The 54,518-nt window shown below is 72.6% G+C and carries 54 protein-coding genes and 2 rRNA genes; 22 read left to right on the plus strand and 34 right to left on the minus strand.

The genetic code is table 11. The features are described 5' to 3' along the window. The first annotated feature begins 111 nt into the window (after window positions 1-111). Window positions 112-264 carry a hypothetical protein gene (locus tag ACF068_RS04445; protein WP_392272610.1) on the plus strand — a complete coding sequence of 51 codons (153 nt, stop codon included), beginning with the start codon at window positions 112-114 and terminating at the stop codon, window positions 262-264. Between the two features lie 88 nt (window positions 265-352). On the opposite strand, the gene ACF068_RS04450 is transcribed toward ACF068_RS04445, so the two are convergent. Then, window positions 353-1,045, minus strand: coding sequence for a UbiX family flavin prenyltransferase (locus ACF068_RS04450; RefSeq protein WP_392272611.1), 693 nt, complete (start codon window positions 1,043-1,045; stop codon window positions 353-355). Between the two features lie 197 nt (window positions 1,046-1,242). Between ACF068_RS04450 and ACF068_RS04455 the strand changes: the two genes are divergently transcribed. Then, complete coding sequence (locus ACF068_RS04455; RefSeq protein WP_392272698.1) at window positions 1,243-1,818, plus strand: rhomboid family intramembrane serine protease; 576 nt, start codon at window positions 1,243-1,245, stop codon at window positions 1,816-1,818. Here ACF068_RS04455 and mqnP read toward each other — a convergent pair. The 3 genes from mqnP to ACF068_RS04470 are packed head-to-tail and all read right to left on the minus strand — an operon-like array spanning window position 1,808 to window position 4,646. Next, window positions 1,808-2,728, minus strand: coding sequence for a menaquinone biosynthesis prenyltransferase MqnP (gene mqnP, locus ACF068_RS04460; RefSeq protein ID WP_392272699.1), 921 nt, complete (start codon window positions 2,726-2,728; stop codon window positions 1,808-1,810). The genes ACF068_RS04455 and mqnP overlap by 11 nt on opposite strands. Then, on the minus strand, window positions 2,728-3,198 hold the full coding sequence (locus tag ACF068_RS04465) for a hypothetical protein (protein ID WP_392272612.1): 471 nt from the start codon (window positions 3,196-3,198) through the stop codon (window positions 2,728-2,730). Before ACF068_RS04465 ends, mqnP begins: the two co-directional genes overlap by 1 nt. After that, entirely contained in the window at window positions 3,195-4,646 is a 1,452-nt protein-coding gene (locus ACF068_RS04470; protein WP_392272613.1) for a menaquinone biosynthesis decarboxylase, read from the minus strand. Before ACF068_RS04470 ends, ACF068_RS04465 begins: the two co-directional genes overlap by 4 nt. An 89-nt stretch (window positions 4,647-4,735) precedes the next feature. Between ACF068_RS04470 and ACF068_RS04475 the strand changes: the two genes are divergently transcribed. The 4 genes from ACF068_RS04475 to ACF068_RS04490 all read left to right on the plus strand — a co-directional run bounded on the left by ACF068_RS04475 (window position 4,736) and on the right by ACF068_RS04490 (window position 9,854). After that, window positions 4,736-5,167: a PLD nuclease N-terminal domain-containing protein gene (locus ACF068_RS04475; protein ID WP_392272614.1), complete on the plus strand. Its 432-nt coding sequence runs from the start codon at window positions 4,736-4,738 to the stop codon at window positions 5,165-5,167. A gap of 45 nt (window positions 5,168-5,212) precedes the next feature. Further along, window positions 5,213-6,166, plus strand: coding sequence for an isopenicillin N synthase family dioxygenase (locus ACF068_RS04480; RefSeq protein WP_392272615.1), 954 nt, complete (start codon window positions 5,213-5,215; stop codon window positions 6,164-6,166). 75 nt (window positions 6,167-6,241) lie between these two features. Further along, entirely contained in the window at window positions 6,242-8,305 is a 2,064-nt protein-coding gene (locus tag ACF068_RS04485; RefSeq protein ID WP_392272616.1) for a hypothetical protein, read from the plus strand. 1 nt (window position 8,306) lies between these two features. After that, on the plus strand, window positions 8,307-9,854 hold the full coding sequence (locus tag ACF068_RS04490; RefSeq protein WP_392272617.1) for a hypothetical protein: 1,548 nt from the start codon (window positions 8,307-8,309) through the stop codon (window positions 9,852-9,854). A 30-nt stretch (window positions 9,855-9,884) separates the two neighbouring features. Here the strand turns inward: ACF068_RS04490 and ACF068_RS04495 are convergent, their stop codons facing one another. The 8 genes from ACF068_RS04495 to hemL all read right to left on the minus strand — a co-directional run bounded on the left by ACF068_RS04495 (window position 9,885) and on the right by hemL (window position 18,173). After that, complete coding sequence (locus tag ACF068_RS04495) at window positions 9,885-10,403, minus strand: SRPBCC family protein (protein WP_392272618.1); 519 nt, start codon at window positions 10,401-10,403, stop codon at window positions 9,885-9,887. Window positions 10,404-10,468: 65 nt separating this feature from the next. Then, window positions 10,469-11,545 carry a c-type cytochrome biogenesis protein CcsB gene (ccsB, locus tag ACF068_RS04500; RefSeq protein WP_392272619.1) on the minus strand — a complete coding sequence of 359 codons (1,077 nt, stop codon included), beginning with the start codon at window positions 11,543-11,545 and terminating at the stop codon, window positions 10,469-10,471. After that, window positions 11,542-13,221 (minus strand): cytochrome c biogenesis protein ResB, encoded by a 1,680-nt coding sequence (locus ACF068_RS04505; RefSeq protein WP_392272620.1) that lies wholly within the window; start codon window positions 13,219-13,221, stop codon window positions 11,542-11,544. The genes ccsB and ACF068_RS04505 overlap by 4 nt, the downstream gene beginning before the upstream one ends. Window positions 13,222-13,225: 4 nt before the next feature. Next, window positions 13,226-13,966 carry a cytochrome c biogenesis CcdA family protein gene (locus ACF068_RS04510; protein WP_392272621.1) on the minus strand — a complete coding sequence of 247 codons (741 nt, stop codon included), beginning with the start codon at window positions 13,964-13,966 and terminating at the stop codon, window positions 13,226-13,228. Between the two features lie 3 nt (window positions 13,967-13,969). Further along, on the minus strand, window positions 13,970-14,587 hold the full coding sequence (locus ACF068_RS04515; protein WP_392272622.1) for a TlpA family protein disulfide reductase: 618 nt from the start codon (window positions 14,585-14,587) through the stop codon (window positions 13,970-13,972). Window positions 14,588-14,654: 67 nt separating this feature from the next. Then, window positions 14,655-15,899: a hypothetical protein gene (locus ACF068_RS04520; protein WP_392272623.1), complete on the minus strand. Its 1,245-nt coding sequence runs from the start codon at window positions 15,897-15,899 to the stop codon at window positions 14,655-14,657. 286 nt (window positions 15,900-16,185) lie between these two features. Next, window positions 16,186-16,869: a histidine phosphatase family protein gene (locus ACF068_RS04525; RefSeq protein ID WP_392272624.1), complete on the minus strand. Its 684-nt coding sequence runs from the start codon at window positions 16,867-16,869 to the stop codon at window positions 16,186-16,188. Continuing rightward, window positions 16,866-18,173 carry a glutamate-1-semialdehyde 2,1-aminomutase gene (hemL, locus tag ACF068_RS04530; protein WP_392272625.1) on the minus strand — a complete coding sequence of 436 codons (1,308 nt, stop codon included), beginning with the start codon at window positions 18,171-18,173 and terminating at the stop codon, window positions 16,866-16,868. Before hemL ends, ACF068_RS04525 begins: the two co-directional genes overlap by 4 nt. A 301-nt stretch (window positions 18,174-18,474) precedes the next feature. Here hemL and ACF068_RS04535 point away from each other — a divergent pair, with 301 nt between their 5' ends. From ACF068_RS04535 to ACF068_RS04550, 4 genes are all read left to right on the plus strand, one after another. Further along, the gene (locus ACF068_RS04535; RefSeq protein WP_392272626.1) at window positions 18,475-19,056 is read left to right on the plus strand and encodes a hypothetical protein; all 582 of its coding nucleotides are present in this window, start codon (window positions 18,475-18,477) and stop codon (window positions 19,054-19,056) included. A 58-nt stretch (window positions 19,057-19,114) separates the two neighbouring features. Further along, window positions 19,115-19,639, plus strand: a complete 525-nt coding sequence (locus tag ACF068_RS04540; RefSeq protein ID WP_392272627.1) for a GNAT family N-acetyltransferase — start codon at window positions 19,115-19,117, stop codon at window positions 19,637-19,639. Window positions 19,640-19,804: 165 nt separating this feature from the next. Further along, window positions 19,805-20,656 carry an NAD(P)H-binding protein gene (locus ACF068_RS04545; protein WP_392272628.1) on the plus strand — a complete coding sequence of 284 codons (852 nt, stop codon included), beginning with the start codon at window positions 19,805-19,807 and terminating at the stop codon, window positions 20,654-20,656. Window positions 20,657-20,842: 186 nt separating this feature from the next. After that, window positions 20,843-21,622, plus strand: a complete 780-nt coding sequence (locus ACF068_RS04550) for a Mut7-C RNAse domain-containing protein (RefSeq protein WP_392272629.1) — start codon at window positions 20,843-20,845, stop codon at window positions 21,620-21,622. On the opposite strand, the gene ACF068_RS04555 is transcribed toward ACF068_RS04550, so the two are convergent. After that, window positions 21,579-22,046: a MarR family winged helix-turn-helix transcriptional regulator gene (locus ACF068_RS04555; RefSeq protein WP_392272630.1), complete on the minus strand. Its 468-nt coding sequence runs from the start codon at window positions 22,044-22,046 to the stop codon at window positions 21,579-21,581. The two genes, ACF068_RS04550 and ACF068_RS04555, sit on opposite strands and share 44 nt — an antisense overlap. Window positions 22,047-22,145: 99 nt before the next feature. Then, on the minus strand, window positions 22,146-22,619 hold the full coding sequence (locus tag ACF068_RS04560; RefSeq protein ID WP_392272631.1) for a hypothetical protein: 474 nt from the start codon (window positions 22,617-22,619) through the stop codon (window positions 22,146-22,148). Between the two features lie 123 nt (window positions 22,620-22,742). On the opposite strand from ACF068_RS04560, the gene ACF068_RS04565 reads away from it, so the two are divergent. Then, on the plus strand, window positions 22,743-23,555 hold the full coding sequence (locus tag ACF068_RS04565) for an SDR family NAD(P)-dependent oxidoreductase (RefSeq protein ID WP_392272632.1): 813 nt from the start codon (window positions 22,743-22,745) through the stop codon (window positions 23,553-23,555). Between the two features lie 65 nt (window positions 23,556-23,620). On the opposite strand, the gene ACF068_RS04570 is transcribed toward ACF068_RS04565, so the two are convergent. Continuing rightward, window positions 23,621-24,814 carry an RtcB family protein gene (locus tag ACF068_RS04570; RefSeq protein ID WP_392272633.1) on the minus strand — a complete coding sequence of 398 codons (1,194 nt, stop codon included), beginning with the start codon at window positions 24,812-24,814 and terminating at the stop codon, window positions 23,621-23,623. Between the two features lie 231 nt (window positions 24,815-25,045). On the opposite strand from ACF068_RS04570, the gene ACF068_RS04575 reads away from it, so the two are divergent. From ACF068_RS04575 to ACF068_RS04585, 3 genes are all read left to right on the plus strand, one after another. Then, the gene (locus ACF068_RS04575) at window positions 25,046-25,903 is read left to right on the plus strand and encodes a DUF3558 domain-containing protein (RefSeq protein ID WP_392272634.1); all 858 of its coding nucleotides are present in this window, start codon (window positions 25,046-25,048) and stop codon (window positions 25,901-25,903) included. Between the two features lie 153 nt (window positions 25,904-26,056). Further along, a complete protein-coding gene (locus ACF068_RS04580) occupies window positions 26,057-26,791 on the plus strand; it encodes a DUF3558 domain-containing protein (protein WP_392272635.1) in 735 nt (244 codons plus the stop codon). 109 nt (window positions 26,792-26,900) lie between these two features. After that, entirely contained in the window at window positions 26,901-28,349 is a 1,449-nt protein-coding gene (locus ACF068_RS04585) for a DUF2637 domain-containing protein (protein WP_392272636.1), read from the plus strand. 86 nt (window positions 28,350-28,435) lie between these two features. On the opposite strand, the gene ACF068_RS04590 is transcribed toward ACF068_RS04585, so the two are convergent. Continuing rightward, the gene (locus ACF068_RS04590) at window positions 28,436-28,639 is read right to left on the minus strand and encodes a hypothetical protein (RefSeq protein WP_392272637.1); all 204 of its coding nucleotides are present in this window, start codon (window positions 28,637-28,639) and stop codon (window positions 28,436-28,438) included. Between the two features lie 133 nt (window positions 28,640-28,772). Beyond that, window positions 28,773-30,515 carry a lysine--tRNA ligase gene (gene lysS / locus ACF068_RS04595; protein ID WP_392272638.1) on the minus strand — a complete coding sequence of 581 codons (1,743 nt, stop codon included), beginning with the start codon at window positions 30,513-30,515 and terminating at the stop codon, window positions 28,773-28,775. Window positions 30,516-30,687: 172 nt separating this feature from the next. On the opposite strand from lysS, the gene argS reads away from it, so the two are divergent. After that, on the plus strand, window positions 30,688-32,445 hold the full coding sequence (argS, locus tag ACF068_RS04600; protein WP_392272639.1) for an arginine--tRNA ligase: 1,758 nt from the start codon (window positions 30,688-30,690) through the stop codon (window positions 32,443-32,445). Window positions 32,446-32,502: 57 nt separating this feature from the next. Here argS and ACF068_RS04605 read toward each other — a convergent pair whose 3' ends face one another. Continuing rightward, a complete protein-coding gene (locus ACF068_RS04605) occupies window positions 32,503-33,867 on the minus strand; it encodes a helix-turn-helix domain-containing protein (protein WP_392272640.1) in 1,365 nt (454 codons plus the stop codon). Window positions 33,868-34,166: 299 nt separating this feature from the next. On the opposite strand from ACF068_RS04605, the gene ACF068_RS04610 reads away from it, so the two are divergent. From ACF068_RS04610 to ACF068_RS04620, 3 genes are all read left to right on the plus strand, one after another. Next, a complete protein-coding gene (locus ACF068_RS04610; protein WP_392272641.1) occupies window positions 34,167-34,892 on the plus strand; it encodes a DUF4232 domain-containing protein in 726 nt (241 codons plus the stop codon). Window positions 34,893-35,016: 124 nt separating this feature from the next. Then, window positions 35,017-35,796: a hypothetical protein gene (locus ACF068_RS04615; RefSeq protein WP_392272642.1), complete on the plus strand. Its 780-nt coding sequence runs from the start codon at window positions 35,017-35,019 to the stop codon at window positions 35,794-35,796. Window positions 35,797-35,828: 32 nt separating this feature from the next. Beyond that, window positions 35,829-36,557, plus strand: coding sequence for a DUF4253 domain-containing protein (locus ACF068_RS04620; protein WP_392272643.1), 729 nt, complete (start codon window positions 35,829-35,831; stop codon window positions 36,555-36,557). A gap of 3 nt (window positions 36,558-36,560) precedes the next feature. Here ACF068_RS04620 and hemB read toward each other — a convergent pair whose 3' ends face one another. Next, entirely contained in the window at window positions 36,561-37,559 is a 999-nt protein-coding gene (gene hemB / locus ACF068_RS04625; protein ID WP_392272644.1) for a porphobilinogen synthase, read from the minus strand. A gap of 173 nt (window positions 37,560-37,732) precedes the next feature. Between hemB and ACF068_RS04630 the strand changes: the two genes are divergently transcribed. Further along, on the plus strand, window positions 37,733-37,990 hold the full coding sequence (locus tag ACF068_RS04630) for a DUF397 domain-containing protein (RefSeq protein WP_392272645.1): 258 nt from the start codon (window positions 37,733-37,735) through the stop codon (window positions 37,988-37,990). Window positions 37,991-38,162: 172 nt separating this feature from the next. On the opposite strand, the gene ACF068_RS04635 is transcribed toward ACF068_RS04630, so the two are convergent. The 5 genes from ACF068_RS04635 to ACF068_RS04655 all read right to left on the minus strand — a co-directional run bounded on the left by ACF068_RS04635 (window position 38,163) and on the right by ACF068_RS04655 (window position 43,541). Continuing rightward, window positions 38,163-39,827, minus strand: a complete 1,665-nt coding sequence (locus ACF068_RS04635; RefSeq protein WP_392272646.1) for a uroporphyrinogen-III synthase — start codon at window positions 39,825-39,827, stop codon at window positions 38,163-38,165. Beyond that, window positions 39,824-40,837: a hydroxymethylbilane synthase gene (gene hemC / locus ACF068_RS04640; protein ID WP_392272647.1), complete on the minus strand. Its 1,014-nt coding sequence runs from the start codon at window positions 40,835-40,837 to the stop codon at window positions 39,824-39,826. The genes ACF068_RS04635 and hemC overlap by 4 nt, the downstream gene beginning before the upstream one ends. Beyond that, window positions 40,834-42,189: a glutamyl-tRNA reductase gene (locus ACF068_RS04645; protein ID WP_392272648.1), complete on the minus strand. Its 1,356-nt coding sequence runs from the start codon at window positions 42,187-42,189 to the stop codon at window positions 40,834-40,836. The genes hemC and ACF068_RS04645 overlap by 4 nt, the downstream gene beginning before the upstream one ends. Then, window positions 42,186-42,977, minus strand: a complete 792-nt coding sequence (locus ACF068_RS04650) for a redox-sensing transcriptional repressor Rex (RefSeq protein WP_392272649.1) — start codon at window positions 42,975-42,977, stop codon at window positions 42,186-42,188. Before ACF068_RS04650 ends, ACF068_RS04645 begins: the two co-directional genes overlap by 4 nt. 288 nt (window positions 42,978-43,265) lie before the next feature. Continuing rightward, the gene (locus tag ACF068_RS04655) at window positions 43,266-43,541 is read right to left on the minus strand and encodes a glutaredoxin family protein (protein ID WP_392272650.1); all 276 of its coding nucleotides are present in this window, start codon (window positions 43,539-43,541) and stop codon (window positions 43,266-43,268) included. 95 nt (window positions 43,542-43,636) lie between these two features. On the opposite strand from ACF068_RS04655, the gene ACF068_RS04660 reads away from it, so the two are divergent. The 3 genes from ACF068_RS04660 to ACF068_RS04670 all read left to right on the plus strand — a co-directional run bounded on the left by ACF068_RS04660 (window position 43,637) and on the right by ACF068_RS04670 (window position 47,085). Then, window positions 43,637-44,542 carry an HAD family hydrolase gene (locus tag ACF068_RS04660; protein ID WP_392272651.1) on the plus strand — a complete coding sequence of 302 codons (906 nt, stop codon included), beginning with the start codon at window positions 43,637-43,639 and terminating at the stop codon, window positions 44,540-44,542. A gap of 342 nt (window positions 44,543-44,884) precedes the next feature. Continuing rightward, window positions 44,885-45,664: an ECF subfamily RNA polymerase sigma factor, BldN family gene (locus tag ACF068_RS04665; RefSeq protein WP_392272652.1), complete on the plus strand. Its 780-nt coding sequence runs from the start codon at window positions 44,885-44,887 to the stop codon at window positions 45,662-45,664. Window positions 45,665-45,888: 224 nt separating this feature from the next. Beyond that, window positions 45,889-47,085: a DUF5667 domain-containing protein gene (locus tag ACF068_RS04670; RefSeq protein WP_392272653.1), complete on the plus strand. Its 1,197-nt coding sequence runs from the start codon at window positions 45,889-45,891 to the stop codon at window positions 47,083-47,085. A 73-nt stretch (window positions 47,086-47,158) separates the two neighbouring features. On the opposite strand, the gene ACF068_RS04675 is transcribed toward ACF068_RS04670, so the two are convergent. From ACF068_RS04675 to ACF068_RS04720, 10 genes are all read right to left on the minus strand, one after another. After that, window positions 47,159-48,244: a lysophospholipid acyltransferase family protein gene (locus tag ACF068_RS04675; RefSeq protein ID WP_392272654.1), complete on the minus strand. Its 1,086-nt coding sequence runs from the start codon at window positions 48,242-48,244 to the stop codon at window positions 47,159-47,161. 17 nt (window positions 48,245-48,261) lie between these two features. Further along, window positions 48,262-49,338: an NAD-dependent epimerase/dehydratase family protein gene (locus tag ACF068_RS04680; protein WP_392272655.1), complete on the minus strand. Its 1,077-nt coding sequence runs from the start codon at window positions 49,336-49,338 to the stop codon at window positions 48,262-48,264. Window positions 49,339-49,506: 168 nt separating this feature from the next. Continuing rightward, on the minus strand, window positions 49,507-49,605 hold the full coding sequence (locus ACF068_RS04685) for a 30S ribosomal protein bS22 (protein WP_003948845.1): 99 nt from the start codon (window positions 49,603-49,605) through the stop codon (window positions 49,507-49,509). 152 nt (window positions 49,606-49,757) lie between these two features. Then, window positions 49,758-49,970 carry a helix-turn-helix domain-containing protein gene (locus tag ACF068_RS04690; RefSeq protein ID WP_064070100.1) on the minus strand — a complete coding sequence of 71 codons (213 nt, stop codon included), beginning with the start codon at window positions 49,968-49,970 and terminating at the stop codon, window positions 49,758-49,760. A 128-nt stretch (window positions 49,971-50,098) separates the two neighbouring features. Continuing rightward, on the minus strand, window positions 50,099-50,914 hold the full coding sequence (locus ACF068_RS04695; protein ID WP_392272656.1) for a phosphatase: 816 nt from the start codon (window positions 50,912-50,914) through the stop codon (window positions 50,099-50,101). A gap of 134 nt (window positions 50,915-51,048) precedes the next feature. Further along, window positions 51,049-52,224 (minus strand): acetoin utilization protein AcuC, encoded by a 1,176-nt coding sequence (locus ACF068_RS04700; RefSeq protein ID WP_392272657.1) that lies wholly within the window; start codon window positions 52,222-52,224, stop codon window positions 51,049-51,051. Then, entirely contained in the window at window positions 52,193-53,359 is a 1,167-nt protein-coding gene (locus tag ACF068_RS04705; protein WP_392272658.1) for an MFS transporter, read from the minus strand. The genes ACF068_RS04700 and ACF068_RS04705 overlap by 32 nt, the downstream gene beginning before the upstream one ends. A gap of 44 nt (window positions 53,360-53,403) precedes the next feature. Next, entirely contained in the window at window positions 53,404-54,048 is a 645-nt protein-coding gene (locus ACF068_RS04710) for an HAD family hydrolase (RefSeq protein WP_392272659.1), read from the minus strand. A gap of 62 nt (window positions 54,049-54,110) precedes the next feature. Next, window positions 54,111-54,227 (minus strand): 5S ribosomal RNA (gene rrf, locus ACF068_RS04715). Between the two features lie 90 nt (window positions 54,228-54,317). Beyond that, window positions 54,318-54,518: ribosomal RNA gene (locus tag ACF068_RS04720) — 23S ribosomal RNA — on the minus strand; the annotation flags it as partial.

Consider the following 54,518-nt stretch of genomic DNA (forward strand, 5'->3'; position numbering starts at 1 on the left):
CCTGAAGCCTTCCATTGTTCAGCAACACAGCGTTTTTGATTGTAGAATCAAAGGCACACAGAGCCAACGCCCTGTGAATCTTTCAGAAGATCAAAGACGATCCGTCAGGAGATGACACTCATCGTGTACACGATCGAGATGGCCTACGCCCACATGCGCGCGCTGCAGGAGCTGGCCAACCGCTCGCGTGCCCACCAGCCGGCCGCCGCGCGCCGGGTCGACCGCGTGTCGCCGCCTCGTCCGCGCCGTACCGGGAAGCGCTGAGAAGCCTCTCGCCGATCGGGTCCGGCTCACGACGCCCGGCCCCCGACCCGGCCCGATCGACAAGACCGCCCCTGCCGGCCGCGGGTCCTCAACCGAGCTCCCCCTCGGCCCTGCCGGGGGCGCCCCCGCCGAGCTCCCCCTTCCAGCGGCGGTACAGCCCGTGGGGCACGCCCGCGGCGTCCAGCACCCGGCCGGCGACGAAGTCGACCAGGTCCTGGATGTGCGTCGCACCCGCGTAGAACGCCGGAGAGGCGGGCAGCACCACCGCGCCCGCCTCGTCCAGCGCCACCAGGTGCCGGAGGGTCTGGCCGTTCAGCGGGGTCTCCCGGACGGCCACCACCAGCGGCCGCCGCTCCTTCAGCGTCACGCTCGCCGCCCGCTGCAACAGGTCCTTCGACAGCCCCAGCGCCACCCCCGCCACGCACGCGGTGGACGCGGGCACGATCAGCATCCCCTTGACGGGGTACGACCCCGACGACGGCCCGGCCGCGAGGTCGCCCGCCGCCCAGTGCCGCACGTCCGACACGTCCACCCGGTACGTCCCGGGCTTCCCGTCCGCGCCCCGCGACAGCCACTCGGCGAGGTCCTCGCGCCAGTGGGCGTCCCGGAAACCGATCCCGGTCTCGTCGAGCAGCGTCAGCCGCGACGCCCGGGACACCACCAGATCGACGCTCTCCCCGGCGGCGAGCAGACCTCGCAGCACGGCGGCGGCGTACGGGGTCCCTGACGCCCCCGACACCCCGACGACCCACGGACGACGCTGCGCTTGTACCGGCTCCACGCGCTGAGCCTATCCGGCCACTCCCGTACCGAACCGGCCGGTACGGAACCGGGCCGGGCGCCCCGGACGTTTCCGGGACGGACGCGCGCACGGGCGCGCGGACCGGGACGCGCGACACACAGGGGGCCGCCATGGCGAGGACGACGAGGGGCGGCGCCACCGCCCGCACCGGAGCCGGCGGGACCGCGGCCGGCCGGATGACGGCGGCCGCCGCGCTGATGGGCGCCTGGGTGGCGCTGCTGTGGCTGCTGGAGGCCGTCGACCTGCTGAGCGGCCACGCCCTCGACACCTACGGCATCTCCCCCCGGGAGGCCGGTGAGCTGCGCGACCTCGTCCCGGCGGCGTTCCTGCACTTCGGCGCCGGGCATCTGGCGGCCAACACCGTGCCCCTGCTGGTCCTCGGCTTCCTCGCCGCGCTCGGCGGCATCCGGCGCTTCCTGGCCGTCGCGGCGCTGATCGTGGTCCTCGACGGCCTGGGGGTGTGGCTGGTGTCGCCCGCGCACAGCGTCACGGCGGGCGCGTCCGGCCTGGTCTTCGGCCTCTTCGGCTACCTGGCGGCACGCGGCTTCGTGGACCGCAGGCCGCTGGACGTCGCCGTCGGCCTGCTGGTCGGCACCGTCTGGGGCGGCACGGTCCTGCTGGGCGTGTCCCCCGCGCAGTCGGGCGTGAGCTGGCAGGGCCACCTGTTCGGGCTGCTCGCCGGCGTGGCCGCGGCCTTCGTCTTCCGCCGCCGCCGTCCGTCCGCGGACGGGGCGGCCGCCATCACGGGGTGAGGCCGCGCACCACCAGGTCGGCCAGCGCGCACACGAACAACGCCACGCCGATGAAGCCGTTGGTGGTGAAGAACGCCCGGTTCAGGCGCGACAGGTCGTGCGGGCGCACGATCGTGTGCTCGTAGACGAACGCGGCGGCGACGACCACCAGGCCGGCCCAGAAGAACAGCCCGGCGCCGGTGGCGAGCGCGTACCAGACGAGGAGGCCGGTGGTGACGACGTGCGCGGCGCGGGCCCCGTGCAGCGCCGCCGGGATGCCGAAGCGGGCCGGCACGGACTTCACCCCGTGCGCGCGGTCGGCCCGGACGTCCTGGCAGGCGAAGATCAGGTCGAAGCCGCCGATCCAGACGCCCACCGCCAGGCCCAGCACCACCGCGTCCCACGACCAGGCGCCGGTGACCGCGATCCACGCGCCGACCGGGCCCATCGCCTGCGCCAGCCCCAGGATCGCGTGCGGGAAGTTCGTGAACCGCTTCCCGTACGGATAGACCACCATCGGGACGACGGCGACCGGCGCGAGCGCCAGGCACAGCGGGTTCAGCAGCGCGGCCGCGCCAAGGAAGGCCGCCAGCGCCACCAGCGCCCCGGTCCAGGCCGAGCGGACCGACACCGCCCCGGTGACCAGCTCCCGGCCGGCCGTGCGCGGGTTCCGGGCGTCGATCTCCCGGTCGATGATCCGGTTGCACGCCATCGCGAAGGTGCGCAGCCCCACCATCGCGACCGTGACCAGCAGCAGCTCCACCCAGTGGACGGTCCGGTCCTCCTGGTACATCGCGGTGAGCGAGGCGATGTACGCGAAGGGCAGCGCGAAGACCGAGTGCTCGATGAGCACCAGCCGCAGGAAGGCCTTCACCTTCCCGCCCGGCCGCGGCGCCGGGCCGGAATCCACCACCCCGTCGGCGGTCGTCATCATGCGAGGCTCCCGAGGAACGCGTCGATGTCGGCCAGCAGGCCGGCGACGGGCACCGGGCCCGTCTCCACCGTCCAGGTCGTGCCGGGGTCGTCCGGCGGGGTGACACGGGCCGTGAAGGCGTACGCGTCCGCGCCCGCCGGGCGGGCGTCCAGGACCAGCACGGCGCCGCCGTCGACGGTGAACGGCCCGGACGCCGCCGCCAGCCCGTCGCGCAGCCGCTCGGCGAAATGGGCGGGCTCCACGTCGCGCACACCAGGCAGCTCGAAGCCGTCGCCCTCACCGCCGGTCTCGGTCATGACCGCCCAGAGGTCCCCGGGGCCGGCGAACTCCTCCGGGGTCACGCCCGCCTCGGCGGCGGCCGCCCGCACCCCCGGCTGGTCCGGGTCGAGCTCCGGGCGCACCAGCGCGACGTAGTCGGTGTCGGTGCCGATGAAGAGGGCCGGGCCGCCCACGGCGATGGGGCTCACAGGCCGTACTCCTTCCAGCGGCGGTCTACCAGGGCCGCCGTCGCGGGGTCGGACTCGACCATGTCCGGCCAGCCGCCGTCGCGGGTGTAGCCCTCCTCGGGCCACTTGCGGGTGGCGTCGATGCCCGCCTTGCCGCCCCAGAACTGCTGGTACGACGCGTGGTCCAGGTGGTCGACCGGGCCCTCGACGACCGTCAGGTCGCGGGCGTAGTCGGTGTTGCCCAGCGCCCGCCAGGACACCTCGTGCAGGTTGCGGACGTCGCAGTCGGCGTCGACGATCACGATCAGCTTGGTCAGCGACATCATGTGCGCGCCCCAGATGGCGTGCATGACCTTCTGGGCGTGCTTGGGGTACTTCTTGTCGATCGAGACGATCGCGCAGTTGTGGAAACCGCCCGACTCCGGCAGGTGGTAGTCCACGATGTCCGGCACGATGATCTTGAGCAGGGGCAGGAAGAAGCGTTCCGTCGCCCGGCCCAGCGGACCGTCCTCGGTCGGCGGGCGGCCCACCACGATCGACTGGAGCAGCGGCCGCCGCCGCATCGTCACGCAGTCGATGGTCAGCGCCGGGAACGGCTCCTGCGGGGTGTAGAAGCCCGTGTGGTCGCCGAACGGCCCCTCGGGCAGCATCTCGCCCGGCTCCAGCCAGCCCTCCAGCACCACCTCGGCCTGCGCCGGAACCTGGAGCGGCACGGTCTTGCAGTCGACCATCTCGATCCGCTTGCCCTGGAGGAAGCCCGCGAACAGGTACTCGTCGATGTCCTCCGGCAGCGGTGCCGTGGAGGCGTACGTCACGGCCGGCGGCGCTCCGAAGGCGATCGCGACCGGCAGCCGCTCCCCGCGCCGGGCGGCGACCTGGTAGTGGTTGCGGCTGTCCTTGTGGATCTGCCAGTGCATGCCGATGGTGCGCCGGTCGTGGCGCTGGAGCCGGTACAGACCGAGGTTGCGGATGCCGTTCTCGGGGTGCCGGGTGTGGGTGAGCCCCAGGTTGAAGAACGAGCCGCCGTCCTTGGGCCAGGTGAAGAGGGCCGGGAGCTGCTCCAGGTCCACGTCGTCGCCGGTGAGGACGACCTCCTGCACCGGGGCGTCCTTCACCTTCTTCGGCGGTACGTGGGTCATCGCGCCCAGCTTGCCGAACGCCTCCCGCACCCCCACGAAGCCGTGCGGCAGCTCGGGCTTCAGCAGCCCGCCCACCTTGGCGCCGATCTCGTCGTACGACCGCAGCCCCAGGGCCTTCAGCAGCCGCCGGTCCGTACCGAAGACGTTCATCGCCAGCGGCATCGACGACCCGCGCACGTTCTCGAAGAGGAGCGCCGGTCCGCCGGACTTCTGGACCCGGTCGACGATCTCCCCGACCTCCAGATACGGGTCGACTTCGGCCTTGATGCGCTTGAGGTCGCCTTCGCGCTCCAGCGCCCTGAGCAGCGAGCGGAGATCGTCGTGAGCCATGGGGCCCAGTATCGGCCACCGGCTAGGCTGGAGCTGTCACCGGGGCGGGCGAAACGCGCTCCGCCGCTGCTTCCAGGGGGCTGTCCCACATGCTCAGGGCACTGCTGTACATCCTGCCGCTGGCGCTGACGATCTTCGCCTTCATCGACTGCCTGAACACCCCCGAGGACGAGACCCGGCACCTGCCGAAGGTCGCCTGGATCTTCATCATCCTGCTCTTCTGGATCGTCGGCCCGATCGTCTGGCTGGCCGCCGGCAAGCTGCGCCACGCCCCGGACGGTGGCCGTCCCTCGCCCTTCTCGACGGGCCGCGCACCGCGCACCGAGTGGGTCGCGCCCGACGACAACCCCGAGTTCCTGAAGTCGCTGCGCGCGGAGAACGAGAAGGACGAGGCGCTGCTCAAGGACTGGGAGGCCGACCTGCGCCGCCGCGAGGAGGAGCTCAAGGACCGCGAGGACCTCAAGGACGGCGAGCGGGACGAGCAGCAGGACGGCGGGGACAAGGGTCCCGAGAAGTCCTGACCCCGCCTCCGCTCCGGCGGGTCCCGGGCGGGGAAGAGTACCGCCATGGACCTCGACCGGCGGGCCACCCCGCCCGACCCCACGATCCCCGTCGTCGACCTGGCGTCCTGGCTGTCGGGTGACCGCGCCGCCCGCGCCGCGACCGCGCGCACCGTGGACCGGGCGCTGCGCGCCGCCGGGTTCCTGCTGGTGACCGGACACGGGGTGGAGCCGGAACTGCGGGCGGCGGTCCGGCGCGAGGCGCGGCGGTTCTTCCACCTGGACGCGCGGCTGAAGCGGCGGTACGCCGTGAAGGTCGGCGGACGCGGGTGGCTCGGCCCGGGCGCGGAGGCCAACGCGTCCGCGGAGGGGGCGGCCGGCCCGCCGGACCTGAAGGAGTCGCTGTCGTTCGCCGCCGACGAGCCGTCCGGCGACCCGGCGGTGGACGCGGAGTGGTTCCTGCCCAACACCTGGCCGGCCGAGGTGCCGGGACTGCGGCCGGCGGCCGAGGAGTACCTGGCGCGGATGCGGGAGCTGTCGGACCGGCTGCTGGAGCTGCTGGGCACGGCCCTGGGCGAGGACGAGGACTTCTTCACGCGGCACACCGCCCGGCCGACCTGGGGTTTCAACATCAACTGGTACCCGGGGCGGGACGTGCTGGGCGATCCGGAGCCGGGCCAGTTCCGCATCGGGGCGCACACCGACTTCGGGACGGTGACGGTGCTCGACCGGCAGGCCGGGAAGGGCGGGCTCCAGGTGTTCACCGACCGGCGCGGCTGGGAGGACGCCCCGTACGACCCGGACGCCCTCACCATCAACATCGGGGACCTGATGGCCTTCTGGACGGACGGGCGCTGGCGCTCGGGCCGACACCGGGTGCTGCCGCCGCCCGCTGACGTCCCCTCCGAGGAACTGATGTCGCTGGTGTACTTCTACGAGTGCGATCCCGGCACCGACGTCCGGGGCGTCGACTCGCACGCGTACCTGCGCGCGCAGCTTGACGCGATCACGACTGAATGACGGTTCGCCCGACCCCGCACGCAGCCAACGGTTCGAAAGTAACCTTGACTTGACGCTGAGTCACGGGGGGTGGCGGTGGACAGAGAGCTGTACGGCCGCGAGGCGGTCCTGGACGAGTCGGGCCTCGCCGCGCGGCTGACCGGACTCACGCCGTACGGCTTCGCCTCCGCCGGGTACGAGCACGGCGACGACCCGCCCGTGACCGTCTTCACCGGCGGCCGGGGCATGGGCAAGACCGCCCTGCTCAAACAGGTCCGCAACGCCTACCGGGGCGGCACCCCGCTCGCGCTGCTGGACTGCGCGCACATCGAGCCGCCGCTCGACCACGGGCCCGGCTGGAACCCGCTGACCGGCGCCCTCGCCGAGCTGGCCGTGCAACTGTCGCCGAGGATCCACTCGGCGCGCCCGGTGGAGTTCCCGCGCCTCGCCCTGGGCCTGGCCGCCGTCGCGGTCACCGGCTGGTCACAGGACGACGACGACCGGGCCCGGCGCGACCTCCAGCGCCTCGGGCCGGTCCTCGCCACCGTCGACGAGGCCAAGGGCGCGGCCGGTACGTGGGTCTCCAAGGTGCTGGCCAAACTGGCCGCGACGGCCGCCGAGACGACCGCGCCGGTGGCCGGACTGCTCGCCGAGGCCACGGTGGAGACCGTCCTGGAGGAGGTGTTCGGCCGCTACCAGCGCAAGTCCAAGGCCTGGTACGGCATGTACCGCAACGCGGGCGGGCGCGGTGAACTGGGCCTGCACCAGCTCGCCGTCGACTTCGAGCTGGGCGGACGGCGCCGGGAGGAGGCCGAGGGGTTCCTGGTCGGCGCGCTCGTGGAGGACGTGCGCCGCGCCTACACGGGCCTCACCCGGCGCGGGACCCGGCGCGGCCGGCCGCTCGTCCTGCTGGACAACGCCCACCTGCCGCTGGGCCGGCGGCTGATCGAGCCGATCCTGCGGGACCGCAGCGCGGGGCGCCGCGACCAGCTCGTGCTCGTCGCCTCGTCCCGGGAGCGCGACCACGAGGGGCTGCGGCGGGCGACCCGCGCCCGGTTGCCGGAGGTCGCGCACCGGGCGCCCTGCCCCCGGGGCCCGGACATCACCTCGGGCATCCTCGCCGTGGAGCTCACCCCGCTGAGCGCCGCGCACGCGCGGGCGGTGTTCGACCGGTACGACCCGGCGGGCCGCGCGCCGGCCGACCTGTCGCGGGCGGTCCACCGGCTGACGGCCGGACGGCCGCTGGGCGTGGCGCTGCTCGGGCGGGCGGCGGGCGAGGTGCCGGCGGCCGGGCGCGGGGCGCTCACGCCGGGCGCGCTGCTGGACCTGACGGTGGAGCTGCGCGAGGACGCCCCCGCCGTCCCGGTCGCCGACACCCTGCTGGGCGAGCTGCTGCCGCCCGGGCTGCGCCCGGACGCCGCCGCCGTGCTGGCCGCCGCCCACGACGAGGAGTCGGCCCGCGTGCTGGCCCGCACCCGGCTGCGCGGGGCGTCGGTGGAGGGCGACATGGCGCTGCTGGTGCGCGACGCGCTGCGGGCGGACGGCTGGCCCGAGGGCGGCGGGCACTTCGTCGCCGACCCGCTGCTGCGGGCCCTGCTGCTGCACCGGCTGCGCTTCCACGACGACGCGCCCGCGTACGCCGCCTGGCGCGCCGTCCACGAGACGCTGCACCGCCACCACGGCCCCGGGCCCACCCCGTACCGGCTCCGCCAGGAGCTGGCGCTCGGCCGGACCGAGGAGGCGGTCACCACGCTGCGGCTGGAGTTCCCCGGCCCGGACGTGCTGGGCTGGCTGGCCCGGCTGCGGCTGATCGCCTCCGCCCCGTACCCCCGGGAGAAGGGGCGCACCGGGCCCGACCCGCGCCGGGCGACGGCGCTGGGCGAGGACCCGGGCGGCCCGCTGCCGGAGGGCCTGGACGCCGACGGGACGGCACTGCACCTGGGGCTGCGGCGGCTGCTGCACGCGGTGTGGCTGCTGACCGACCCGCTGGCGCTGCCCGACGACGACGTGATCGACAAGCTGGTGCACGAGCTGCGCCAGTTGTCCGGCCGGCACCTGACCGGCACCAGCACGCTGTGGGACGCGGCCACCCACTGGCCGAAGGACATCCGTGCCTGGCGGAGCCCCGCGGTTCCGCCGGGGCGGGAGGACGGAGTCTGACGTGCCCCATCCACTGCGCTACCGGGTCTTCTACACCACCCGGCAGAAGATCGTCACCAGTGCGCTGGTGCTCGCGCTGCTCACCTGGGGCACCGTCTGGGCCGTCGGCCGGCTGACCACCCCGGAGGACCGCTCCTGCGCCCCGGGGGTCGCCCGCCCGGCGGGCAGTGACGAGTGCGTCGGCGTCTCCGGCGACGGCTTCGACTTCGGGGTGGCGTCCCTGCGGGACGTCTCCCGGGCCATCGCCCGGGAGAACGCGGGCCTGAAGGCGGGCGAGTACGCCACGGTGGCGCTGCTGCTGCCGCTGACCTCCACCAGCCCGGGGATGAGGATCAAGGTCCTGCACGAGGTGCAGGGCGCCTTCGCCCAGCAGTACGAGGCCAACAACGAGTCCAACAACCAGGTCCCCAAGATCCGGCTGGTCCTGGCCAACACCGGCAACGGCAACGCCCACTGGCGCACCACCGTCGCCGCCCTGAAGGGCATGACCGGCGCGCCCCACCACCTGCGGGCGGTGTCCGGCATAGCGACCAGCAGCACCCCCGTCCGGCAGGCGGTGGCCGAGCTGACCGCCGCGGACATCGCGGTGGTGGGCACCACCATCACCGCCGACGACCTGACCAACGGCCCCCGCCGGAAGCCGTTCCCCGGGCTCGCGCGGGTGTCCCCCACCAACAGCGACGAGGCGGACGCCCTCGCCCACTTCGGCCGGGTGGAGGCGGCGAAGGCGATCCTGGTGCACGACGCCCGGGACGGCGACCACTACACGGACACCCTGAAGGGCGCCTTCTCGAAGCTGCTGGCGAAGTCGCCGTACCAGCCGCAGCTCTTCACCTCGCCCGAGGACCCGAACGACGAGGGCACCACCGCCAACACCTTCCAGCAGATCGCCCATCTGCTGTGCACCACCCGCGCCGACACCGTGTTCTTCGCCGGGCGCCACACCCAGCTACGGCAGTTCATCAACGCGCTGGGGTCACGCGGCTGCACGCACCGGAAGTTCACGGTGCTGACCGGTGACGAGGGCTCGTACCTGGGCGCCGACGGGGAGCTCGACCGCGGCGCGCTGGGCGCCGGCCTGACCGTCCGCTACGCGGCCCTGGCCCACCCCGACGCATGGCTTCCGCCCCGTGGCGGGAAGGCCCCCACGCCGGGCGGCTCGGCGGAGGCGTACGCGCGGTTCCGCGCGATGACGGAGGCGGTGTCGGGTCCGGAGGCGGGCCCCGTCGGGCAGGTCGAGCTCTCGGACGGGCAGGCGATCATCGCGTACGACGCGATGACGGTCGCCGTGCAGGCCGTCCGGCGGGCCACGGTGCAGGGCAAGCGGCTGCCGGCCCTGAAGGACGTGGGGCTCCAGTGGCCCCAGATGACCGGGGACCTGGGGGTACGGGGCGCGAGCGGCTGGATCTGCCTGGACAACCACGGCAACCCGTACAACAAGGCGGTCCCGGTGGTGGAGCTCACCCGCGACAAGCCCCGGTTCGTCGCCATCGCCTGGCCGGACGGCCGGCCGCCGGCCGCCGACTGCATGCCCCCGCGCACCCCGTAGCGTCCGGGCCCCTCGGCCCCGGTGCACGCCCTACGTGGCGTCGAAGTCGCGGGCCTCGTACTGGTCCCGCAGCTCCTGCCAGCGGTCGCGGGACCAGGCGGGCCAGGAGGCCGGGTGGCCGTCCAGGGAGTCGGCGAGGTACAGGAAGTGGTCGTGCCAGCCGGCCAGGCGGTCCAGCCGGAAGTCGTCCGTCCCGCGCAGCTCGCCGGTGAACCGCAGCGCGGTCCCGCCGCGTCCGCCGCCCGGATCCAGGTGGAACCGCATCCGCCCGTGGACCTCCACGGTGTACTCGACGATCCGCTCCGGGTCCCAGGCGGTGACCGTCCCCGACACCTCGGTCGCCGGCTCCGTGGTGAGCCAGCGCAGCGTGACGTCGCCGCCGAGCCGGCACTGGAGGATCTCGGCCTCGGCGAGCCAGCCCCGCAGGCCGCCGGGGGTGGTCAGGGCGAGCCAGACCCGTTCGGCGGGGTGGGGCAGGGGGACCACGAACCGCAGGGTGTGGGTGTCGCCGTGGCTGTCGCTGATGCCGGGAGGGATCTGATCGGCCATGCATCCAGCGTCGCGCGGTCCCCTGCCCGGCGCTACCTCAGGCGCCGGGCACCGGCGAGCGCGCCTCAGACTCCCGCGTAGGAGTGCAGGCTGTTCACGAAGATGTTGACCCCGTAGTAGTTGAAGAGCCAGCAGGCGAAGGCGATCAGCGCCACGTACGCCGCCTTGCGGCCCTTCCAGCCGGCCGTCGCCCGGGCGTGCAGGTACGCCGCGTAGGCGACCCAGGTGATGAACGACCAGACCTCCTTGGCGTCCCAGCCCCAGTAGCGGCCCCACGCGTCACCGGCCCAGATGGCACCGGCGATGATCGTGAAGGTCCACAGCGGGAAGACCGCCGCGTTCACCCGGTAGGCGAACTTGTCCAGGGTCGCCGCGGCCGGCAGCCGCTCCAGCACCGAGCGGGCGAAGCCGCTCGGCGTGCCGCCGGACGCGACCTTGTTCTCGTACGCGTCCCGGAAGAGGTACAGCAGCGTGGCGACCGCGCCCAGGTAGAACACGGCGCCGCAGAAGATCGCGGTGGAGACGTGGATCCACAGCCAGTACGAGTGCAGGGCCGGCACGAGCTGGTCGCTCTCGGTGTACAGCCAGGTGGTGGCGACGCCCAGGTCCAGCAGGACGGTGGTGACCAGGAGCAGGCCCATCCAGCGGACGCTGCGGCCGGCCGCCAGGAAGGCCAGGTACGCGCCGACCGCCACCGTGGAGAAGGTCAGGGAGAACTCGTACATGTTGCCCCAGGGGGCCCGCTGCACGGACAGCGCCCGGGCGACCACGCCCGCGGCCTCCACCAGGAAGGCCAGGGTGGTCAGCGAGACGGCGATGCGCCCGTACAGGTCGCCCTTCTCGTCCCCGCCGGCCGCGCCGGGCCCGTCCGGCACGTCCCGCGCGCCGGACGCGGAGCGGGTGACGACCCGCGGCCGGTCCAGCACGGCGGTGCCCCCGGCCTGCCCCGCCGTCCGCACCCGGACCCCCGGTGCCGCCGGGGTGGTCAGGGCCGCCGCCGTCCGGCCGACCTTGCTGCGGCTGCCGAGGACCCACTCGGCGATATGCGCGAGGAAGGCCAGCGTGTAGACGGCCATGGACGAGTAGACGAGCACGTTGCTCGTCTGCGCCAGGCTCTCGTTGGTCGCGGCGGCGAGATTCACTTCTCAGCCCTTTCATCGGCTTCGTCGGCCTCGGGCGCGGTCGGCGCCACGGAGTGGAGCACGGCCGCGAGGTCGGCCAGTTCCTCGGGGAGCTTCGCGGACTCGCTCCGCCCCAGCCCCGCCATCTCGACGACGGTCAGCCCCCCGGTGGAGGCGTCCCCTCGTACGGCACGCACCCAGACCCGGCGGCGCTGGATGAACAGCGACCCGGCGAGTCCGGCGATCGCGGCGACGGCACCACCGAGGGCGAGGCCGTTGCCCGGCTGCTGGGAGATCTTGAAGCTGGCCCACTCCTTGATCTCCTTCTCGAAGGTGATCGAGCCCGCCCCGTCCGGCATCTTCATCGTTTCGCCCGGCAGCAGCGTCTGCTTGAGGATGTCGCCGTTCGGTCCCTTGAAGGGCTTCATCTTGCTGGTGTCGAGCTGGTACACGTTCTGCGGCAGCCCGCCGTCCACGCGCAGGTCGCCGTGGTAGGCGCTGAGGTTCAGCGCGGGGAAGGCCAGCCCGGGGAACTTGCTGAACATCATCCCGCTGCCCTTGCCCGCGTAGGTCGGCACGAAGAAGGCCGGGAAGCCGAGCTGCACCTTCTTGCCGGTGCTGTCGCGGTAGCCGTCCATCACCTTGATCACACCGGTGGAGGTGATGTTGTTGTCGATCGGCAGCAGCGGCACGGCGCCCTTGAAGACGACGGCGCCCTTGCCGTCCTTGACGGTGACGACGGGCGCGTACCCGTGGGAGATCAGGTAGACCTTGGAGCCGCCGACCTCCAGCGGCTCGTTGACCCGGATGACGCTCCGCTTCCGGTCGCCGCCGTTCTCGGAGTACGTGACGTCCGCCTCGAAGGTGCGGGGCGTGCCGCGCTGCGGCCCGCCGGTCTCGTACGTGCCGGTGAACTGGTTCATCCGGAAGCTGAAGGGCGCCAGCTCGTCGGTGGAGAACAGCGACCCGGACGAGAAGTCGTCGTACTGGGTGAGCGTGTTGGCGAAGCCCCCGCCCTCGATGATCAGCTTGCCGCCCTCGGACTTGAACAACTGGCCCGCGGCGAACGCCACCAGCATCACGATCAGCGAGACGTGGAAGAGCAGGTTGCCGACCTCGCGCAGGTACCCCTTCTCGGCGGCGACGGCGTCGCCCGTCCCATGGGCCCGGAAGCGCCGCTTCCTGAGCATGCCGAGCGCCGCCTCGCGCACTTCCTCGGGCGTGGCCTCGGTGCGCCAGGTGGCGTACGCGGGCAGCCGGGTCAGCCGCTTGGGCGCGGCCGGCGGGCGGCCGCGGAGCTGGCCGGCGAACTGCCAGGTGCGCGGCACGATGCAGCCGATGAGGGAGACGAACAGCAGGATGTAGATCGCGGAGAACCACACCGAGCTGTAGACGTCGAAGAGCTGGAGCCGGTCGTAGATCGGGGCCAGGACGTCGTGCTGCTCCTTGAAGGAGCGGACCTTCAGGTCGTCCACGCTGTTCTGCGGGATCAGCGAGCCGGGGATCGCGCCCAGCGAGAGCAGGAAGAGCAGGATCAGCGCGACCCGCATGGACGTGAGCTGCCGCCAGAACCAGCGGATCCAGCCGATGGGCCCGAGCGTGGGGCCGCCGCCGTGGGCGGACTCCTCCCTGGGGGCGGTGGAGAGCTGCTCGCCCGCCTCCGCCAGGTCCTGCTCGGTCGTTTCGGTCTTGCTCATGGATCTAGATCCCCACCTGGAAGCCTGCGGACCACCCTTGCATCTCCTGCACCAGGGTGTCCCACGCCCCCGTGAGGAGGAGCAGGCCGGTCAGGATCATCATGCCGCCGCCGATCCGCATCACCCAGGCGTAGTGCCGCTTGACCCAGGAGAACGCGCCGAGCGCCTTGCGGAACGCGACCGCGGCGAGCACGAACGGTACGCCGAGTCCGAGGCAGTACGCGACGGTCAGCAGCGCCCCGCGGCCCGCGCTGGCCTCGTTGGCGGCGAGGGCCTGCACGGACGCGAGCGTCGGTCCGATGCACGGCGTCCAGCCGATGCCGAAGAGCGCGCCCAGCAGCGGCGCCCCGGCCAGCCCGGACACCGGACGCTTGTGGAGGCGGAACTCGCGCTGGGTGAACCAGGGCATGAGGCCCAGGAAGAAGACGCCCATCAGGACCATCAGGACGCCGAGGACGGTGGTGAGCGTCTCGCGGTGGGCCTGGAGGGTCCAGCCGAAGTAGCCGAACAGGGCGCCGCCGGAGACGAAGACGGCGGAGAAGCCGAGGACGAAGAGGGCGGCCCCGGCCGTCATCCTGCCCCGCCGGGCCTCGGCCAGGTCGGTACCGGTGACGCCGGTCACGTAGGAGAGGTAGCCCGGCACCAGCGGCAGGACGCAGGGGGAGAAGAAGGAGACCAGCCCGCCCAGTACAGCGAGGGGCAGGGCTAGCAGAAGGGCCCCGCTGGAGACCGTCTCGTTGTACATCGGCTAGTTCCCCGAAGCCTTCTCGGCCACCAGGGGGTCGATCATCTTGCGCAGCCGGGTCTCGTCCAGCGCGGTGAGCGAGCGCGCGGCGATCTTCCCGTCGCGGTCGAGGACGACGGTGGAGGGGATGCCCTGGGGGTTGAGGGTGCCCTTCGGGAAGCCGTAGAGCACCAGCTCGCCGTCCGGGTCGTACAGGCTCGGGTAGGGGACCTTGTAGTCCTTCTCGAAGGCGAGGGCGGGCTGCTTGTTGTGGTCCCGGGTGTTGATCCCGACGAACTCCACGCCCTTGCCGTCGAGGTCGCCGGCGGCCTTGGCGAAGTGCTTGGCCTCGGCGCGGCAGGGGCCGCACCAGGAACCCCAGACGTTCAGCACGACGACCTTGCCCTTGAGGTCGGCGACGTCGAGCCGCTCGCCGTCCAGGGTCTCGCCGGCGAGCTTGCCGGGTGCCTTGCGCTCGCCCTTGGCGACGGTGTCGACACCGCCGGTGTTGGTGACGAAGTTGGTGTTGCCGCCACCGCCGGACGTGCCGTTGGAGTCGCCGCTGCACGCGGTCAGCGTGAGCGCGGCCGCCAGGGCGCCGGCGGTGAGCAGGATGCCTCGGGGGGCGCGGCTAAGGCTCATGTGAAAAGTTTCGCATGTACGTTTCGGGGATCTTGCGCGCCCCCCTGCGTGCCCGTAAAGCCCGATGTCAGGCGGGCTTAAGGAAGGCGTTCCAGCCGCCCGCGGGCGATTGGCCGACCTCGAGCGTACGGAGCTTGTCGAGGATCCGCGGGTCCTGGACGTCCAGCCAGTCGGTGAACTGCCGGAACGACACCAGCCGTACGTCCTTCTTGCCGGCCATGCCCTTGAGCGCCTCTTCGACGGCGTCCATGTAGATGCCGCCGTTCCACTGCTCGAAGTGGTTGCCGATGAAGAAGGGCGCGCGATTCGTTTCGTAGGCGCGCTTGAAGCCGGCGAGGTAGGCCTCGGTCGCCTGCTTCTTCCAGCCGGGATAGCGCGACGGCATGCCCTTGGTTGTGTTCTGCGACTGATTGGCGAGGATGTTGTAGTCCATGGACAGGACTTCGAAGGAGTGCCCCGGGAAAGGCATCTGCTGGAGCGGCAGGTCCCAGATACCGCGGCGCTTGACGGGCCACTTCTGGTGTCCGCCGGGCGAGCTGGCGTCGTAGCGCCAGCCGAGCTTCTTGGCGGTGGGCAGCAGATTGTCCTGGCCGAGCAGGCAGGGGGTGCGGGCGCCGACGAGTTCCTTGCGGTAGTCGAAGGGCAGCGGGTCGAGGTCGGTCCAGCCGGTGATGGTCTTCCATTCGGTGACGAATTTCACCGCCTGGTCGATTTCGTTCTGCCAGTCGGCCGGGGTCCACTTCTCGACCGATCCGGAGCCGGCGCAGAAGTGGCCGTTGAAGTGGGTGCCTATCTCGTGCCCGTCGAGCCACGCCTGCCGGACGTACTTCAGCGTCTGCTTGATGTGGTCGTCGGTGAGGTAACCGATGTCGGAGGCGCCGGTGCGGTTGTTCGGCGGGCGGTAGAGCGTCTTCTTCGATTCGGGCAGCAGATAGAGCCCGGAGAGGAAGAAGGTCATCCCCGCGTCATGGTTCTTGGCGAGTTCCAGAAAGCGCGGGAAGAGGCCGTTGCCGACCTCGCCGGCGCCGTCCCACGAAAAGATCACGAACTGCGGCGGGGTCTGTCCCGGCTCCAGGGGAACGGGCTTGTCGGGCTGGTTGGGCTGCTTTCCGGTGTCGGACGTGGAACCGTCGCCTATGAGGCGCCCCTCCACCTTTCCGGGGCCCGGATCGCCCTTGCCGTTCCCGCCGCCCTTACCGGGCCGGCTCCCGGTGTCGTCGGTCCCCCCGGCCGGCCCGCAGCCGGCGACCCCGATCGCGGCCGCGGCCCCGACTCCGGCTCCCAGCAGGCCCCTTCGACTGATCCCGCGCATATCGTCCCCATCCGCGCTCGTTCGTTGCCGGACACACGGTCAAAACCGGCAATGGGTGAGAGGGACGGAGCAAGGGGGCGGTTCCCGGGGTCACCGGATAATCCCCTCCGTGACAAGACCGCTACACCGGACCGCTACAAGGCCCCTTCGGGCGGCCGCGCGCGGACCGCGCGCCCGCCGGGGGCCCTGGGGCTCCCGGCGGGCGCGGGTCCGGCGGGACGGCGGTCCGGCGTCACGGCGGGGACGAGGCGGCGCGGGGGCCGGCGCGGGCCGGCCCCGGGCGCGTTCAGGCGCCGAAGGCCTTGGACCCGCCCTTCACCGGCTTGGCCCCGGCGAGCAGGTGCGCCGGGACGAGGTCGCGGGCGGGCTCGCTGTAGCCGACCGAGACGATCTTGTCGCCCCGGTAGGTGAACGTCGTCAGGGACGCCAGCGTGCACTGCCGGCGCCGCGGGTCGTGCCACAGCCGCCGCCGCTCGACGAAGCTGCGGACGATCCAGATCGGGAGCTGGTGGCTGACGCAGACCGCCTCGTGCCCGCGGGCCGCGTCCCGGGCCGCGTTCAGCGCGCCCATCATCCGGACGACCTGGTCGATGTACGGCTCGCCCCAGGACGGCCGGAACGGGTTGGTCAGGTGCCGCCAGTTGGACGGCCGGCGCAGCGCCCCGTCGCCGACCCCGAAGGTCTTGCCCTCGAAGACGTTGCCCGCCTCGATCAGCCGCTCGTCGGTGCCGAGGTCCAGCCCGTGCGCCGCGGCGATGGGCTCGGCGGTCTCCTGCGCGCGCTCCAGCGGCGACGCCACCACGTGCGTGACGTCCCGGCCCGCCAGGTGCTCGGCGACCCGGTCGGCCATCTGCCGGCCCAGCTCGGACAGGTGGTAGCCGGCCCGGCGTCCGTAGAGGACGCCGTCGGGGTTGTGCACCTCGCCGTGGCGCATCAGGTGGACGACGGTGATCTCGTTCCCGGCGCTCATGCGGTCGCCTCCGCGGCGGCACGGGCGGCGGCCGGCAGCGCGGCGGCGATCCGCTCCAGGGCCCGCTCGTCGTGCGCGGTCGACACGAACCAGGACTCGAAGGCGGACGGCGGCAGGTAGACGCCCTGCGCCAGCATGGAGTGGAAGAACGCGGTGAAGCGGAACGCCTCCTGCTTCTTCGCGTCGTCGTAGTCCAGGACCTCGGCGTCGGTGAAGAAGACGGAGAACATGTTGCTCGCCGTCTGGAGGCGGTGCGCCACGCCCTCCTTGGCCAGCGCGGTGGTCACCAGCCCCTGGATCTCGCGCGAGACGGCGTCCACCTTCTCGTACGCGGCGTCGTCCAGCAGCCGGAGCTGCGCGAGGCCGGCGGCGGTGGCGACGGGATTGCCGGAGAGGGTGCCCGCCTGGTAGACGGGGCCGGCCGGGGCCAGGTGCGCCATGACGTCGGCGCGGCCGCCGAACGCGGCGGCCGGGAAGCCGCCGCCCATGACCTTGCCGAAGGTCATCAGGTCGGGCGCGACGCCGTCGACGCCGTACCAGCCGGCCTTCGACGTGCGGAAGCCGGTCATCACCTCGTCGGAGACGTACAGCGCGCCGTTCTCGGCGCACAGGTCCTTCAGCCCCTGGTTGAACCCGTCGCGCGGGGGGACCACGCCCATGTTGCCGGGCGACGCCTCGGTGATCACGCAGGCGATCTCGCCGGGGTGCGCGGCGAAGGCCCGGCGCACGGCGTCGAGGTCGTTGTACGGCAGGACGATCGTGTCGCCGGCCTGGGCGCCGGTGACGCCCGGCGTGTCGGGCAGCCCGAAGGTGGCGACACCGGAGCCGGCGGCGGCGAGCAGCGCGTCCACGTGCCCGTGGTAGCAGCCGGCGAACTTGACCACCTTGGCGCGGCCGGTGAAGCCGCGGGCCAGGCGGATCGCGGACATCGTCGCCTCGGTGCCGGACGACACCAGCCGGACCTGCTCCACCGGGGCGATCCGGGCCACGATCTCCTCGGCGAGCGCCACCTCGCCCTCACCGGGCGTACCGAAGGAGGTGCCGCGGGAGACCGCCTCCTGGACGGCGGCGATCACCTCGGGGTGGGCGTGGCCGAGGATCATCGGCCCCCACGAGCAGACGAGGTCGACGTACTCGCGCCCGTCCGCGTCCTTGAGGTACGGACCCGTACCGGACACCATGAACCGGGGCGTACCGCCCACGGCCCGGAAGGCACGCACGGGAGAGTTCACGCCGCCGGGCGTCACGAGGGACGCGCGGTCGAACAGCGTCTGTGAGACTGGGGCTTCGTATGAATACGGCACGTTGGTCCTGACCTGCGAGAACGAGTTGACGGCAGCAATGCTCGGGCATGGCGGCCGGGCGAGGGAGTGGGCCCTCCTTGAACGGCCCGCCTGTCCGCGACGTTGTTTACGACGAGGCGCCGGACCTCCGTGTCTGCGAAACTGGGGCGTCATAGGGAATGCTCACGGAATCCATGGTGTCAGAGGCCCCGACGTTCTTGCGGACAGGTGTTTCACCACACGTTCGTGGGGGAGGTCACTGTCACGATGATCGGGTTGCGCGGCGGGGGCTGTGCTACCGAAAAAGCAGTCGGGTGGAGATATGCATCGCGGTGGCGGACTGGGCGAGGGGACCGACGACCTGGGTCCTGAGCGTGCCCGGCGGGGGAAGCACCGGCGCGAGCAGGACAGAGCCGCCCTGGGCCCGGTCGGCCCGGTCGGGAGCGGAAGCGGGGGTGGCCGGGGCATGGGGGTGACCTACAAGTACTTCGGCGCGCCCAACGGCGCCACCGCCGCCCGCGTCCCGATCTCGATGCGGCCCGAGGAGCTCGGCGGCGACGAACTGGGCATGGGCGGCATGTTCACCAAGATCAAGCCGGAGACCATAGCCGCCATGGTGCTCACCGGCATCCAGGGGATGCCGCTGCACAAGGTGCCGCCGCTGGAGCTGGTGGTGCTGCATCCCGACTACGCGGTGGTCAAGCTGCCCATGACGGTCGTCGACCCGCTGCGCGGCGTCGGTGAGGAGTCCGTGGGCGCGGCGGCCTTCATCTGGTCGACCGTCCCCGACCGCGGCGGCCCCCGGGACGCCTTCAACGTGTACCAGTTGCTGCACGAGTGGCAGGACTTCTCGGTACGGCTGCACGAGGCCGGGCACCAGCCGTACTGCCTGGTGTGGCCCTGACCCGGATCCCGCCGGGCGACCGGGACGCACCGCCGGAGCCCCGGCCGGGAGCCGCGGTATGACCGGTCACGGATCGCCGGTGCGGATCGAGGCGTGGACGGAGCGGGACCTCGACCTGCTGCGGGCCGTCAACGCGCCGGAGCTGATGGACCACCTCGGCGGGCCCGAGTCCGAGGAGAAGCTGGTCACCCGGCACCAGCGGTACGTGGACCTGAGCGCGGACCGGACCGGGGCGGGCCGGATGTTCCGGATCGTGCTGGAGCCGGAGGGCATCCCGGTCGGCGTGATCGGCTTCTGGGAGCAGACCTGGGACGGGACGCGGGTGTACGAGACCGGCTGGACCGTGCTGGGGGGCTTCCAGGGGCGGGGCGTCGCGACGGCGGCGACGTCGGCCGTGGTGGAGCGGGCCCGCGCGGCGCGCAAGCACCGGTACCTCCACGCCTTCCCGTCCGTGGACAACGGCGCGTCGAACGCCGTGTGCCGGAAGGCCGGGTTCGAGCTGCTGGGCGAGCGCGACTTCGAGTACCCGCCCGGTCGTCCGCTGCGCACCTGCGACTGGCGGTTCGACCTCGAAGCCGCCTGACCGCGAGCGGCTGCGGGGCCGCGGCCGGGCAAAGGGTTTGACGGAGCGGCGCCTCCCTGCGCATATTTAGCTGCGTGACGCAGATGTTGCGCTACACAGTTCCTTTGTCCAGCCCCTCGTGCGCCGTGCCCACGGCACCGCGCCCCTTTGGAAGGCACCTCCCCCATGACCGTCCTCGTCACCGGAAGCCGCGGCCGCGTCGGCTCCACCCTCCTCACGCTGCTGCACGACCGGGGCGTCCCGGTGCGGGCCGCCTCGGCCGGCCCGGCCGGCCTCGTCCTCCCCGCCGGCGTGGCGGCCGTGCGGTGCGACCTCCGCGACCCGGCGACGTTCCCCGCCGCGCTCGACGGGGTCGACTCCGTCTTCCTGTACGCCGAACCGAGCCATGCGGAGGCCTTCGCAGCCGAGGCCCGCGCCGCCGGCGTCCGGCACGTCGTCCTGCTCTCCTCCAGCGCGGTCCTGTCCCCCGACGCCGAGGCGAACCCCATCGGCGCCTCGCACCTCGCGGCCGAGCGCGCCCTGGCAGCCGCAGCCGCCGGCGGCGCGTTCGACGTGACGTTCCTCCGGCCGGGCGCGTTCGCGACCAACGCCCTCCAGTGGGCCCCGGCGATCACGTCGACCGGCGTCGTGGACCTGCCCCACCCGGAGGCCGTGGGCGACCCGATCCACGAGGAGGACGTGGCCGAGGTGGCGTACGCCGCCCTCACGGACGACCGGCTGCGCGGCTCCACCCTCGTCCTGACCGGGCCCGAGGCGCTCACGTTCACCGAGCAGTTGGAGGTCCTCGGGCGGGTCACGGGACGCGGGATCACCGTCCGTCCCGTGCCGCCGGAGGAGTGGAAGGCGTCGGTCGCCCAGTACGTCCCGGCGGAGTTCGCCGACGCGCTGCTGGACCACTGGAGCGCGTGCACGACCGGGCCCGTGGCGCTGACCCGGACGGTCGAGGAGGTGACCGGGCGGCCGGCCCGCACCTTCGCCCGCTGGGCGGCCGACCACGCCGACGCGTTCACCGGCTGAGCGCGGGGCACGTCACGGCCGGGGGCGCGTCACGGGGGGCGCGACATGGCCGGGGGCGCGTCACGGGGGGCGCGTACGGCCGGGGGCGCGGACCCGACGGCGGCGCGGACCCGGCGGCGGCGCGGCGGGGACGGCCCGGCGGAAATGGCCTGGCTGGTCCGGCGCGCCCGGTGGCATGCTGACGACGTGAACGGACCGGAGATCCACATCAGTTTCGCGCCCGGCCTGGGCCTGTTCGTCGCCCCGGCGCGCCGTGACGGCCGCTCCGCCGTCGTCACCGACGGCGCCTCGACGCTCGGCCACGTCGTCGAGTCGCTCGGCGTGCCGCTCACCGAGGCGGGCGGGCTGCTGGTCGACGGCCGGCCGGTCACGCCCGCGCACGTCCCGGCGGCCGGCGAGGACGTCCGGGTGCTGGGCGTCGAACGCCCGCAGCCGGTACCGGGCGCGCCACTGCGGTTCCTCCTCGACGTACACCTGGGCACGCTGGCGCGCCGGTTGCGGCTGCTCGGCGTGGACGCGGCGTACGAGAGCGAGGACATCGGCGACCCGGCGCTGGCCGCGTGGTCGGCGCGGGAGCGGCGCGTGCTGCTGTCCCGCGACCGGGGCCTGCTGCGGCGCCGGGAGCTGTGGGCCGGGGCGTACGTCTATAGCGACCGCCCGGACGAGCAGGTGCGGGACGTGCTGGAGCGGTTCGCGCCGCCGCTGGCGCCCTGGACGCGGTGCACCGCCTGCAACGGGCCGCTGACGGAGGCCGACAAGGACGCGGTGCGCGGCCGGCTGGAGCAGGGCACGCAGCGTACGTACGACGTCTTCGCGCAGTGCACCGAGTGCGAGCGGGTGTACTGGCGCGGCGCGCACCACGCCCGGCTGGAGGCGATCGTCGAGGACGCCCTCCGCGAGTTCGGCGACGCGGACGCCCGGGTCAGTCCGTCTCCGCGCGCAGACGCCGGATCTGGGCGACACTGAACTCGGTGGTGCGCCGCATGTACGCGGCCAGAAAGGCCAGTTGCTCGTCGGTGTAGTCGTCGAACATCGCCGCCCAGGGTGCGTTCAGCCGCTCCCACACCGCGCCCAGCTCGGCCATCCGCTCGGGCACGGTGGTCACCAGCACCCGCCGCCGGTCGTGGACGTCCCGCTCGCGGGTGAGGTACCCGGCCCGCTCCAGCCGGTCGACCAGCCGGGTCGCGGACCCCGTGGTGAGCCCGGTCAGCTCGGCGACCCGCCCGGTGGTGACGGGCCCGGTCTCCAGTCCGAGCAGGCTCAGGCACTGCACGTCCGTGGGGTGCAGCCCCAGATGGTCGGCGAGGGCCTGGTTGAACAGCGCGTACGCGGCCATGTAGCGGCGGGCCTCGCCCGACATCTCGGCCATCAGCCGGTTCCTCTGCACCATGCAGAGAGTGTACGAAACAGGGACCGGCTCCCGGTCGCCGCACGCCGGAACGCGTACGCCCCGCGCGTACGCCCGGCCTCGGAACGCCTACGCCCGGCCTCAGAACACGTACGGGTCCCCGGTCGCCAGGACCAGCACCCGGTGGTCGTTGTCGGCGGGGTTCCGGTCGGTGGCGCCACCGTTCCACGCGGTCGCCACCCGTGCGGTCAGCTCCTCCGGCGTACCGGCCGTCCGCAGGCTCAGCGCCGTCTCGCGCCGGGTGCCGTCCGCCCGCAGCGGCCCGGTGGCGCACAGCACCTCCCGCTCACCGCCCCATACGCACCCGGACGGCAGCGGGTGCCCCGCGGCCAGCGGCGCGGAGAAGACCAGCCGCACGGTCGAGTCCTCCAGCACGGACGGCCCGCGGTTCTCGCTCAGCAGCACCACGTCGAGCCGCCCCTCCCAGAGCGAGACGTGGCCGTGGTGCGCCACGTCCGCCTCCGGGGCCGTCGTCCCCGCCGCACCGCCGACCGTGCCCACGGCCGCCGCCAGGGCGACGGACATCACCAGCAGACCCCTGCGCATCACCAACATGCCCTGAACATACCTATATGACCGGATTACCTTCGCCTCCCCCGCCGCCGGGGCGGCATCTTCGCGCCCGCCTATGCTGACCGCGTACCGGCCGTTCGATCACCCGCGCGAGGAGCACCGCACATGACCGCCGCCGACACGCCCGCCGCACCCGGCCCCGCCGACCCCGAGGGCGCCCTCCCCGTCGCCGTCGTCACCGGGGCGAGCAGCGGGATCGGCGCCGCCACGGCACGCCGGCTCGCCGAGGCCGGTCACCACGTGGTGCTGACCGCCCGTCGCGAGGACCGGGTCCAGGCCCTCGCCGCCGAGCTCACCGCGGCCGGCCACCGGGCCACGGCGTACGCCCTCGACGTCACCGACCGCCCGGCCGTGGACGCCTTCGCGGCGGCCCTCGGCCGCTTCCCCTCCGTCGGCGTCCTCGTCAACAACGCGGGCGGCGCCCTCGGCGCCGACCCGGTGGCCACCGGCGACCCCGCCGACTGGCGCCGGATGTACGAGGTCAACGTGATCGGCACCCTGCACATGACGCAGGCCCTGCTCCCCGCCCTCACCGCGAGCGGCGCCGGCACGGTGGTCGTCGTCTCCTCCACCGCCGGCCACGGCACCTACGAGGGCGGCGCCGGCTACGTGGCCGCCAAGAACGGCGCCCGCGTCCTCGCCGAGACCCTCCGCCTCGAAATCGTCGGCACCCCGGTCCGCGTCATCGAGGTCGCGCCCGGCATGGTCAAGACCGACGAGTTCGCCACCACCCGCTTCCGCGGCGACACCGAGAAGGCCGCCAAGGTCTACGCCGGCGTCCCCGACCCGCTGTCCGCCGACGACGTCGCCGACACCATCACCTGGGCGGTCACCCGCCCCCCGCACGTCAACATCGACCTCCTGGTCGTCCGCCCCCGCGCCCAGGCCTCCAACACCAAGGTCCACCGCGAGGCCTGAGCACCGCCGGCACGACGGAGGGCCCCGGCGCCAACCCGCCGGGGCCCTCCGCGTCCGGGCGCGCGTCAGCCCTTCACGCACACCACCTGCTTGAGCTTCGCCACGACCTCCACCAGGTCGCGCTGCTGCTCGATGACCTTCTCGATCGGCTTGTACGCGCCCGGGATCTCGTCCACCACGCCGGAGTCCTTCCGGCACTCCACGCCCCGTGTCTGGTCCTCCAGGTCCCGCGTCGAGAACCGCCGCTTCGCCGCGCTGCGGCTCATCTTCCGGCCCGCGCCGTGCGAGGCCGAGTTGAACGACGCCGCGTTGCCGAGGCCCTTGACGATGTACGAGCCGGTGCCCATCGAGCCCGGGATGATCCCGAAGTCACCGGAGCCCGCCCGGATCGCGCCCTTGCGTGTGACCAGCAGGTCCATCCCGTCGTACCGCTCCTCCGCCACGTAGTTGTGGTGGCAGGAGATGACCCGGTCGAAGGTCACCCTCGCCTTCTTGAACTCCTTGCGGATGACGTCCTGGAAGAGCGCCATCATGATGGCGCGGTTGTACTTCGCGTACTCCTGCGCCCAGAACAGGTCGTTGCGGTACGCCGCCATCTGCGGGGTGTCGGCGACGAAGACCGCGAGGTCACGATCGACCAGCCCCTGGTTGTGCGGCAGCTTCCGCGCCTCGCCGATGTGGTACTCGGCCAGCTCCTTGCCGATGTTCCGGGACCCCGAGTGCAGCATCAGCCAGACGGCTCCTGACTCGTCGACACAGACCTCGATGAAGTGGTTCCCCGAGCCCAGCGAACCCATCTGCTTCGCCGCCCGGTCCCGGCGGAACCGCACCGCGTCCGCCACGTTGTCGAACCGCGACCAGAAGTCGTCCCAGCCCGCCGTCGGGAAGCCGTGCAGCCGGCCGGGGTCGACCATGTCGTCGTGCATGCCGCGCCCGACGGGGATGGCCTGCTCGATCTTCGAGCGCAGCCGCGAGAGGTCACCGGGCAGGTCGTTGGCCGTCAGCGACGTCTTCACCGCCGACATGCCGCAGCCGATGTCCACCCCGACCGCCGCCGGGCAGACCGCCCCGTGCATCGCGATCACCGAGCCGACCGTCGCGCCCTTGCCGTAGTGCACGTCCGGCATCACGGCCAGGCCCTTGATCCACGGCAGGGTGGCGACGTTGTGCAGCTGGCGCATGGCCCCGTCCTCCACCGTCGAAGGATCGGTCCACATCCGGATCGGGACCTGCGCCCCGGGCACCTCTACGTACGACATGATTCCTCAATTCCCCCGAAAACTCCGAAAGCGCAAAAACCGGCTCCAAGGTCCGCGAAAGAGACAGCGGACCGGCATCGACGGCGGCGCGTGCGATACACATTGTGTCCATCGACCGGCGGCGAGCGGCAACCCGTTTTCCCCGCTCGGGCCGGTACGGACCCGCGCTGACGTGCGGGGACGTACGGGGACGCGCAGGACAGGGCAGCAGAGCGAAAGGAGCCCGGGACCGTGCAGCGAAGGGCGTACGTACCCGGTGTGGCCGCACTCCTCGCGGCGCTCACCGCCGGCGTCACCGGCCTGACCGGATGCAGCGCCGGCTCCGGGCCGGACGGCTCCACCCCCGACTCCAAGGCGGGCGGCTCCTCCGGCGGCCCCGTCCGGCCGGGCAAGTACCGCACCCTCCTCGAACCGTGCGGCTCCGTCCAGCGCGCCACGCTCAAGGACCTGCTGCCCGGCGCCGCCCAGTTGCCCGAGGAGCAGCGCGAGCGGGCCTACCGCGGCACCGCCGCCGTCACGTACGACACCGACCGCCGCGCCGGGTGCAGTTGGAAGACCGACGGCCCGGACGCCTCCCACCAGCTCACCGTCGACTTCGAGCGCGTCGTCTCCTACGACCCGACCGTCAGCGACGACGACCGCGCCCAGCAGGTGTACGTGGGCAAGGAGGCCGCCGCCGGTCTCGCCGCGCCCTCCGCCACGCTCTCCGCCGCGCCCGCCGCCGGCACGGCCCGGCGGACCCCGCCCGCCACCGCCGCCCCCGGCGCCACCGCCGTCCCGGCCCCGAAGACGACGGCCCGCCCGTCCGCCGCCGCGCCCACGGCCACCGGGAGCCCCGCGGCCGAGGGCCTGGAACCGCGCGTGCTGGCCGACCTGGCCGACGCGGCGTTCCTCGACGACGTGCTCACCCGCGCCGGTTCGACTGCCCAGCACCGCACCGTGAGCGTGGTGTTCCGCACATCGAACGTCATCGTGACCATCCGGTACGGCGAGCAGCCCGCTCGCGTCACCGAGGTGCCGGACAGCAAGGAACTCCAGGAGAAAGCCCAGGGTCTGGCCCGGAACCTCGCCGAGAGCTTCGAGGAGTAGCCGGCCCGCGGCGGGTCCCCGGGCCACCCGTCGGCCGGCCCTCCGCCGCGGCCGGACACCCCCGCGCACGCACCGAATCGGGCTACCGTGTCGGGACCGCAGCACCGCAGACCGCAGCACCGCCGGACCGTACGACAAGCGACTGAAGGAACCATGCACCGATCAGCCCCGCGACTCACCCGCATACTCGCCTGCGCAGCCGTACCGGTGATGCTCGTCGTCGCCGGTTGCTCGTCGGACTCCGACAGCAAGGGCGGCACGGGCGGCACGACCGCGCAGTCGCCGTCCGCCGCCTCCTCGCCGCAGGCCGCCGCGAAGCCCAAGCCGAGCGTCGCGCCGCCGAAGTACACGACGCTGCCCGACGCCTGCAAGGCGATCACCGGGAAGACCGTCGAGGACCTCGTGCCGGAGGTGAAGAACGAGAAGGGCACGCCCGGCAAGTCCAGCGACACCGACAGCCGGGGGAGCTGCGCGTGGAACGGCCTGGACGACAAGGGCGTCAAGGGCTCGCAGTACCGCTGGCTGGACATCTCGCTGCTGCGGTACGAGTCCGACCCGACGCTCGGCAGCGGTGAGCAGCGCGCCCAGGCGAACTACACCAAGGAGGTCGCCAAGGTGAAGGCGACCCAGGGCGCCACCGCCGTCAAGACCTCCCCGGCCGCGGGCGTCGGCAACGAGTCGACGGCCGTCAGCTACGGCCTGAAGAAGACGGGGGAGGACTTCAAGTACGCGGCGATCGTGACCCGTACGGAGAACGTCCTCATCACCGTCTCCTACAACGGCGCCGGTTACGCGGGCGCCACGACCCCCACCCCGTCGGACCTGATGGAGGACGCGGTCAAGGCCTCCAAGGAGGCGGTGGCCGCGGTCGCGGCGGCCAACAAGTAGCCCTCGTCCCCGCGCGGCTCACGGAGCCCGGACCTCCCCCGAGGTCCGGGCTCCGAACGCGTGTGCCAGGCTTTCCCCGCTCGAACACATCAAGGGGAGGGGATCGCGGGTGGCCGCGATGCAACTGACACGCACCCACCGCATACTCATCGGCGTCGTCATCACCGGTGCGGTGATCATCGCCGGTATCGGTTTCGCCGGTTCGTACGCGGCGGTGCGCGAGCTCGCCGTCAAGAAGGGCTTCGGCGACTTCTCGCTCGTGTTCCCCATCGGCATCGACGCCGGCATCTGCGTCCTGCTCGCCCTGGACCTGCTGCTGACGTGGCTGCGCATCCCGTTCCCCCTGCTGCGCCAGACGGCGTGGCTGCTGACCGCCGCGACGATCGCCTTCAACGGCGCGGCCTCCTGGCCGGATCCGCTCGGCGTCGGCATGCACGCCGTGATCCCGGTGCTGTTCGTGGTGGCGGTGGAGGCCGCGCGGCACGCGATCGGCCGGATCGCCGACATCACGGCCGACAAGCACATGGAGGGCGTACGCCTCACCCGGTGGCTGCTGTCCCCGGTGCCCACCTTCCGGCTCTGGCGCCGGATGAAGCTGTGGGAGCTGCGCTCCTACGAGCAGGTCATCAAGCTGGAGCAGGACCGGCTGATCTACCAGGCGCGCCTCCAGGCCCGCTTCGGCCGCGCCTGGCGCCGCAAGGCCCCGGTGGAGGCGCTGATGCCGCTGCGGCTGGCCCGGTACGGCGTGCCGCTCGCCGAGACGGCCCCGGCGGGCCTGGCGGCGGCGGGCATCGAGCCGGTCCTGCTGCCGCCCCGCCCGGTCGTCGAGCAGGCGAAGGGCACGCCCGAGCTGGAGCTGCCCCAGCACGGCGCGGCCGACGAGCGGGACCAGCCGCCCGCCCACGACCACCCGGGGCCCGCCGTGGACACCCGGCCCGAGCCCGGCCCCCGCCCCGGCGCCGGGACGCCGGCCCCGGACCCCGAGCCCCGGCCCGGGCCCGCACCGGCGCCCGTACCCCAGCCGCAGCCCGGGCCCCAGCCGTCCCCGGAACCGGCTCCGGAGCCGGAGCCCCCGCTCCCCGGCAACCACGAGAGCCCCTGGTTCGCCGCGCCGCAGCTCCCGCAGGACGCCCACGGACGCGCCTACGGCCCCGCTCCCGCCCCCGCTCCCGCCTTCGCCGAGGGCCGGGACGAACCCGCCGGCAGCGGTGCCGCCGACGGCAACGGCAGCGACGGCGGTCACGGGGACACCGACGGCCACGGCGGGCGGCCCGCGCCGGCCCCCCTTCCGGCCGGGTACGGTCCCGGGGCCGCCGAGCAGGCACCGCCCGCCCCGTTCGCCGACCCGGAGGCCGAGGAGTTCAGCCGCCTCGCGTACCCGGTGTTCAAGCAGTACGTCGACGAGAACAGCGACTGGCCGAGCGTGGAGGCCCTCGACATCCACCTCGCCGACGCCTACGGCATCCGCCACCCGCTCAGCGCGGTCCTGCTGCGCCGTCTGCTGCCCGACTTCAAGGACCACTACCAGGCGGAGCTCGCCGCCGACCACATCGCCTGACCCACCCGGCCCGGCCGCCCGCACCCGCCCCGGCGGCCCGCGCCGGGGCCTGCGCCGCGGCCCGCGCCCACCCGTCGGCGCCGGGCTCAGCGCCCGGCGCCGCCCTTCGCCGTCTCCCCGTACACCGCGAGGACCGCGCCGAGGACGGCGATCACCGCGTACCCGGCCGTGGGGATCTCCCACCACTGGTGGAGCAGTCCCCACGGCTCGTCCCCGAAGGTCCCTCCCGCGAACCCGAGCACGCCCTGGATGCCGGCCACCCAACCGATGATTGCCACGATCTCCCTCATGGCTCCACGGTCCCGCGCCCGCCGCCCGGAATCGTCCTGCGTCCGGTGGAGACGGGGGTCGTCCGAAGGGTGCAGAAACGCCCGGAGGGCTCCCACCCGCGGGTGGGAGCCCTCCGTCGGTTCCGCGGCGCGGTTACGCGCCGAGCAGCTTGCGCACCCGGTCGGCGCCCACCGCCAGCAGCAGCGTGGGCAGTCGCGGGCCGGTGTCCCGGCCCACCAGCAGCCGGTAGAGCAGGGCGAAGAAGGTGCGCTGGGCGACCTTCAGCTCCGGCGTCGGCTTCGCCTCCGGGGCGAGCCCGGCCATCACCTTCGGCACGCCGTAGACCAGCGTGGTCAGCCCGTCCAGCGACCAGTGGCTGTCCAGGCCCTCCAGCAGCAGGCGCAGCGACTCGCGCCCCTCGTCGTCCAGCGAGCCCAGCAGCTCGGTGTCGGGCTCGGAGCGGACGATGGTGCGCTGCTCGGCCGGGACCTGGGTGGAGATCCAGTTCTCGGCGCGGTCCAGCCGCGGCCGGGCCTCGTCGAGGGAGGACAGCGGGTTCGCCGGGTCCAGCTCGCTGAGGATGCGCAGCGTCTGCTCGTCGTGCCCCGCGGTGATGTCGACGACCGAGGCGAGCGTCCGGTACGGCAGCGGGCGCGGCGTGCGCGGCAGCTCACCGGCGGCGGTGCGCACCGCGCGGGAGTGCGCGGCGGCGTCGGCCGGCAGCACGCTGCCGTCGGCGACCTTGGCCTCCAGCTTGTCCCACTCGTCGTACAGCCGCTGGATCTCCTGGTCGAAGGCGATCTTGAAGGCCTGGTTGGGCTTGCGGCGCGCGTACAGCCAGCGCAGCAGCGGCGCCTCCATGATCTGGAGCGCGTCGGCCGGGGTCGGCACGCCGCCCTTGGAGGACGACATCTTCGCCATGCCGGAGATGCCGACGAACGCGTACATCGGGCCGATCGGCTGGACGCCGTCGAACACCTCGCGCACGATCTGCCCACCCACGACGAACGACGAGCCGGGCGAGGAGTGGTCCACACCGCTGGGCTCGAAGATCACGCCCTCGTACGCCCAGCGCATCGGCCAGTCGACCTTCCAGACCAGCTTGCCGCGGTTGAACTCGCTCAGCTTCACCGTCTCGGCGAAGCCGCAGGCGCAGCCGTAGGCCATCTCGGTCGTCTCGTCGTCGTACGAGGTGACCGTGGTCAGGTCCTTGCCGCACTGCCCGCAGTAGGGCTTGTACGGGAAGTAGCCCCCGGCGCCGCCGGAGCCGTCGTCCTCGCTCGCCGCGCCGGAGCCCTCGGCGGCCTCCAGCTCGGCCTCGTCGACCGGCTTCTGCTGCTGCTTCTTCGGCTTGCCGGTCGCCTTGTCCTTGGTCCGGTACCGGTCGAGGACCGCGTCGATCGCCCCCCGGTGCCGCATCGCGTGCAGGATCTGCTCGCGGTACGCGCCGGAGGTGTACTGCTCGGTCTGGCTGATGCCGTCGTACTCGACGCCCAGCTCGGCCAGCGACTCGATCATCCCGGCCTTGAAGTGCTCCGCCCAGTTCGGGTGCGCGGAACCGGCCGGGGCGGGGACGGAGGTCAGCGGCTTGCCGATGTGCTCGCCCCAGGACTCGTCCACGCCCGGGATACCGGCCGGCACCTTGCGGTAGCGGTCGTAGTCGTCCCAGGAGATCAGGTGACGGCACTCGTGCCCCCGGCGCCGGATCTCGTCGGCGACCAGGTGCGGGGTCATGACCTCACGGAGGTTGCCCAGGTGGATGGGGCCGGAGGGCGACAGGCCGGAGGCGACCACGACCGGTTTCCCAGGCGCACGTCGCTCCGATTCGGCGATGACCTCGTCCGCGAAACGGGAGACCCAGTCGGTCTCGGTGCTGCTCTGAGCCACGATCGGCACGTCCTTGATTGCTTGGGATTCTCGAAGGCTGGCGTAAGACATTCTCCCAGACGGAACAACGTCCCCCGAGGTTGTCCACAGGCCGGGCAAAGCCCCGACAAAGAGCTTGCGGACCCGTGGGACACTTGACAACCGGAATAGGCATTCACCACCACGACAGGAACGGAAGCTCATGGCCTCGGTCCCTTCCCTCGCTTCGACCGTGCAGCAGCGCCTCGCGGACGCCCTCTCGGCAGCCCTGCCGGAGGCCGGCTCCGCCGACCCGCTGCTGCGACGAAGCGACCGGGCCGACTTCCAGGCCAACGGCATCCTGGCGCTGGCCAAGAAGCTCAAGGGCAACCCGCGCGAGCTGGCCGCCAAGGTCGTCGAGGCCCTCCCCACCGAGGACCTCCTCCAGGACATCGAGGTCTCCGGCCCCGGCTTCCTCAACATCACCGTCACCGACCGGGCGATCACCGAGACCCTCGCCGCCCGCGCCGCGGACGACCGCCTGGGCGTCCCGTTCGCCGCGAGCGCCGGCACGACGGTCATCGACTACGCCCAGCCGAACGTGGCGAAGGAGATGCACGTCGGCCACCTCCGGTCCGCCGTCATCGGCGACGCCATGGTGAAGATCTTGGAGTTCGCGGGCGAGAAGGTGATCCGCCGCCACCACATCGGCGACTGGGGCACCCAGTTCGGCATGCTCATCCAGTACCTGATGGAGCACCCGCACGAGCTGGACCACAAGGACGCCGACGTCTCCGGCGAGGAGGCGATGAGCAACCTCAACCGCCTCTACAAGGCGGCCCGCGCGCTCTTCGACTCCGACGAGGAGTTCAAGGCCCGCTCCCGCGACCGCGTGGTGGCCCTCCAGTCCGGCGACGAGGAGACCCTCGCGCTGTGGCAGCGGTTCGTCGACGAGTCGAAGATCTACTTCTACTCGGTCTTCAACAAGCTGGACATGGACATCGACGACCCGGACGTGGTCGGCGAGTCCGGGTACAACGACATGCTCGACGAGACGTGCCGCCTGCTGGAGGAGTCCGGCGTCGCGGTGCGCTCGGAGGGCGCCCTGTGCGTCTTCTTCGACGACGTCAAGGGCCCGGACGGCAACCCGGTCCCGCTGATCGTCAAGAAGTCCAACGGCGGTTACGGCTACGCGGCCACCGACCTGTCCGCGATCCGCGACCGCGTCCAGAAGCTGGGCGCCGACACCCTGGTGTACGTCGTGGACGCCCGCCAGTCGCTGCACTTCAAGATGGTCTTCGAGACCGCCCGCCGGGCCGGCTGGCTGAACGACCGGGTGCACGCCGTGCAGCTCGCCTTCGGCACGGTCCTCGGCAAGGACGGCAAGCCGTTCAAGACCCGTGAGGGCGAGACGGTCCGGCTGGTCGACCTGCTGGACGAGGCGATCGACCGGGCGGCGACCGTGGTGCGCGAGAAGGCCCAGGACCTGACCGAGGACGAGATCGCCGAGCGCGCGGCCCAGGTCGGCATCGGCGCCATCAAGTACGCGGACCTGTCCACGTCCGCGTCCCGCGACTACAAGTTCGACCTGGACCAGATGGTGTCCCTCAACGGCGACACCTCGGTGTACCTCCAGTACGCGTACGCCCGGATCAGGTCGATCCTGCGCAAGGCCGGCGACGCCCGGCCGGCCGCCCACCCGGAGGTCGCCCTGGCCCCGGCCGAGCGCGCGCTGGGCCTGCACCTGGACCAGTTCGCCGAGACGCTGGCCGAGGTGGCCGCCTCCTACGAGCCGCACAAGCTGGCCGCGTACCTGTACCAGCTCGCCTCGCACTACACGGCCTTCTACTCGGAGTGCCCGGTCCTGAAGGCGGACACCGCCGAGCAGGTCGAGAACCGTCTGTTCCTGTGCGACCTCACGGCCCGCACGCTCCACCAGGGCATGGCGCTGCTCGGCATCCGCACCCCCGAGCGCCTCTGACCGGCCCGTGACCGGTCGCCGCGCCCCACGGCGCGGCGACCGCGACGGCCCGGCCCCTCAGCCCTCGTCGGGGACGTGCGGGAGCCACCCGCTGCCGCCCAGCGGGTAGTCGTAGACCGGCCGCCCGGTGACGGCGCTCGTGGCGAACGGCCGGCCGTTGTCGTCGATCCGCAGCGTGCCCCGTCGGCCCCCGCTGCTCCACTCCAGCTCCAGGTACCAGCGCACGGCGTGCGCCGCCGTGTGCGCGGTGACCCGCAGCAGTTGGGGATCGCTCGCGCTCACCTTGTACGGGAAGTCCCCCGCCGGGATCTCCCGGTCGCCCTGCCGCCCCGCGACGGGCACGGCCCGCGGGCGGGCCACGTCCAGGTTGACGTCGAAGCTCTGCGGGGTCATGTCGCCGCCGCACCCGACGCCCATGGTGTACGCGTTCCAGGGCAGCGGCTCCTCCTTCCCGACCACCCGGACGTGCAGGTCGTGGAGCACCACCGCCTCCTCTCCGGTCCCCTGGAAGGCCAGTTCCATCAGCATGTCGCCGCCGGGCGCGCCGCCCAGGGCGGTCACCCAGCCCCGGGCGTCCTGCTCCGAGGGCGGCGGCGGGACCTGCGTGGGCGGGCGGTCCACCACGTACACCTGACCGCACGGGTCGAGCCAGGTGTACGGGCGTACGTCGACGCTCAGCGGTACGGCACCGGACCGCCGTGCGGGCGCGGCCGCCCCCGGGGACGCGGCCACCGGCGGCGCGGCCGTGCCGGCGGCCGGGGCGGAGGGCGACGGCACCGCGGAGGCGCCCGGGCGCGGACCGGTGCCCTGGCTCACGGATGGGCTCGCGGAGCCGGACGGGTGGCGGGCGGGCACGGTCGCCGCGGGACGGCCGGCCGGGCCCGCCGCGGCGTCGCCGTCCTTCGGGGCCTCGGGGTCGCGGCCGATGGCGAGCGCGGTGGACGCGGCCAGCACGACGACCGCCGCCGCCGCGCCCACCAGCCGGACCCGTCGCCGGGAGCGGCGGCTGCGTACCTCCTCGGCGGCCGGGGGCGGGAGCACGGCCTCCGGCTCGGCGCCCCGACCCTCACCGGGCCCCTCCTCCGTACCGTCCCCCGCCTTCTTCTCCCCCGGCCCGTCCCCCGGCACCGCCGCGGCCCCGGCCGCCGACTCGCCCGCCGCCGGGGCCCGCCCCCGGCGGCGGGCGTCATCGGCGACGATCCAGCGCCGGTGCAGCGCCACCGTCTCGTCCCGGGTCGCCCCGCACAGCCGGGCGAGCCGCTCCACGGGGGCGAACTCGGTGGGCACGGCGTCCCCCTTGCAGTAGCGGTGCAGCGTCGAGGTGCTCAGGTGCGCCCGCTTGGCGAGCGCGCCGTAACTGAGCCCGGAGCGCTCCTTCAGCCCGCGCAACACCTCCGCGAAGCCTTCCGTCTCGGTCCCCACCCAGCCGTCCCTCCACCGCACCCCGTCCCGGAACCGCGTTCCAGGCGCCTCACATACCCACTGGTCAGAGCCGTTTCAGCATTCCAGCTTCCCTCATTGTCCCGTGCCGATTGCCCCTGGATCACGCCGCCCGGCACGGTGTGTCCGGCACCACCGGAGAGGGGAGCGCCGATGCGGCCCCACCGCCGCCTCCACCTCGTCGACGCCTGTGCCCTCGGCGTACTCATCGCCTGCACGGCCGTCGTCATCGTCCTGATCGACCGTCACTGACCCACGCCTACGGGGGAGACCGAACCACCATGCGCACCTTCCGCACCCGCACCACCGCCGCCGCCGCGACCGCCCTCCTGGCCGCGCTGTCGCTCACCGCCTGCCAGAACGACGGCCCCACCGCCACCCCCGCCCCCGCGTCCTCCGCCGCACCGGCGACCGCGACCCCCGACCGGCCGGCCGGTGGCGGCACCGCCGGCACGCCCACCGCCCACCCCACCGGCACCGCGCCGGACCCGGCCCGGTCGCCCGCCAAGAGCCCCGGGAAGGGCTCCTCCACCGGCGGACAGCAGGGTGCGGGCACCACGGGCCCGTCCGGCGACGCCCCGGTCACCGAGCCGTGCGGGACCGCCGTCAAGGTCACGTACACCCCCGTGAGCCGTCCCCTGAACCACGCGCTGCTCACGCTGACCAACACCGGCTCCCGGCCGTGCGACGCGTACCACGCGCCACTGCTCCGCTTCGACGACGGGCAGTCCGTCACCACCGTCAACGAGGGCAGCAAGCCGCAGGCGGTCGTCACCCTCGCCCCCGGCAAGTCCGCCTACGCCTCGATCACGCTCGCCGCCGCCGACGGGAGCGGCGCCGAGGGGCGAACGGCCCACGAGCTGAAAGTGCACTTCGCCCCGCGCAGCGGCGAAGGCTCCACGGACGCCGCCCCGGCCGTGATCGCGCTGCCCTCCGGCACGTACACCGACAGCTCCACCAACGTCACCTACTGGCAGCACTCCATGGACGACGCGCTCATGTACTGAACCACCCCACCGCAATGAGCCACCTGTAACCCCCCTGCCCCCATGCGCCCCCGTTCGCACCCAGCGCCGGGGGCGCCGGGCGGGACAGGATGCCCTGCGCCCACCCGTCCGGCAGGAGGACCGCATGCAGGACATGACCGGCTTCGACGACATCTACGACCGCCCCGACCCGCGCGCCTACTTCACCCGCCTCGCGCCCCTGGCGTACGAGATCCCCCACCACGCCCAGGCCGTCTTCCGCCGCACCGTCGCCGAACGCGCCGACCCCGGCCTCACCGTGCTCGACCTGTGCTGCTCGTACGGCATCAACGCCGCGCTGCTCAACCACGACCTGACCCTGGCCGACCTCTACGCGCACTACACGAGCGCCGGGGTCAGGCACCTGACGACCGCCGAACTCATCGAACACGACAAGGAGTTCTACGCCGCCAGGCGCCGCCCCGACGCCGTCCGCGTGGTCGGCCTCGACATCGCCTGCGGCGCCCTCGACTACGCCCGGTCGGTCGGCCTCCTCGACGCCGTCCACCCCGACAACCTGGAGGAGCACGCCCCCTCCCCCGCCCTGGCGGCGGCGATGGCGGACGTCGGACTCATCACGCTCACCGGCGGCGGGACCTTCCTCAGTCGCCGCACCTTCACCGCGCTGCTCGAATGCGCCGGACAGCCGGTGTGGGTGAGCGCCTTCATCCTCCGCACGATGCCGTACGCCCCCATCGCGTCCTGCCTGGCGGACTTCGGCCTCACCACCCGCTCCGACCCCGAACGCACCTATCCGCAGCGTCTCTTCACCGGCGCCCAGGAGCGGCGCGCCGCCGTCTCCGCCGTACGCCTCGCGGGTGCGGACCCCACCGGCCGGGAAACGGACGGCCGTTACCACGCCGTCCTGTACGAGTCCCGTCCCTGAGCATTGTCAGTGGCGGCGCCTAAGGTCGTTCCATGGTCATCAACCCGAACGCGCTGGGCCTGGACCTGCCGCCCGGCACCCTGCGCGTCCAGCCGTCGCTCTGGTACGCGGACGAGCCCGCCACGCCCGACACCTGGGCCCGTCTCCTGCCCGCCCGGGAAGCCGCCGGCCTGCAACCGGTGCTGCTCACCGACACCCAGTACTTCCACGCGAGCCAGGTGGCCGACCCCGACGACCACGACCCCGCCACGACCCTGACCGACCTGTGGCACGAGCTGTCCGAGGACGACGAGGACCTCGCCGCCCTCGCGCCCTTCTCCACCACCTGGCCCGGGCTGGCCCCGCCCGGCGAGGGCGGCACCGACCCGGACGACACCGCCGCCCGCGTCACCGCCGAGCTCACCGGCGCCGACGACTGGCTGGAGGGCCCGCGCGGCGCCCTGGTCCCGGCCCGCCGCGGCGCGGACGTCCCGGCCGTCCTCGGCTGGGGCGGCGCCTCCAACCACGCGGACGCCGTCCAGCTCTCCACCGTCCTGCGCTCCTGGGAGGACCGGTTCGGCATACGGCTGGTCGGCCTGGGCCACGACCTGCTCACCGTCTCGGTCGCCGCCCCGCCCCGCACCCTGTCCGACGCCCTGGCCGTGGCCGCGGAGCACTACGCGCTCTGCCCCGACAACGTCTGGGACGGCTACGAAACCCTGCGCGCCTACGCCGCCGAGGAGGTGCTCGACCGCCAGGACTGGACCTTCTGGTGGGACTAGGTACTAGACCCTTCCGAGCCGCTGGGCGACCTCGGTCGCCCAGTAGGTGAGGATCATCTGCGCGCCCGCCCGCTTGATGCCGGTCAGGGACTCCAGGATCGCCTTGTCCCGCTCGATCCAGCCCTTCTCCGCGGCGGCCTCGATCATCGCGTACTCACCACTGATCTGGTACGCCGCGACCGGCACGTCCACCGCGTCCGCGACCTTCGCCAGCACGTCCAGGTAGGGCCCGGCCGGCTTGACCATCACCATGTCGGCGCCCTCCTCCAGGTCGAGCGCCAGCTCCCGCATCGACTCCCGCTGGTTGGCCGCGTCCTGCTGGTACGTCTTGCGGTCGCCCTTCAGCGACGAGCCGACCGCCTCGCGGAAGGGGCCGTAGAACGCCGAGGCGTACTTCGCCGTGTAGGCGAGCACCGCCACGTCCTCCTTGCCGATGGTGTCCAGGGCGTCCCGGATCACCCCGACCTGGCCGTCCATCATCCCGCTGGGGCCCACCACATGGACGCCCGCGTCGGCCTGGACCTGCGCCATCTCGGCGTACCGCTCCAGGGTGGCGTCGTTGTCGACGCGCCCCTCGGCGTCCAGCACACCGCAGTGCCCGTGATCGGTGTACTCGTCGAGGCACAGATCGGACATGACGACGAGCTCATCGCCGACTTCGGCCCGCACGTCCCGGATGGCCACCTGGAGAATGCCGTCCGGATCGGTCCCGGCCGTACCGGCCGCGTCCTTCTTCGCGTCCTCCGGCACCCCGAAGAGCATGATCCCGGAGACCCCGGCCTCGACCGCCTCCACGGCGGCCTTCCGCAGGGTGTCCCGGGTGTGCTGCACCACGCCGGGCATCGCCGAGATCGGCACCGGCTCGCTCACGCCCTCCCGCACGAACGCGGGCAGGATCAGGTCGGCCGGGTGCAGCCGCGTCTCCGCGACCATCCGCCGCATCACGGGCGTCGTCCGCAGCCGCCGCGGCCGCGAACCGGGGAAGGATCCGTACGAAGTCATACGCCCACGCTACGCCCGGCCCGCCCGTGCTCTTGCCGACACCCTGCCGGAGCGCGCACCGCCACTTCGGAAACGACAGCCCTCGACATCCGTTACTGAGCCATCCGCGCGCAGGCTCTCAGCCCACGGGAGTCGTTGGCCTTCATCGAGAAAGTACTGGGAGAGACAAGGACATGACGCTCAAGCCGTCCAAGGCCAGGGCCGCAGCGGAGTGGATAAAGAGCAGCTACAGCACGGCTGATGGCCCCGACTGCATCGAAGTGGCCTGGATCAAGAGCAGCTACAGCACCGACGACGGCCCCGACTGCGTCGAGGTCGCGGCCATGACGGACCGGATCCTCGTCCGCGACTGCAAGAACCCCACCGGCCCCCGCCTCACCCTCGCGCCCACCGCCTGGGCGGCCTTCCTGCCGTACGCGTCCGGGCGCTGACGCACTCCGCACGCCCGCGGCCGCCCCCGGCTGATCGGGGTGCGGGCCGAGTCCGCGTTCAGTCGGTGACGGGGGCGGTCTCCGACCACCTCCGGCACACGCCGACGGGGTGGAGCGCACCCATTTGGATGCCCTCCACCCCGAAACCGATCAGGAGCCGACGAGGATCCGGTCAGGTCGTACGCCTCCGCCGCGCGCCCGGGCGCCGCTCGCTCGGCCGGGTGACCGGGTCACCGGCCTCCAGGGCGGCCGCCCGGCGCCGGAGCCCGAACTCGGCGAGCGCCTCCGCGAGCTTGTGCACGGACGGTTCGGGCGACAGCACGTCCACCCGCAGCCCGTGCTCCTCCGCCGTCTTGGCGGTGGCGGGCCCGATGCAGGCGATGACGGTCACGTTGTGCGGCTTGCCGGCGATGCCCACCAGGTTCCGCACGGTCGACGACGACGTGAACAGCACGGCGTCGAAGCCACCGCCCTTGATGGCCTCCCGCGTCTCGGCCGGCGGCGGCGACGCGCGCACGGTCCGGTAGGCGGTGACGTCGTCGACCTCCCACCCGAGCTCGATGAGACCGGCCACCAGCGTCTCGGTGGCGATGTCGGCCCGCGGCAGGAAGACCCGGTCGATCGGGTCGAAGACGGGGTCGTACGGGGGCCAGTCCTCCAGCAGTCCGGCCGCCGACTGCTCGCCGCTCGGCACGAGGTCCGGCTTCACACCGAACTCGACCAGCGCGGCGGCGGTCTGCTCGCCCACCGCGGCGACCTTGATCCCGGCGAAGGCGCGGGCGTCGAGCCCGTACTCCTCGAACTTCTCCCGCACCGCCTTGACCGCATTGACCGAGGTGAAGGCGATCCACTCGTACCGCCCGGTGACGAGCCCCTTGACGGCCCGCTCCATCTGCTGCGGCGTGCGCGGCGGCTCGACGGCGATGGTGGGGACCTCGCTCGGCACGGCGCCGTAGGAGCGGAGCTGGTCGGAGAGCGACGCCGCCTGCTCCTTGGTGCGCGGTACGAGGACCTTCCAGCCGAACAGCGGCTTGGACTCGAACCACGCGAGCTGGTCGCGCTGGGCGGCGGCACTGCGCTCACCGACCACGGCTATGACGGGCTGGTGACCGTCCGGCGACGGCAGCACCTTCGCCTGCTTGAGCACCTGCGCGATGGAGCCGAGCGTCGCGGACCACGTACGCTGCCGGGTCGTCGTGCCGGCCACCGTCACGGTCAGCGGGGTGTCGGGCTTACGGCCCGCCGACACCAGCTCACCGGCCGCGGCGGCCACGGAGTCCAGCGACGTCGACACGACCACCGTGCCGTCCGACGCCCCCACCTCCGCCCAGCACCGCTCACTCGCGGTCCGCGCGTCCACGAAGCGCACGTCCGCGCCCTGCGCGTCCCGCAGCGGCACACCCGCGTAGGCGGGCACGCCGACGGCGGCGGCGACACCGGGGACGACCTCGAAGGGGATGCCCTCGGCGGCGCAGGCGAGCATCTCGGCGCCCGCGTCGCCGTCGAGCCCGGGGTCGCCGCTGACCGCACGGACGACCCGCTTGCCGCCCCGCGCGGCCTCCATGACAAGATTGGTCGCATCCCTCAACACGGGGACCCCGGCGGCCATTGACGCCTCGTCAACGACCGCCAGCTCCGGCGTGCTCACGCCCGCCCGGGCATGGCCGCGTACGACGTCGAGCACATGCGGCTCGGCGATGAGGACGTCAGCGCCCGACAGGGCCTCGACGGCGCGCAGTGTCAGCAGCCCCGGATCTCCGGGCCCCGCGCCCAGGAACGTGACGTGCCCGCACGCGGAGAACGCGGAGGAAGCCTTGGATGCAGTGATGGGGCTCAAAGTGCTCGCTCCCCCATAAGACCGGCCGCACCCTTGGCGAGCATCTCGGACGCGAGCTCGCGACCGAGCGCGACAGCGTCGCCGTGCGACGTGGGTACGGGACCGGTGGTGGACAACTGCACCAGCGTGGAGCCGTCGGTCGTGCCGACGACGCCCCGCAGGCGCATCTCATGAACAACCTGCCCATCGGCCTGGGGGTCCCCCCACTCGAGCGGAGCCGAGAGTGGGAGAAGGTCGGCCAGGGCACCCACGGGTGCGCTGCAGCCGGCCTCCAGGGCGGCGAGCAGGGACCGCTCGGCGGTCACGGCGGCCCGGGTGTACGGGTCGTCGAGCTCGGCGAGCGCGGCGGCGAGGCCGGCGTCGGCCGCCGTGCACTCGACCGCCAGGGCTCCCTGGCCGGGAGCGGGCAGAACGGTGTCGACCGACAGGAAGTCGGTGACCTCGTCACCCCGTCCGATGCGGTTGAGCCCGGCGGCGGCGAGTACCACCGCGTCGAGCTCCCCGTTGCGGACGTAGCCGATGCGCGTGTCGACGTTCCCCCGGATGGCGACGCACTCGATCTCCATGCCGTGGGCGCGGGCGTACGCGTTGAGCTGCGCCATGCGCCGCGGCGAGCCGGTGCCCACGCGGGCTCCGGCCGGAAGCTCTTCGAACCGCAGGCCGTCCCGGGCGACGAGCACGTCGCGCGGGTCCTCGCGCCGCGGGATGGCGGCGAGCACGAGGTCGTCGGGCTGCGCGGTGGGCAGGTCCTTCAGCGAGTGCACCGCGAAGTCGACCTCGCCGGCGAGCAGCGCGTCGCGCAGCGCCGTGACGAAGACGCCGGTGCCGCCGATCTGCGCGAGGTTCTCGCGGGAGGTGTCACCGTACGTGGTGATCTCCACGAGCTCCACGGGGCGCCCGGTCAGCCGCCCGACCGCGTCGGCGACGTGCCCGGACTGGGCCATGGCGAGCTTGCTGCGCCTGGTCCCGAGCCGCAAAGCCCTCTCGGTCTGCTGGGCCCTCTCGGTCATACTCGCCCTCGGTTCTTGTGATCGGCGTCGTTCACGTCGGCCCGGCTGACGGAGGCGACCGTCTCCGGGTCGAGGTCGAAGAGTGTGCGCAGCGCGTCCGCGTACCCGGCGCCGCCGGGCTCGCTGGCGAGCTGCTTGACCCGTACGGTCGGCGCGTGGAGGAGCTTGTCCACGACGCGGCGCACGGTCTGGGTGATCTCGGCGCGCTGCTTGTCGTCGAGGCCGGGCAGCCGCCCTTCGAGCCGGGTCATCTCCCCCGCGACGACGTCGGCGGCCATGGTGCGCAGCGCGACGACGGTGGGGGTGATGTGCGCGGCGCGCTGGGCGGCGCCGAAGGCGGCGACCTCGTCGGCGACGATGCCGCGCACCTGGTCCACGTCGGCGGCCATCGGCGCGTCGGCCGAGGCGTCGGCGAGCGACTCGATGTCGACGAGCCGGACGCCGGCGATCCGGTGCGCGGCGGCGTCGATGTCGCGGGGCATGGCGAGGTCGAGCAGCGCCAGCGGCGCGGTGCGGCCGGCCATCGCGCTCTCGACGGCGACGCCCGTCAGGACCAGCCCGGTGGCGCCGGTGCAGGACACGACCATGTCCGCACGTGTCAGTTCTTCGCTGACGGCGGTCATGGACACCGCGCTCGCGGCCACGCCGGTGCCGCCGGGCTCGGTGAGGATCTGTACGAGCCGTTCGGCGCGCTCCGGGGTCCGGTTGGCGACGACGATCTCGCCGGCCCCGGCCCGCGCGAGCGTGGCGGCCGCCAGCGAGGACATCGAGCCGGCGCCGATGACGAGCGCCCGCTTGCCCTCGGCCCAGGCGGCGACGTCGCCGCCGGCGGCGAGCTGCTCCAGCCCGAAGGTGACGAGCGACTGGCCGGCCCGGTCGATCCCGGTCTCGGTGTGGGCCCGCTTGCCGACCCGCAGCGCCTGCTGGAAGAGGTCGTTCAGCAGCCGCCCGGCGGTGTGGAGCTCCTGGCCGCGCGCGAGGGCGTCCTTGATCTGCCCGAGGATCTGGCCCTCGCCGACGACCATGGAGTCGAGCCCGCAGGCCACCGAGAACAGGTGGTGGACGGCGCGGTCCTCGTAGTGCACGTACAGGTAGGGGGTGAGCTCCTCGAGCCCGACCCCGCTGTGCTGGGCGAGCAGGGTGGACAGCTCGGCGACGCCCGCGTGGAACTTGTCCACGTCGGCGTACAGCTCGATGCGGTTGCAGGTGGCCAGGACGGCGGCCTCGGTGGCCGGTTCGGCGGCGAGGGTGTCCTGGAGCAGCTTGGCGCGCGTGTCGGCGTCGAGGGAGGCCCGCTCCAGCACGCTGACGGGGGCGCTGCGGTGGCTGAGACCGACGACGAGGAGGCTCATGCCGGCATCACGGCGGGCATGTCCCCGTCAGGTCCCTTCCGGCTCTCGGCCTCGGCGGCGGCGGCCGCCGCGGCGGCGTCGCGCACGGCGGGCGGCAGGACCGCCTCGGCGCCCGCGCCGGGTTCCTCGCCGGCCTTGCGCTGCTCGTGGAAGGCGAGGATCTGGAGCTCGATGGAGAGGTCGACCTTGCGCACGTCCACGCCGTCCGGGACGGAGAGCACGGTGGGCGCGAAGTTCAGGATGGAGGTGACGCCCGCGGCCACGAGCCGGTCGCAGACCTGCTGGGCGGCGCCGGCGGGCGTGGCGATGACACCGATGGAGACGCCGTTCTCGGCGACGATCTTCTCGAGGTCGTCGATGAACTGGACGGGCATGCCGGCGACCGGCCTGCCGACCATCGAGGGGTCGGCGTCGATCAGCGCGGCGACACGGAAGCCCCGGGAGGCGAACCCGCCGTAGTTGGCGAGGGCGGCGCCGAGGTTACCGATGCCGACCATCACGATCGGCCAGTCCTGGGTGAGCCCGAGCTCGCGGGAGATCTGGTAGACGAGGTACTCGACGTCGTAGCCCACGCCACGGGTCCCGTACGAGCCGAGGTACGAGAAGTCCTTGCGCAGCTTCGCGGAGTTGACCCCCGCCGCCGCCGCGAGCTCCTCGGAGGAGACCGTGGGTACGGAGCGCTCCGACAGTGCGGTGAGCGCCCGCAGGTACAGCGGAAGCCTGGCGACGGTGGCCTCGGGGATTCCTCGGCTACGGGTCGCCGGTCGGTGTGTTCGGCCAGTTGCCACGGTGCTCCTGCGGGATGAGCGGGGCTGTAGGCGGCCATACGTACCAAGACCGCCCCGTCGACAGCAGGCTATGTCTTTGTGAACGCGTGCACAAAGATGGTGTCCATTTTGTCCGGGCAAAGTGACCGGGCTCACGCGAATCGATCGCGCCATCCCGGAACCGGGGCGCGCCTCGGTCCGTTCACGTGCCGAAGGGGACAAAGCGGTACACACTCCTCATGACCACGCCCCCGAAGCGCAACAAAACGCTCACGATGGTAACCGCCTTTCCCGGTCACCCCACCCGGCTCAGCCCTCCAGGGCCCGCCGCAGCCGCCCCGCGTCCACCTTCCAGAACGTGTGCTGCTCCCCGTCCACCAGGACCACCGGGACCTGCTCCCAGTACGCCCGGTGCAGTTCCTCGTCCTGGAGGATGTCCTTCTCCTCCCACCGCGCGCCCGTCTGCGCGCAGACCTCCTCGACCACCGCCCGCGCGTCGTCGCACAGGTGGCACCCGGGCTTCCCGATGAGGGTCACCGTCCGCGGACCGGCCTTCTTCTTCGTACGTCCGAACATGCACCCCATTCTGCGCCCGCGTCACTCGAGCGCCCCATGAAGTTCACGCCATGGCGTCCCCCCACGGGTCGGGGAGGACCGAACACAGTGGCTATGCTCACGGCATGGCCGCACCGGGATGGCTCACTCCTCACAGGCGTTCCGCCACCGCGCGCAGCGTGCTGGCGGGCGAAGCGTCGGCCGAGGCCGCCCGCAAGACCTCGCAGCCGGCACCCGAACCCCAGTTCCCCGTCCACGGCGACGAGCACGCCGCCGCGTTTTTCGACCTCGACAACACCGTGATGCAGGGCGCGGCGATCTTCCACTTCGGCCGCGGGCTGTACAAGAGGAAGTTCTTCCAGCGCCGCGAACTCGCCCGGTTCGCCTGGCAGCAGGCCTGGTTCCGGCTCGCCGGCGTCGAGGACCCCGAGCACATGCAGGACGCCCGCGACAGCGCCCTGTCCATCGTCAAGGGCCACCGCGTGTCCGAGCTGATGACCATCGGCGAGGAGATCTACGACGAGTACATGGCCGACCGCATCTGGCCCGGCACCCGCGCCCTCGCCCAGGCCCACCTCGACGCCGGACAGCGGGTCTGGCTCGTCACCGCCGCCCCCGTCGAGACGGCCACCATCATCGCCCGCCGCCTGGGCCTGACCGGGGCGCTCGGCACGGTGGCCGAGTCGGTGGACGGCGTCTACACCGGCAAGCTCGTCGGCGAGCCCCTGCACGGCCCGGCCAAGGCCGAGGCGGTCCGCGCGCTGGCCGCCGCCGAGGGCCTGGACCTGTCGCGCTGCGCCGCCTACAGCGACAGCCACAACGACATCCCCATGCTGTCCCTGGTGGGCCACCCGTACGCCATCAACCCGGACGCCAAGCTCCGCAGGTACGCGCGCGACCGGGAATGGCGGCTGCGCGACTACCGCACCGGCCGCAAGGCCGCCAAGGTCGGCATCCCGGCCGCCGCGGGCGTCGGCGCCCTGGCCGGCGGCACGGCCGCCGCGGTGGCCCTCCACCGCCGCCGCCGCTGACCCACGGCACACCCCCGGCCCGGCCGCCGCCCCGGCACGCCCGAACCGGGCCTCTTACCCCCCTTCGGCGCGCGCCAGTCGCCCCGCGCGCACTCGGCCACAAGAGATCTCGCAGCCAAACACTTCTCGAAGTAATCCGATCAATACCTGATCACCAAGTGCGACTTGATCAGCCGCGTAGACGCAAGAGAAGCGACTGAATCGATGATTTGAGCAACTCGGCGTAGCGCTCCCTGCACTAAGCGTTATTCTCCTCAGACGCATACGAGACCCCCGTCCGTCGCTACGACGGGTGAAAGGTTCCGTACTGCACGTGATGGAAGCTCTGCCTCTGGGAGTCCCGTGTACCCACACGTCGGGGTTGACGCCTCGGGCCTGGCTACGCTCCGCGCGACGGTCATCGACCATCTGCGCGGCTTCGTCCCCACCGCGTACGCCGTCCCGGCCTTCGCCTCACCGGCACCCGCCGGTCCTTGCTATGCCCTCGCCGACGGCGGTGCAGCCGTCGGGAGACGCGGCGGCCGGAGCGGTTCGGGTACCTCGACCACCGCCCGCCGGCCCTCCGCCGACAGCGACAGCGCGCGCATGATGGAGCTGGTCGAGCGGGCCCAGGCCGGCGAGGCCGACGCCTTCGGCCGTCTGTACGACCAGTACAGCGACACCGTCTACCGCTACATCTACTACCGCGTCGGCGGGAAGGCGACGGCCGAGGACCTGACCAGTGAGACGTTCCTGCGCGCCCTGCGCCGCATCTCCACCTTCACCTGGCAGGGGCGCGACTTCGGCGCCTGGCTGGTCACCATCGCTCGCAACCTGGTCGCCGACCACTTCAAATCGAGCCGGTTCCGACTGGAAGTGACCACCGGCGAAATGCTCGACGCCAACGAGGTGGAGCGCAGCCCGGAGGACTCGGTCCTGGAGTCCCTCTCCAACGCGGCCCTGCTGGAGGCGGTCCGCAAGCTCAACCCCCAGCAGCAGGAGTGCGTGACCCTGCGCTTCCTCCAGGGCCTGTCCGTCGCGGAGACCGCCCGCGTCATGGGCAAGAACGAAGGTGCGATCAAGACCCTCCAGTACCGGGCGGTCCGCACCCTGGCGCGTCTGCTCCCCGAAGACGCCCGCTGACCCTGTCCACCTCAACTCACCGTCGGTGACGCCTCGATGACGCGCTGGTCCGATCATCTTTCGTGCGTAACCCAAGTGCCGAGCCGCTCGTTGTGCGGGATGCAGGCTCCCTGTGGTCGCACCCTGGCCCCAGCCACTCACTCATTCGTGTGGATGTGCTCAAGGTGTGCAACCTTCCGGACCCCCCGGGGAGTCGACCGTCATGACGAGAGGAGGTGCCGCCAGTGATCGCGAACGTATCGGCGCACCGGCGGGCGAACGCCTTCGCCCAGGCCCTGGAAGAGCAGGCGGCCGAGCAGCCCGAGGCATCGGTCGAACCGACCGAGCAGGGCCGGCTGTTGGCCCTGGCGAACGGTCTCGCCGATCTGCCGAAGCCGGAGTTGGACCCCGAGGTGAAGGTGGTGCAGCGAGCGCAGCTCGTCGCCGCCATGGAGGCGATGTTCGCCGAGGGGAGCGCGTCCGCGGGCCCTACGGTGCCGGAGCAGCGGGCGGCGACCGGGCGGGGCGCCCACCGCGCCACCGCGCTCCGGAAGTTGCGGCCCCGCTCCCGCTGGTCGAAGGGGCTCGCCGCCGGCGGGCTCACGGTCGGGGTGGCGGCGGGCGCGTTCAGCGGAGTGGCCGCTGCCAGTTCCGACGCCCTCCCCGGTGACTCGCTGTACGGGCTGAAGCGCGGGATGGAAGACCTCAAGCTCGGTATGGCCGACGACGACGCCGACCGGGGCGGGATCTACCTCGACCAGGCCTCCACCCGGCTCAGCGAGGCCCGCCGCCTCATGGAGCGCGGGAGATCCGGGGCACTGGACCACGAGTCCCTGGGCGAAATCCGGCGGGCGCTCAACGGTATGAAGCACGACGCCGCCGAGGGCCACCGGCTGCTCCGCCTGGCGTACGAGCGGGACGGCGCCATCGCCCCGATGGCCACGCTCAACTCGTTCGCCCGCAGCCACCGCGAGGCCTGGAACGGGCTGCGCGACCGGCTGCCCGTCCAGCTCACCGACGTACGGGACGAGGTGAGCGACGTCTTCGACGCCATAGACGAAGAGGTCGGACCGCTCCGCTCCCAGCTACCGCAGCCCCCGGAGCGGAGCGACGGCCGGGGATCCGGCCGCCCCGGCGCCACCAAGGACTCCTCCGGCACCGGGCCGTCCCACCAGGCCCCGTCCAGCCCGGAGAGCCGGCCCTCCGGCAGCAGCGGCAAACCCGGCCCCTCCGGCTCCGGGAGCGGCACGGCGAAGGACGACGGCCTGCTCGGCGGCAACACCGGCGGCCTGCTCGAACCGGACCCGACGACGCCCCCGTCGGCTACCGGCAGCGGTGGCGGCGGCCAGCCGACGCAGTCGCCGGCCCCGGACGTCACCATCCCGCCGATCCTCCCGGGCATCATCCCGGGCCTGGGCATCGACGAGGAAGACGCCGGCTAGACAGCGGGACGGGTGGGCGCCCCTCTCCGGAGGGCACCCACCCGTCCCCACGGCAGCCGCCGGCGCGGCACCGTCAGAAGAAGACCGACCGCCGCTGCACCAGCAGCTTGTACAGCGTGTGCTGGATCTGCTCCCGCACCTGGTCCGTCAGGTTGAACATCAGCATCGGATCCTCCGCCGCCTCCGGCGGGAACCCGTCCGTCGGAATGGGCTCACCGAACTGGATGGTCCACTTCGTCGGCAGCGGCAGCGCCCCGAGCGGCCCCAGCCAGGGGAACGTCGGAGTGACGGGGAAGTACGGGATGCCCAGCACCCGCGCGAGGGTCTTCACGTTGCCGATCATCGGGTAGATCTCCTCGGCCCCCACGATCGAGCACGGCACGATCGGCACGCCGGCCCGCAGCGCGGTCGACACGAACCCGCCCCGGCCGAACCGCTGGAGCTTGTAGCGCTCGCTGAACGGCTTCCCGATGCCCTTGAAGCCCTCCGGCATCACTCCGACGACCTCGCCGCGCTGGAGCAGCCGCTCCGCGTCCTCCGCGCACGCCAGCGTGTGCCCCGCCTTGCGGGCCAGCTCGTTGACGACCGGCAGCATGAACACGAGGTCCGCGGCCAGCAGCCGCAGGTGCCGCCCGGCCGGGTGGTTGTCGTGCACGGCGACCTGCATCATCAGCCCGTCCAGCGGCAGCACGCCCGAGTGGTTCGCCACCACCAGCGCCCCGCCCTCGGACGGGATGTTCTCGATGCCCTTCACCTCGACGCGGAAGTAGTTCTCGTACAGCGGCCGCAGCAGTGACATCAGGACCTGGTCGGTCAGCTCCTCGTCGTAGCCGAACTCGTCGACCTCGTACTCGCCGGTGACCCGCCGCCGCAGGAACGCCAGCCCGCCCGCGATCCGCCGCTCCCAGTCGCCGCGTGCCGCGCCGCCGCTCTCCCCGCCCCTCCCGCCGGCCGTCTCCCCGCGCGCCTCCTCCGGGCCGTCCGGGGCCGCCGCGGAGGCCGTCCCGGCCGCCTGGGGGCCCGGCAGCGGGCTCACGGCCCCCTCGCCGTTCCGCCGCCGCGTGCCGCCCAGGAGGGGCCGCCGGCGTCCCGGCCGGGGGGTGGCCGCGCCACCGCGTGACCGGTCGTCGTCGAACGGAATGACCTTGGCGTCCGCCATCGCTGAATCGCGCTCCCTCATCCGGCGCTGTGAGTCGTCTTCGCCGCGCCGCCGCCGGGGGCCGCGAGCGGCAGCCGGGACGCGGCGACCCGGTCGACCGCCCCCGCGAGGACCTCCGGCGGCAGCAGGCCGGGCCCGCGGCTCCGGGCGAAGTCCGCGAAGGCCCCGGCGGTCGTGTACGTCGGCTCGAACCCGAGCGTCTCGCGCATCTGCACGGTGCTGACCACCCGACCGTGCGTCAGGAGCCGGATCTGCTCGGGTGAGAAGTCCGTCACACCGAGCGTACGCAAGGCCGTGCCGACCCAGGTGACCGCCGGCAGCAGTACCGGCACCGTGGGCCGCCCCAGCCGCCGCGAGCACTGGGAGAGCGTCAGCACCCCGTCCCCGGCCACGTTGAAGGTGCCGCTGTTGAGGGTGCCGCGCCGCGGCTCCCGCGCGGCGATCCGCAGCACCTCGACCACGTCGTCCTCGTGCACGAACTGGAGCCGCGGGTCGTAGCCGAACACCGTCGGCAGTACGGGCAGCGACAGGTACTCGGCGAGCGGCGAGTCCGCGGTGGGTCCCAGGATGTTGGCGAACCGCAGCACGCACACGGCCACATCGGGCCTGCGGCGCGCGAAGCCACGGACGTACCCCTCCACCTCGACGGCGTCCTTGGCGAAGCCTCCGCTCGGCAGGGACTTGGGCGGGGTGGTCTCCAGGAAGACGGCCGGGTCGCGGGGCGCCGAGCCGTAGACGCTCGTACTGGACTTCACCACCAGGCGGCTGACCGTCGGAGACTTCTGGCACGCCCCGAGGAGCTGCATGGTGCCGATGACGTTGGTCTCCTTGACCGCCGTCCGGCCGCCGCTGCCCAGCGGGGTCCCGGTGACGTCCATGTGGACGACCGTGTCGACCCCGTACTCCGCCAGGACCCGCCCTATGGCGGGCTGCCGGATGTCGGCACGGACGAACTCCGCGTCACCCAGCCCGTGCGGGGGCGGAACGGCGTCCACGCCGATCACCCGCTCCACGCCGGGATCGCGCTGGACACGGCGGACGAACCTGCCGCCCAGCCGCCGGGCCACGCCGGTGACGAGCACGACCTTCCCCAAGATCAGCGCCTTCCGTTCGGTCCTCGCCTCTGCGCCACCGTAGCGGGTGAATGATGCGCTGTAATGACCGCCGCACCCCTGGGGGCGGCACGGGTGCCCGGGAAACACCGTGGCCCTCCCGCCGGAAACCGGTGGGAGGGCCACGATCTGCGCACGTACAGCCGCCGCTTACTTCTTGTTGCGACGCTGCACGCGGGTGCGCTTGAGCAGCTTGCGGTGCTTCTTCTTGGCCATCCGCTTGCGCCGCTTCTTGATAACAGAGCCCACGACTACCCTCGCTCACTTCTCGGAACACCCCCGCTATGAGCGGGGATCTCGGTGCGGGGCGTCTGGGCCCACACGACCTACGTCGGCCTAGCCTACCGGCCGGAGCGCCGAGCTTGTAATCCGAGGGGTACGTGGGACCCCGTCGGGGACCGCTAGGCGGTCTCCACCCCCACGAAGGACTCCCGGAGGTACTCGTGAACCGCTTGCTCCGGAACCCGGAACGACCTGCCCACCCGGATCGCCGGCAGATGACCGCTGTGCACCAAGCGGTACACGGTCATCTTCGACACTCGCATCACCGAGGCGACTTCCGCCACGGTCAGGAACTTGACCTCGTTGAGAGGCCTCTCGCCAGCAGCAGCCATGACCCACCTGTACCTTCCGCCCACAACGCCCACCGGCTTCCCCTCCGGTGACTCTTCGTCGCGGTGCGCTCACTCACCAGACTAGGGGCGGGTGATACGAGTGGGGAAGAGGAGCTACCACCGGCCGCCTACTGTGACAGACACGCCCGATTGAGTACATAGCGAGTAAGCGGTCGGTAGTAATCGGACCGCACAGCGTCATCGATCGGGACGGCCACGGACACCCGTCCCTCGGCCTCCCCGACGAACAGCGCGGGGTCGTCCGTGTCGGCGAGGCCGACGGCCTCGATACCGAGCTGACCTGCTCCGCAGACCCATCCGTGGTCCCCCACGACGAGCTCCGGGAGCGGCCCGCCGACCTCCGCGAGACCCTCCAGGGCGGCCCTCACCGGGAGGGGTGAATGGGTGTGTGCGCCGGTCTCACAACCGGCGCCTTCACGTCCTGGTTCCCGCACCAACGCGACTCCCCGTACGTAGTCGAGACTGTACGTACGTACGCCGAACCGGGTCGTTATGTCGACACATCGCCCCTTCGCGGGTGTGAGAACGAGACATCCGGCCGCCGACAAAGCGTCTGCGAGCCCGGCGTAGAAGCCGAGCAGCCGGTGCGGATGCCCGGTCCCGAGCAGCACCGGGGCCCGCCGCCGGGCCGCCTCGCCCAGCCGCGCGGCGAACGCGCCCAGCGCGCTCAGCGTCCGTTCCGGGTCGATGGCGTCCGGTCCCGAGCGGTACGCGGGGTCGCCGGACACCCCGCACTTGGCCGCCATCAGCCGTAACAGCTCCCGCTCGTCCCACGCCCACCGGGGATCGAGCCCGAGCGTCACCCGGGGGTCCCGGACCGCGAACAGGCGATAGCTCCGCAGACTGGCCTCGCGCGACGTGGCGACCGGCCCGGCCAGCCCGGCCGCCAGCAAATGCGCGCGCAGCGCACCGGTACTCAACACCCTGCCGATGCTGCCGCAGCCCGCCCCCCGGGGAGCCGGAACGGGGCGGACACCCCACAGTTGGCGTAACCGCGCCCACGGAGCCGGCCGGGCGGCTCGCTGGGGGGTGTCTCGCCTGATCGGCGAGACACCCCCTATGGCAGCAGCCCCCGCAGCGGGAACGCCGCCCGGCGCGCCGCCAGCACCGCCTGGTCCAGCCGGTCCGCCGGGTCGTACCCCTCGTCCCAGCCGCGCCACGACACCGGCCACCGCCCGTCGGTCATCCGCCCCGGCGCGAGCTGCCGCGTCCGCGCGTACACCTCGTCCCGCCACGACGACGGCACCACCGACTCCGGCTCCACCGGCGCACCCGCCGCGATGCCCACCAGGTGCGTCCACGACCGCGGTACGACGTCGACCACCGCGTAACCGCCGCCGCCCAGGGCCACCCACCGCCCCTCCGCGTACGTGTGCGCCAGGTCGTGACAGGCAGCCTGGACCGCCCGCTGGGCGTCCAGCGACACCGCCAGATGGGCCAGCGGGTCCTCGAAGTGCGTGTCCGCCCCGTGCTGCGTCACCAGCACCTGGGGCCGGAAGTCCGCCAGCAGTTCGGGCACCACCGCGTGGAACGCCCGCAGCCAGCCCGCGTCCCCGGTACCCGCCGGCAGTGCCACGTTCACCGCGCCGCCCTCGGCCGGCCCCGGCGCGCCCGTCTCCTCCGGCCACCCGGTCCCCGGGAACAGCGTGCGCGGGTGCTCGTGCAGCGAGACGGTCAGCACCCGCGGGTCCTCCCAGAACGCCGCCTGCACACCGTCCCCGTGGTGCACGTCCACGTCCACGTACGCCACCCGCTCGGCGCCCAGCTCCAGCAGCCGGGCGATCGCCAGCGAGGCGTCGTTGTAGATGCAGAAGCCCGCCGCCGAGCCGGGCATCGCGTGGTGCAGCCCGCCCGCGAAGTTCACCGCGTGCGCGGCCTCGCCGCGCCACACCGCCTCCGCGGCGCCCACCGACTGCCCCGCGATCAGCGCCGACGCCTCGTGCATCCCCGCGAACGCCGGGTCGTCCATCGTGCCCAGCCCGTACGCCTGGTCCGCCGCCCGCGGATCCGCCGACGCCGCCCGCACGGCCGCCACGTAGTCCTCGCGATGCACCAGCCGCAGCGTCGAGTCCCCGGCCGGCTTGGCGGCGGTCACCTCGACGGACCGATCCAGCCCGTACGCCCGCACCAACCCCATGGTCAGTGCCAGGCGCACCGGGTCCATCGGGTGCCCGGCCCCGAAGTCGTACCCGGTCAGTGCGTCATCCCACATCAACAGTGCGCGGCCGCTCATGCCCGCCACCGTATCGGTCCGGTTCAGCGCTGAACGACCGGGCGTACCGCAGCGTCACCAGCACCAGGACCAGCGGCACCAGCATCGCCCCGCGGTAGCTCCACGCGTCCCCGAGCGCGCCCACCAGTGGCGAGCCGACCAGGAACCCGACGTAGTTGAAGACGTTCAGCCGCGCGACCTCCGCGTCACCCCGCGCCGCCGCGAACGTCTGCGGCACCAGCACGCTCAGCCCGAGCCCCAGCACGGTGAAGCCCGCCACCCCGGCCCACGCCCCCGGCGCCCCGGCCACCACCCCGAACCCGGCAGCCGCCAGCACCGCCCCGCCCCGCACCACGGCCCCCGCCCCGAACCGCCGCACCCCGAGGTCCCCCACGGTCCGCCCCAACAGGGTCGTGACCATATAGGCGTTGTACGGAACGGTCGCCAGCTCCTCCGACCCGCCCAGCACATCCGTCAGGTACTTCGCGCTCCAGTTCGACACCGTGGAGTCGCCGATGTACGCGAAGGTCATCACCAGGCACAGCGGCATCAACAGCCCCGTCGAACGGCCCCTGGAGCCCCCTTCGACGCCCTGGGGGCCCGCCACGTACCACCGGCTCGCCAGCAGCGCCGCCGGCAGCACCACCACGACCACCGACAGGTACGACCACCCCAGCCCCACCCGCCAGTGCACCGCCGCCCACGCGAGCGACGCCCCGACGATCCCGCCCAGGCTGTACGCGGCGTGGAACCCGAGCATGATGCTGCGTCCGTACGCGCGCTGGAGGCTCACCCCCAGCATGTTCATCGAGGCATCGAGCGCCCCCACGGCCAGACCGAACACGCCCAGCGCCACGGCCACGTGCCACAGCCGCTCCCCCGCCCCCACCCCCAGGAGGGCCAGCAGCACCACCGGCTGCGCCCACCGGAGCACCACGCCCGGCGCCAGCCGCCGCACCAGCTTCCCGGCGAGCACGCTCCCCACACCGGCGAGCACCGGAACGGCCGCCAGGAACACCGGCAGCAGCGCGTCGGACATCCCGTACCGGTCCTGGACGGCCGGGATGCGTGTCACCAGGACCGCGAAGGTCACCCCCTGCACGAAGAAGGAGACCGCCAGCGAACCCCGCCCACGCCTCAACCGCGCATCCGTCATGGCGGCACAGCGTAGGGGCGCTCACCCGCCCCTGGACAGATCACTCACGCGAGCAGACCGAGCAACTCGCCCATGTCGTCGAAGGAGCCGTTCACCCCGGCCAGGTTCCCGGCCGGCGTCATCGCCGTGAACCCGTACACGTCCATCCCGGCCGCCCGGGCCGCCCGTACGCCGAGCGGGCTGTCCTCGACGACCACGCACCGCTCGGGCGCCACGCCCATCTTCTCGGCGGCGTGCAGGAAGAGGTCCGGCGCCGGCTTCCCCCTTCCCACGTCCTCCGCGCTGAAGACCGCGCCCGCCGGGAACCAGCGGTCCAGCCCGGTCTTCCGGTGCCCCACCCGGATCCGCTCATGGCTCCCCGAGGACGCCACGCAGTACGGCACCCCGTCGGCGGTGAGCTTCTCCAGCACCTCCGGTACGCCGGCCACCACGTCCAGCTCCCGCGCGAAAGCGGCGAACACCCGTGCGTGGAAGACCTCGTCGAAGTCGTCCGGCAACCGCTGCCCGGTCCGCTCCGCCACCAGGTCGTGCACCCGGTGCACGGCACCCCCCATGTAGTCCCGGAGGGAGTCCTCGTACGAGGTGGGATGCCCGAGCTCGGTCAGGTACGCGGCCAGGATGGCGTTGGACAGCGGCTCGCTGTCGACGAGTACACCGTCGTTGTCGAAGATGACCAGTTCATAGCGCATGCCCTGACTGTAAACGCAGAAAAGCCCCGCACCAGAAGGTGCGGGGCTTTCCCACAATAATTGTTCGGCGGCGTCCTACTCTCCCACAGGGTCCCCCCTGCAGTACCATCGGCGCTGAAAGGCTTAGCTTCCGGGTTCGGAATGTAACCGGGCGTTTCCCTAACGCTATGACCACCGAAACACTATGAAGATGTCGAACTACAACCAGCCACCCCAGAGGGGTGTGGGAGTTCGTTACTTCAGAACTAACACAGTGGACGCGAGCAACTGAGGACAAGCCCTCGGCCTATTAGTACCGGTCAACTCCACCCATTACTGGGCTTCCATATCCGGCCTATCAACCCAGTCGTCTACTGGGAGCCTTACCCTCTCAAGGAGGTGGGAATACTCATCTCGAAGCAGGCTTCCCGCTTAGATGCTTTCAGCGGTTATCCCTCCCGAACGTAGCCAACCAGCCATGCCCTTGGCAG

It is taken from the genome of Streptomyces sp. NPDC016309, from assembly GCF_043077235.1.
GTDB lineage: Bacteria > Actinomycetota > Actinomycetes > Streptomycetales > Streptomycetaceae > Streptomyces.

Bases quoted from the DNA above. Each gene is read 5' to 3' on its own strand.
- ACF068_RS04445 (WP_392272610.1), top strand. From the start codon at position 112: ATGACACTCATCGTGTACACGATCGAGATGGCCTACGCCCACATGCGC.
- ACF068_RS04455 (WP_392272698.1), top strand. From the start codon at position 1,243: ATGACGGCGGCCGCCGCGCTGATGGGCGCCTGGGTGGCGCTGCTGTGG.
- mqnP (WP_392272699.1), bottom strand. From the start codon at position 2,728: ATGACGACCGCCGACGGGGTGGTGGATTCCGGCCCGGCGCCGCGGCCG.
- ACF068_RS04470 (WP_392272613.1), bottom strand. From the start codon at position 4,646: ATGGCTCACGACGATCTCCGCTCGCTGCTCAGGGCGCTGGAGCGCGAA.
- ACF068_RS04475 (WP_392272614.1), top strand. From the start codon at position 4,736: ATGCTCAGGGCACTGCTGTACATCCTGCCGCTGGCGCTGACGATCTTC.
- ACF068_RS04480 (WP_392272615.1), top strand. From the start codon at position 5,213: ATGGACCTCGACCGGCGGGCCACCCCGCCCGACCCCACGATCCCCGTC.
- ACF068_RS04495 (WP_392272618.1), bottom strand. From the start codon at position 10,403: ATGGCCGATCAGATCCCTCCCGGCATCAGCGACAGCCACGGCGACACC.
- ACF068_RS04505 (WP_392272620.1), bottom strand. From the start codon at position 13,221: ATGAGCAAGACCGAAACGACCGAGCAGGACCTGGCGGAGGCGGGCGAG.
- ACF068_RS04510 (WP_392272621.1), bottom strand. From the start codon at position 13,966: ATGTACAACGAGACGGTCTCCAGCGGGGCCCTTCTGCTAGCCCTGCCC.
- ACF068_RS04515 (WP_392272622.1), bottom strand. From the start codon at position 14,587: ATGAGCCTTAGCCGCGCCCCCCGAGGCATCCTGCTCACCGCCGGCGCC.
- ACF068_RS04520 (WP_392272623.1), bottom strand. From the start codon at position 15,899: ATGCGCGGGATCAGTCGAAGGGGCCTGCTGGGAGCCGGAGTCGGGGCC.
- ACF068_RS04525 (WP_392272624.1), bottom strand. From the start codon at position 16,869: ATGAGCGCCGGGAACGAGATCACCGTCGTCCACCTGATGCGCCACGGC.
- ACF068_RS04535 (WP_392272626.1), top strand. From the start codon at position 18,475: ATGCATCGCGGTGGCGGACTGGGCGAGGGGACCGACGACCTGGGTCCT.
- ACF068_RS04540 (WP_392272627.1), top strand. From the start codon at position 19,115: ATGACCGGTCACGGATCGCCGGTGCGGATCGAGGCGTGGACGGAGCGG.
- ACF068_RS04545 (WP_392272628.1), top strand. From the start codon at position 19,805: ATGACCGTCCTCGTCACCGGAAGCCGCGGCCGCGTCGGCTCCACCCTC.
- ACF068_RS04555 (WP_392272630.1), bottom strand. From the start codon at position 22,046: ATGGTGCAGAGGAACCGGCTGATGGCCGAGATGTCGGGCGAGGCCCGC.
- ACF068_RS04560 (WP_392272631.1), bottom strand. From the start codon at position 22,619: ATGTTGGTGATGCGCAGGGGTCTGCTGGTGATGTCCGTCGCCCTGGCG.
- ACF068_RS04565 (WP_392272632.1), top strand. From the start codon at position 22,743: ATGACCGCCGCCGACACGCCCGCCGCACCCGGCCCCGCCGACCCCGAG.
- ACF068_RS04570 (WP_392272633.1), bottom strand. From the start codon at position 24,814: ATGTCGTACGTAGAGGTGCCCGGGGCGCAGGTCCCGATCCGGATGTGG.
- ACF068_RS04580 (WP_392272635.1), top strand. From the start codon at position 26,057: ATGCACCGATCAGCCCCGCGACTCACCCGCATACTCGCCTGCGCAGCC.
- ACF068_RS04590 (WP_392272637.1), bottom strand. From the start codon at position 28,639: ATGAGGGAGATCGTGGCAATCATCGGTTGGGTGGCCGGCATCCAGGGC.
- argS (WP_392272639.1), top strand. From the start codon at position 30,688: ATGGCCTCGGTCCCTTCCCTCGCTTCGACCGTGCAGCAGCGCCTCGCG.
- ACF068_RS04610 (WP_392272641.1), top strand. From the start codon at position 34,167: ATGCGCACCTTCCGCACCCGCACCACCGCCGCCGCCGCGACCGCCCTC.
- ACF068_RS04615 (WP_392272642.1), top strand. From the start codon at position 35,017: ATGCAGGACATGACCGGCTTCGACGACATCTACGACCGCCCCGACCCG.
- ACF068_RS04620 (WP_392272643.1), top strand. From the start codon at position 35,829: ATGGTCATCAACCCGAACGCGCTGGGCCTGGACCTGCCGCCCGGCACC.
- hemB (WP_392272644.1), bottom strand. From the start codon at position 37,559: ATGACTTCGTACGGATCCTTCCCCGGTTCGCGGCCGCGGCGGCTGCGG.
- ACF068_RS04630 (WP_392272645.1), top strand. From the start codon at position 37,733: ATGACGCTCAAGCCGTCCAAGGCCAGGGCCGCAGCGGAGTGGATAAAG.
- hemC (WP_392272647.1), bottom strand. From the start codon at position 40,837: ATGACCGAGAGGGCCCAGCAGACCGAGAGGGCTTTGCGGCTCGGGACC.
- ACF068_RS04645 (WP_392272648.1), bottom strand. From the start codon at position 42,189: ATGAGCCTCCTCGTCGTCGGTCTCAGCCACCGCAGCGCCCCCGTCAGC.
- ACF068_RS04655 (WP_392272650.1), bottom strand. From the start codon at position 43,541: ATGGGGTGCATGTTCGGACGTACGAAGAAGAAGGCCGGTCCGCGGACG.
- ACF068_RS04660 (WP_392272651.1), top strand. From the start codon at position 43,637: ATGGCCGCACCGGGATGGCTCACTCCTCACAGGCGTTCCGCCACCGCG.
- ACF068_RS04675 (WP_392272654.1), bottom strand. From the start codon at position 48,244: ATGGCGGACGCCAAGGTCATTCCGTTCGACGACGACCGGTCACGCGGT.
- ACF068_RS04690 (WP_064070100.1), bottom strand. From the start codon at position 49,970: ATGGCTGCTGCTGGCGAGAGGCCTCTCAACGAGGTCAAGTTCCTGACC.
- ACF068_RS04700 (WP_392272657.1), bottom strand. From the start codon at position 52,224: ATGAGCGGCCGCGCACTGTTGATGTGGGATGACGCACTGACCGGGTAC.
- ACF068_RS04705 (WP_392272658.1), bottom strand. From the start codon at position 53,359: ATGACGGATGCGCGGTTGAGGCGTGGGCGGGGTTCGCTGGCGGTCTCC.
- ACF068_RS04710 (WP_392272659.1), bottom strand. From the start codon at position 54,048: ATGCGCTATGAACTGGTCATCTTCGACAACGACGGTGTACTCGTCGAC.